Origin of the sequence: Paenibacillus haidiansis (assembly GCF_036553665.1) — a bacterium.
GTDB classification, from domain to species: domain Bacteria; phylum Bacillota; class Bacilli; order Paenibacillales; family Paenibacillaceae; genus Fontibacillus; species Fontibacillus haidiansis.
In genome coordinates, this window is sequence record NZ_JAZHPZ010000005.1 from 115,343 (window position 1) to 173,013 (window position 57,671).

The 57,671-nt window shown below is 49.3% G+C and carries 51 protein-coding genes and 1 pseudogene (2 of these 52 running past the window's edge); 36 read left to right on the forward strand and 16 right to left on the reverse strand.

The window, feature by feature from the left end; genetic code table 11:
• Positions 1–359 carry the final stretch of a hybrid sensor histidine kinase/response regulator transcription factor gene (locus V3851_RS12110; RefSeq protein ID WP_331846797.1) on the forward strand. The gene continues 1,426 nt to the left of window position 1, outside the view, so the window shows 359 of its 1,785 coding nt (coding positions 1,427–1,785); the start codon falls outside the window, past its left edge; it ends in the stop codon at positions 357–359.
• 67 nt (positions 360–426) lie between these two features.
• Here V3851_RS12110 and V3851_RS12115 read toward each other — a convergent pair whose 3' ends face one another.
• Complete coding sequence (locus V3851_RS12115; protein WP_331846798.1) at positions 427–1,920, reverse strand: peptide MFS transporter; 1,494 nt, start codon at positions 1,918–1,920, stop codon at positions 427–429.
• 268 nt (positions 1,921–2,188) lie between these two features.
• Positions 2,189–2,644, reverse strand: a complete 456-nt coding sequence (locus V3851_RS12120; RefSeq protein ID WP_331846799.1) for a MarR family winged helix-turn-helix transcriptional regulator — start codon at positions 2,642–2,644, stop codon at positions 2,189–2,191.
• 126 nt (positions 2,645–2,770) lie between these two features.
• Here V3851_RS12120 and V3851_RS12125 point away from each other — a divergent pair, with 126 nt between their 5' ends.
• On the forward strand, positions 2,771–3,691 hold the full coding sequence (locus V3851_RS12125; RefSeq protein ID WP_331846800.1) for an alpha/beta hydrolase family protein: 921 nt from the start codon (positions 2,771–2,773) through the stop codon (positions 3,689–3,691).
• Positions 3,692–3,933: 242 nt separating this feature from the next.
• Positions 3,934–5,325 (forward strand): MATE family efflux transporter, encoded by a 1,392-nt coding sequence (locus V3851_RS12130; RefSeq protein ID WP_331846801.1) that lies wholly within the window; start codon positions 3,934–3,936, stop codon positions 5,323–5,325.
• Positions 5,326–5,417: 92 nt separating this feature from the next.
• On the opposite strand, the gene V3851_RS12135 is transcribed toward V3851_RS12130, so the two are convergent.
• On the reverse strand, positions 5,418–6,503 hold the full coding sequence (locus V3851_RS12135) for a GntR family transcriptional regulator (protein WP_331846802.1): 1,086 nt from the start codon (positions 6,501–6,503) through the stop codon (positions 5,418–5,420).
• Positions 6,504–6,793: 290 nt separating this feature from the next.
• Here V3851_RS12135 and V3851_RS12140 point away from each other — a divergent pair, with 290 nt between their 5' ends.
• The 4 genes from V3851_RS12140 to V3851_RS12155 all read left to right on the forward strand — a co-directional run bounded on the left by V3851_RS12140 (position 6,794) and on the right by V3851_RS12155 (position 11,265).
• Positions 6,794–8,407, forward strand: a complete 1,614-nt coding sequence (locus tag V3851_RS12140; protein WP_331847054.1) for a xylulokinase — start codon at positions 6,794–6,796, stop codon at positions 8,405–8,407.
• A 1-nt stretch (position 8,408) separates the two neighbouring features.
• Positions 8,409–9,104 (forward strand): L-ribulose-5-phosphate 4-epimerase, encoded by a 696-nt coding sequence (locus V3851_RS12145; RefSeq protein ID WP_331846803.1) that lies wholly within the window; start codon positions 8,409–8,411, stop codon positions 9,102–9,104.
• 37 nt (positions 9,105–9,141) lie between these two features.
• Complete coding sequence (gene araA, locus V3851_RS12150; RefSeq protein ID WP_331846804.1) at positions 9,142–10,566, forward strand: L-arabinose isomerase; 1,425 nt, start codon at positions 9,142–9,144, stop codon at positions 10,564–10,566.
• Positions 10,567–10,662: 96 nt separating this feature from the next.
• Positions 10,663–11,265: a class I SAM-dependent methyltransferase gene (locus V3851_RS12155; protein ID WP_331846805.1), complete on the forward strand. Its 603-nt coding sequence runs from the start codon at positions 10,663–10,665 to the stop codon at positions 11,263–11,265.
• Positions 11,266–11,270: 5 nt separating this feature from the next.
• Here V3851_RS12155 and V3851_RS12160 read toward each other — a convergent pair whose 3' ends face one another.
• Positions 11,271–12,245: a helix-turn-helix transcriptional regulator gene (locus tag V3851_RS12160; RefSeq protein ID WP_331846806.1), complete on the reverse strand. Its 975-nt coding sequence runs from the start codon at positions 12,243–12,245 to the stop codon at positions 11,271–11,273.
• Positions 12,246–12,355: 110 nt separating this feature from the next.
• On the opposite strand from V3851_RS12160, the gene V3851_RS12165 reads away from it, so the two are divergent.
• Positions 12,356–12,844: a GyrI-like domain-containing protein gene (locus V3851_RS12165; RefSeq protein ID WP_331846807.1), complete on the forward strand. Its 489-nt coding sequence runs from the start codon at positions 12,356–12,358 to the stop codon at positions 12,842–12,844.
• A gap of 21 nt (positions 12,845–12,865) precedes the next feature.
• Entirely contained in the window at positions 12,866–13,333 is a 468-nt protein-coding gene (locus V3851_RS12170; protein WP_331846808.1) for a phage tail protein, read from the forward strand.
• Between the two features lie 32 nt (positions 13,334–13,365).
• Here the strand turns inward: V3851_RS12170 and V3851_RS12175 are convergent, their stop codons facing one another.
• Complete coding sequence (locus V3851_RS12175; protein WP_331846809.1) at positions 13,366–14,202, reverse strand: helix-turn-helix transcriptional regulator; 837 nt, start codon at positions 14,200–14,202, stop codon at positions 13,366–13,368.
• Positions 14,203–14,400: 198 nt separating this feature from the next.
• Here V3851_RS12175 and V3851_RS12180 point away from each other — a divergent pair, with 198 nt between their 5' ends.
• The 6 genes from V3851_RS12180 (at position 14,401) to V3851_RS12210 (ending at position 19,070) form a co-directional block, all read left to right on the forward strand.
• Positions 14,401–15,198, forward strand: a complete 798-nt coding sequence (locus V3851_RS12180; protein ID WP_331846810.1) for an SDR family NAD(P)-dependent oxidoreductase — start codon at positions 14,401–14,403, stop codon at positions 15,196–15,198.
• A gap of 167 nt (positions 15,199–15,365) precedes the next feature.
• Entirely contained in the window at positions 15,366–16,271 is a 906-nt protein-coding gene (locus tag V3851_RS12185; protein ID WP_331846811.1) for a methyl-accepting chemotaxis protein, read from the forward strand.
• 220 nt (positions 16,272–16,491) lie between these two features.
• A complete protein-coding gene (locus V3851_RS12190) occupies positions 16,492–16,833 on the forward strand; it encodes a helix-turn-helix domain-containing protein (RefSeq protein ID WP_331846812.1) in 342 nt (113 codons plus the stop codon).
• 371 nt (positions 16,834–17,204) lie between these two features.
• Entirely contained in the window at positions 17,205–18,059 is an 855-nt protein-coding gene (locus V3851_RS12200) for an ABC transporter ATP-binding protein (protein ID WP_331846813.1), read from the forward strand.
• On the forward strand, positions 18,052–18,705 hold the full coding sequence (locus V3851_RS12205) for an ABC-2 transporter permease (protein WP_331847055.1): 654 nt from the start codon (positions 18,052–18,054) through the stop codon (positions 18,703–18,705). The genes V3851_RS12200 and V3851_RS12205 overlap by 8 nt, the downstream gene beginning before the upstream one ends.
• A complete protein-coding gene (locus V3851_RS12210; protein WP_331846814.1) occupies positions 18,705–19,070 on the forward strand; it encodes a GntR family transcriptional regulator in 366 nt (121 codons plus the stop codon). Before V3851_RS12205 ends, V3851_RS12210 begins: the two co-directional genes overlap by 1 nt.
• 109 nt (positions 19,071–19,179) lie before the next feature.
• On the opposite strand, the gene V3851_RS12215 is transcribed toward V3851_RS12210, so the two are convergent.
• Positions 19,180–19,683, reverse strand: coding sequence for a MerR family transcriptional regulator (locus tag V3851_RS12215; protein WP_331846815.1), 504 nt, complete (start codon positions 19,681–19,683; stop codon positions 19,180–19,182).
• Positions 19,684–20,081: 398 nt separating this feature from the next.
• Here V3851_RS12215 and V3851_RS12220 point away from each other — a divergent pair, with 398 nt between their 5' ends.
• The 3 genes from V3851_RS12220 (at position 20,082) to V3851_RS12230 (ending at position 22,998) form a co-directional block, all read left to right on the forward strand.
• Positions 20,082–21,221 carry a 5-methyltetrahydropteroyltriglutamate--homocysteine S-methyltransferase gene (locus V3851_RS12220; protein ID WP_331846816.1) on the forward strand — a complete coding sequence of 380 codons (1,140 nt, stop codon included), beginning with the start codon at positions 20,082–20,084 and terminating at the stop codon, positions 21,219–21,221.
• Positions 21,222–21,411: 190 nt separating this feature from the next.
• Positions 21,412–22,383 (forward strand): helix-turn-helix transcriptional regulator, encoded by a 972-nt coding sequence (locus V3851_RS12225; protein ID WP_331846817.1) that lies wholly within the window; start codon positions 21,412–21,414, stop codon positions 22,381–22,383.
• Positions 22,384–22,479: 96 nt separating this feature from the next.
• Entirely contained in the window at positions 22,480–22,998 is a 519-nt protein-coding gene (locus V3851_RS12230) for a DinB family protein (RefSeq protein ID WP_331846818.1), read from the forward strand.
• Between the two features lie 85 nt (positions 22,999–23,083).
• Here V3851_RS12230 and V3851_RS12235 read toward each other — a convergent pair.
• Positions 23,084–23,286, reverse strand: a pseudogene (locus V3851_RS12235) (hypothetical protein).
• A 213-nt stretch (positions 23,287–23,499) separates the two neighbouring features.
• On the opposite strand from V3851_RS12235, the gene V3851_RS12240 reads away from it, so the two are divergent.
• From V3851_RS12240 to sfsA, 7 genes are all read left to right on the forward strand, one after another.
• Positions 23,500–24,696 carry a macrolide family glycosyltransferase gene (locus V3851_RS12240; protein ID WP_331846819.1) on the forward strand — a complete coding sequence of 399 codons (1,197 nt, stop codon included), beginning with the start codon at positions 23,500–23,502 and terminating at the stop codon, positions 24,694–24,696.
• Positions 24,697–24,803: 107 nt separating this feature from the next.
• Positions 24,804–25,202 carry a FlxA-like family protein gene (locus V3851_RS12245; protein WP_331846820.1) on the forward strand — a complete coding sequence of 133 codons (399 nt, stop codon included), beginning with the start codon at positions 24,804–24,806 and terminating at the stop codon, positions 25,200–25,202.
• Positions 25,203–25,440: 238 nt separating this feature from the next.
• Positions 25,441–26,481, forward strand: coding sequence for a sugar phosphate nucleotidyltransferase (locus V3851_RS12250; protein ID WP_331846821.1), 1,041 nt, complete (start codon positions 25,441–25,443; stop codon positions 26,479–26,481).
• Between the two features lie 148 nt (positions 26,482–26,629).
• A complete protein-coding gene (locus V3851_RS12255) occupies positions 26,630–27,850 on the forward strand; it encodes a glycosyltransferase family 8 protein (RefSeq protein WP_331846822.1) in 1,221 nt (406 codons plus the stop codon).
• A 315-nt stretch (positions 27,851–28,165) separates the two neighbouring features.
• Positions 28,166–30,589 carry an RNA polymerase recycling motor HelD gene (gene helD, locus V3851_RS12260; protein ID WP_331846823.1) on the forward strand — a complete coding sequence of 808 codons (2,424 nt, stop codon included), beginning with the start codon at positions 28,166–28,168 and terminating at the stop codon, positions 30,587–30,589.
• 66 nt (positions 30,590–30,655) lie between these two features.
• Positions 30,656–31,546 carry a polysaccharide deacetylase family protein gene (locus V3851_RS12265; RefSeq protein ID WP_331846824.1) on the forward strand — a complete coding sequence of 297 codons (891 nt, stop codon included), beginning with the start codon at positions 30,656–30,658 and terminating at the stop codon, positions 31,544–31,546.
• Between the two features lie 133 nt (positions 31,547–31,679).
• Positions 31,680–32,375 carry a DNA/RNA nuclease SfsA gene (sfsA, locus tag V3851_RS12270; protein ID WP_331846825.1) on the forward strand — a complete coding sequence of 232 codons (696 nt, stop codon included), beginning with the start codon at positions 31,680–31,682 and terminating at the stop codon, positions 32,373–32,375.
• A 77-nt stretch (positions 32,376–32,452) separates the two neighbouring features.
• Here the strand turns inward: sfsA and V3851_RS12275 are convergent, their stop codons facing one another.
• Entirely contained in the window at positions 32,453–33,436 is a 984-nt protein-coding gene (locus V3851_RS12275) for a copper amine oxidase N-terminal domain-containing protein (protein WP_331846826.1), read from the reverse strand.
• Positions 33,437–33,540: 104 nt separating this feature from the next.
• Between V3851_RS12275 and V3851_RS12280 the strand changes: the two genes are divergently transcribed.
• Positions 33,541–34,302 (forward strand): spermidine synthase, encoded by a 762-nt coding sequence (locus tag V3851_RS12280; RefSeq protein ID WP_331846827.1) that lies wholly within the window; start codon positions 33,541–33,543, stop codon positions 34,300–34,302.
• Positions 34,303–34,367: 65 nt separating this feature from the next.
• Positions 34,368–35,027, forward strand: coding sequence for a deoxynucleoside kinase (locus V3851_RS12285; RefSeq protein ID WP_331846828.1), 660 nt, complete (start codon positions 34,368–34,370; stop codon positions 35,025–35,027).
• A 51-nt stretch (positions 35,028–35,078) separates the two neighbouring features.
• On the opposite strand, the gene V3851_RS12290 is transcribed toward V3851_RS12285, so the two are convergent.
• The 3 genes from V3851_RS12290 to V3851_RS12300 form a co-directional block, all read right to left on the reverse strand.
• Positions 35,079–36,026, reverse strand: a complete 948-nt coding sequence (locus V3851_RS12290; RefSeq protein ID WP_331846829.1) for an amidohydrolase family protein — start codon at positions 36,024–36,026, stop codon at positions 35,079–35,081.
• 166 nt (positions 36,027–36,192) lie between these two features.
• Positions 36,193–40,182 (reverse strand): carbohydrate-binding protein, encoded by a 3,990-nt coding sequence (locus tag V3851_RS12295; RefSeq protein WP_331846830.1) that lies wholly within the window; start codon positions 40,180–40,182, stop codon positions 36,193–36,195.
• Between the two features lie 230 nt (positions 40,183–40,412).
• Positions 40,413–41,018 (reverse strand): TetR/AcrR family transcriptional regulator, encoded by a 606-nt coding sequence (locus V3851_RS12300; RefSeq protein ID WP_331846831.1) that lies wholly within the window; start codon positions 41,016–41,018, stop codon positions 40,413–40,415.
• Positions 41,019–41,217: 199 nt separating this feature from the next.
• Between V3851_RS12300 and V3851_RS12305 the strand changes: the two genes are divergently transcribed.
• The 3 genes from V3851_RS12305 (at position 41,218) to V3851_RS12315 (ending at position 45,478) form a co-directional block, all read left to right on the forward strand.
• On the forward strand, positions 41,218–41,955 hold the full coding sequence (locus V3851_RS12305; protein WP_331846832.1) for an SDR family NAD(P)-dependent oxidoreductase: 738 nt from the start codon (positions 41,218–41,220) through the stop codon (positions 41,953–41,955).
• Positions 41,956–42,021: 66 nt separating this feature from the next.
• Complete coding sequence (locus tag V3851_RS12310; RefSeq protein WP_331846833.1) at positions 42,022–42,795, forward strand: SDR family NAD(P)-dependent oxidoreductase; 774 nt, start codon at positions 42,022–42,024, stop codon at positions 42,793–42,795.
• Between the two features lie 742 nt (positions 42,796–43,537).
• Positions 43,538–45,478 carry a hypothetical protein gene (locus V3851_RS12315; RefSeq protein ID WP_331846834.1) on the forward strand — a complete coding sequence of 647 codons (1,941 nt, stop codon included), beginning with the start codon at positions 43,538–43,540 and terminating at the stop codon, positions 45,476–45,478.
• Positions 45,479–45,536: 58 nt separating this feature from the next.
• On the opposite strand, the gene V3851_RS12320 is transcribed toward V3851_RS12315, so the two are convergent.
• Positions 45,537–45,899 carry a hypothetical protein gene (locus V3851_RS12320; RefSeq protein ID WP_331846835.1) on the reverse strand — a complete coding sequence of 121 codons (363 nt, stop codon included), beginning with the start codon at positions 45,897–45,899 and terminating at the stop codon, positions 45,537–45,539.
• A 137-nt stretch (positions 45,900–46,036) separates the two neighbouring features.
• On the opposite strand from V3851_RS12320, the gene V3851_RS12325 reads away from it, so the two are divergent.
• Both V3851_RS12325 and V3851_RS12330 read left to right on the forward strand, forming a co-directional pair.
• Complete coding sequence (locus tag V3851_RS12325) at positions 46,037–46,402, forward strand: helix-turn-helix domain-containing protein (RefSeq protein ID WP_331846836.1); 366 nt, start codon at positions 46,037–46,039, stop codon at positions 46,400–46,402.
• 104 nt (positions 46,403–46,506) lie between these two features.
• Positions 46,507–47,487, forward strand: a complete 981-nt coding sequence (locus V3851_RS12330) for a zinc-binding dehydrogenase (protein WP_331846837.1) — start codon at positions 46,507–46,509, stop codon at positions 47,485–47,487.
• A gap of 70 nt (positions 47,488–47,557) precedes the next feature.
• Here the strand turns inward: V3851_RS12330 and V3851_RS12335 are convergent, their stop codons facing one another.
• Both V3851_RS12335 and V3851_RS12340 read right to left on the reverse strand, forming a co-directional pair.
• Positions 47,558–48,592 (reverse strand): NADH:flavin oxidoreductase/NADH oxidase, encoded by a 1,035-nt coding sequence (locus V3851_RS12335; RefSeq protein ID WP_331846838.1) that lies wholly within the window; start codon positions 48,590–48,592, stop codon positions 47,558–47,560.
• A gap of 145 nt (positions 48,593–48,737) precedes the next feature.
• Positions 48,738–49,172, reverse strand: coding sequence for a MarR family winged helix-turn-helix transcriptional regulator (locus V3851_RS12340; protein WP_331847056.1), 435 nt, complete (start codon positions 49,170–49,172; stop codon positions 48,738–48,740).
• 168 nt (positions 49,173–49,340) lie between these two features.
• Here V3851_RS12340 and V3851_RS12345 point away from each other — a divergent pair, with 168 nt between their 5' ends.
• Positions 49,341–49,814: an SRPBCC family protein gene (locus V3851_RS12345; protein ID WP_331846839.1), complete on the forward strand. Its 474-nt coding sequence runs from the start codon at positions 49,341–49,343 to the stop codon at positions 49,812–49,814.
• 76 nt (positions 49,815–49,890) lie between these two features.
• Here the strand turns inward: V3851_RS12345 and V3851_RS12350 are convergent, their stop codons facing one another.
• Both V3851_RS12350 and V3851_RS12355 read right to left on the reverse strand, forming a co-directional pair.
• Positions 49,891–52,191 carry a bifunctional 2',3'-cyclic-nucleotide 2'-phosphodiesterase/3'-nucleotidase gene (locus V3851_RS12350; protein WP_414859301.1) on the reverse strand — a complete coding sequence of 767 codons (2,301 nt, stop codon included), beginning with the start codon at positions 52,189–52,191 and terminating at the stop codon, positions 49,891–49,893.
• A 236-nt stretch (positions 52,192–52,427) separates the two neighbouring features.
• Complete coding sequence (locus V3851_RS12355) at positions 52,428–53,798, reverse strand: glycine--tRNA ligase (RefSeq protein ID WP_331847058.1); 1,371 nt, start codon at positions 53,796–53,798, stop codon at positions 52,428–52,430.
• A gap of 461 nt (positions 53,799–54,259) precedes the next feature.
• Here V3851_RS12355 and V3851_RS12360 point away from each other — a divergent pair, with 461 nt between their 5' ends.
• The 3 genes from V3851_RS12360 to V3851_RS12370 form a co-directional block, all read left to right on the forward strand.
• Positions 54,260–54,817, forward strand: a complete 558-nt coding sequence (locus V3851_RS12360) for a glutathione peroxidase (protein ID WP_331846840.1) — start codon at positions 54,260–54,262, stop codon at positions 54,815–54,817.
• Between the two features lie 137 nt (positions 54,818–54,954).
• Positions 54,955–55,680, forward strand: a complete 726-nt coding sequence (locus V3851_RS12365; RefSeq protein ID WP_331846841.1) for a GntR family transcriptional regulator — start codon at positions 54,955–54,957, stop codon at positions 55,678–55,680.
• Between the two features lie 185 nt (positions 55,681–55,865).
• Positions 55,866–57,671: the 5' portion of a phosphoketolase family protein gene (locus V3851_RS12370; RefSeq protein ID WP_331846842.1), read on the forward strand. The gene runs 579 nt beyond the window's last position; the window shows 1,806 of its 2,385 coding nt (coding positions 1–1,806); the start codon lies at positions 55,866–55,868; its stop codon lies off the right edge, out of view.

Sequence of the window (57,671 nt, forward strand, 5' to 3'; positions counted from 1 at the left end):
CGTCCGAGGCACTTCGTATCGGGGCGGAGGGCTATCTGTTGAAATCGATACACCCTAAGGAGTTAGCCGCGACTATACGGCTCATATATGGCGGGGGAACGATGATTTCGCGGGATATGGCCCATCAATTGTTCCAATACCAGACGGGAGATAAGGCAGCGAATCCGTACGAACTGACCGAACGGGAAACCGATGTCCTCCGGTGCCTGATTGAAGGACTTCGTAACAAGGAAATTGCCCAGAGACTCCATCTGTCGGAAGGCACGGTGCGCAATTATATATCATCTATTTACCTGAAGCTGCAAGTAAATGGCCGTGAGGAGGCTGTAGAGAAGGCGAGGGTTGAGTGTCTGACATAACGATGCGCAATAGGGAAAAGGGGCACCACAACAAGTGGTACCCCTACACTACGCTGGACAAATTCCTTTACTTTATTCCCTTCATATACCCCTGAATTTTCGAGGAGAACGCAAAGAGCAGAATACCGAGGAGAATGGCCGCTCCTCCAATAACGCCAAAGTATGCCATCTCGTTGGCAGGCGAATAAAATCTGACAATCTGCGCATTAATCGCTTGGGCAGCCGCATTGGATAAGAACCATAAGCTCATGGTCTGGGCTGAAAAGGCCGCGGGTGCCAATTTTGTCGTTGCCGATAGTCCTACAGGAGACAAGCATAATTCCCCGAGCACAACGATGAGGTAGCTAAGGACGAGCCATAAAGGATTAACCAAGGAATGCTCACCGCCGAAGTAAGCCGGCAAGAGGATCACCAGGAAGGATAATCCGGCAAACAATAGGCCCAAGGCGAATTTTCTCGGGATCGTGGGCTGCCGTTTTCCAAGCTTCATCCATAACCAGGCAAACATGGGGGCTAAAATGATAATAAATAAAGGATTTAAAGACTGAAACCAGGCCGGCGAAATATGCAGTCCGGCAAAATCCAATTGCGTACGTTTATCCGCATAATTGGCAAGGATGGTTGACCCTTGTTCTTGAATCGCCCAGAACATAATCGCTGCAATAAACATCGGAATATAAGCAATAAGTCTTGAGCGTTCCACGCTGGTTGTTCGGGGACTCCGGAACATGACAATAAAATATAGGGTTGGAATCAGAATTCCCAGAATACCTACGACCGTGATAAAGGAATTAAACGTTAACAGACCTAGCGGAATCGTAATAGCGACGACTACAGCGAGAAGCACTGCACCGATACCGACGGTAAGGAACACTTTTTTTCGTTCCGCCGGTGATAACGGGCTTGCGATTAAAGTGCCTGCAAGGCCGAGGTTTTTCTTCTTGGTATAGATAAAAATGATTAACCCCAGAAACATACCGACGGCTGCAATGCTGAAGCCCAGGTGAAAATTGTAATCCATGCCGATGGTTCCTACAACTAGCGGAGCAATGAATCCCCCGAGGTTGATACCCATGTAGAATATACTGAATCCCGCATCCCGGCGCTCATCATCTTCACTGTAAAGTTCTCCTACAACGCTGGATACATTGGGCTTCAGCAGGCCCGTGCCCAGTACAATCAGAACCATGGAGATAAAGAATAATGAAATGCTGCCTGGAATGGCCAGGGCGATATGCCCCAGCATGATGAATATCCCGCCGTAGAATACGGCATTCGATGCTCCGAATATCCGGTCCGCTAACCAACCCCCAATAATGCCGGACATGTAGACAAGTGAACCATAGATCGACATAATGGCGAGAGCTGTGCTCTCATCCATGCCTAGTCCGCCTTGACTCACTTCGTAATACATATAATAAACAAGGATAGCCCTCATTCCGTAATAGGAAAAACGCTCCCAAAATTCTGTGAAGAACAGCGTAAACAACCCTTTGGGATGTCCAAAAAATCCCCGTTGCGGAACGCTCTTCACAATTTTTTGTTTGTCTAAATCAGCCATGCTGATACTTCCTCCTTGGGGCAGTAAATTTTATTGCTAAAAGTAATATCCTTTAGTAAGAATACCCATTATGATCCACTTTCAACTTTCCAGGCCTACTTAAACCCTTCAAGAGGGCTACAAAAAATTAGAATACAACATTGGTGAAAAATTGTACATGATATAGATGGCTGGAATGATTTTCTTCCGAAAGCAAAAGCCCCTCCGCCGTTCTGGCGGAAGGGGCCGGGTAAAGCTTCAAAAACGCGGTCATGACGACGGCGGGGCATCACAGGGACGCTGTAGTCCCTTTTTTTGTTCTTTCCGCCAGCCTAATAATCGACTCAATGTCTTGATCGGTTAATTGATCAAGAAAATGCTTGCGTATTGCCTTGGCAACGATGGGGCGGGCCTCATCCAATGCCGATTTTCCGACAGATGTAATGGTTACTTGAACACCACGATCTGTGACTAATGTTTTCCTCAACACAAGTCCGCGTTTCTCCATCCGCGTCAGATGATGTGACAATCGGCTCTTATCCCAGTCCATCGATTCGGCCAATTCCTGTTGGCGAAGGCTGCCGTCGCCCAAAAGGTCCAACCGATCCAATACCCCGTAATCGCCCTCGGATAGTCCTGTTTGCTCGGACATCTCTTTGATTACGCGACCGAAGATGCGCTGAAAGGAGCCTTTCCACATATACCATAGTTTCATTTCTTCTTCGTTCAGTTCGCTCTTATTCATAGCTACATAATATCATGGTTGACGCGTCAATTTCAATGTGTTACAGTGTTTAATGCAGTTGACATGTCAACCTGTTACAACACTGCATGTTGTGCTCAATTTTTCTTTAAGAAAGGAACATTTATTATGGATATGAACATAAGTACGCCCACTCCGGTCGTTTCGGTGAAGCCGGTAGTGTTGCCGGCCCCGGGCCGTGGCGAGGATCTGCAAGTGCGGGTGTCAGCGCCTGCGACTGGACGGGATTTGCCTATAATTGTTTTCTCGCATGGCTTTGGATGGTCGCTGGACGGCTATGCCCCTTTGGCCGACTTCTGGGCTGCCCACGGCTTCGCGGTCATTCAACCCACCCATCTTGATTCCAGGACGCTAAATCTTCCGCCCGACGATCCCCGTACACCACTGATCTGGCGCTTCCGAGTCGAGGACATGAAGCGAATCCTCGACCAGCTCGATCTCATTGAAGCTTCCGTGCCGGGCCTCGGCGGGCGCCTCGATCGAAGCCGTATCGCCGCAGCCGGACACTCCTGGGGAGGCCAAACGGCGAGCATGCTGCTCGGCGCGCGAGTCCTCGATGCCCACGGCGAACCGGGAGAAGATATGTCCGACTCGCGGATCAAGGCGGGCGTGCTGCTTGCTACAACCGGCTTGGGCGGAGCTGACTTGACTCCGTTCGCGGCAGAGCATTTCCCGTTTATGAACCCGAGCTTCTCGGACATGAATACGCCGACCCTTGTTGTAGCCGGGGACCATGACCAATCACTCCTGTCCACTCGGGGACCGGACTGGTTTACCGACCCGTACTTCTTGAGTCCCGGCGGCAAGAGTCTGCTTACTCTGTTCGGGGCGGAACACTCGCTTGGCGGAATTCCCGGCTACGAGGTCAAGGAAACAACGGACGAGAACCCCGAACGAGTCGCCTTGCTCCAGCGGCTTACGTGGTCTTATCTTCGCGATGCGCTCGGCCTCGACAACTCCGGCTGGCGGGCGGCTCGCACAGCTCTGGAAGAGAGCGCCAACCCGTTAGGTCGCATTGAGTCCAAGTAAGAACCTGACCTGAAGGCCACAACGACCTAACCCTCGCGAGTATGAGGAGAATCCCGCTAAGATAAAAAAGACCCCTCAAGACCCCTCGGAAGAGGGGTCTTTTTGCTAGGTTGCGAATAGGAGATAAGCACCTTGGATTGTCCCGGGACTGGATTATAAAAATTTTGACCATAGACGTATTGGCCCATCGGGAGCTACACTAGGGAAGGCGACAAAGAATAGATATTAGGAGCTTGTTAAACGTGACACTTACAGATCGTACTCCTTCATGGAAAAAACTTAGTCTTTTTGCCGTGACCTGGCCTATTTTCATCGACTCTGTGCTGCGGATGCTGCTGGGCACGGTCGACGTGTTTATGCTAAGCCGCATCTCCGATAAGGCGACCGGAGCGGTTGGCTTGGCCAACGAAATTATTTACTTCTGCATTCTGATGTTCGGCTTTGTCGGCATCGGCACCAGCGTCGCGGTTTCCCAGTATATCGGCGCCGGACGGGAGAAGGAGGCAAGCCGCGTCTCGGCGCTCGCCATTACGATGAACCTGATTTTCGGGATTCTCGTCAGTCTGGTCCTCTTTCTTTATGGGGAGCCTCTCCTGCATCTCTTGAAGTTAGATCCCGAGCAAATCGGAATCGCCAGCCATTATTTAAAAATCATCGGCGGTTTTATGTGGGTCGAGGCGCTTTCTTACGCGGTGTCGTCGGTCATTCGTGCCAGCGGACACACCAAAAGCGTGATGTTTGTAACGCTAGGCGTCAATATTATCCATGTGACGGGAAATTATTTGCTCATTTTCGGGAACATGGGCTTTCCGGAGTGGGGTGTGACGGGAGCGGCGATATCCACGGTCGTTAGCCGTTTGCTCGGCATCATCGTGCTTTTTATCATTTTGTATCGCCGGATTCCTGCACCGATCCGCGGCAAGGATTATGTGGCGTGGAAGGGTTCCTACGTGAAACAGATTTTGAGCGTCGGCTTGCCCGCCGCGGGCGAGCACCTTTCCTGGCAGTCGCAGTACCTCATGATCATCAGCTTTGTCAATATGATCGGCATTACTGCGCTAAACACCCATGTTTACGTCATGAATATATCGAACTATTTTATGGCGCTTGCCATGGCGATCGGGTCGGGGACGGAAATCATTGTCGGACAAATGGTCGGTGCGGGGGAAATGAAAGCGGCCTACAGGCGGCTCATAAAAAGCGTGAAGATCAGCTTTGCGTTAACTTTAGTCATCGTCGGTACGGCAGCGATATTCCGGCATGAGCTGATCGGCATGTTCACGAAGGACCCCGGAATCATTGCCGCCGGAGCGAGTATTTTTTTGCTCTCCATCGTACTTGAACCCGGCCGAACCTTTAATACGGTCATCATCAATTCGCTACGCGCCGCCGGGGATGCGCGTTTTCCAGTGTTGATGGGCGTGTTCTCCATGTGGGGAGTCGCGGTCCCGCTAGCCTATGCGCTGGGCATTCACTTCGGGATGGGGCTGTTTGGCATATGGATCGCTTTTGCGGTCGACGAATGGCTGCGCGGACTCATCATGCTGCTTCGCTGGAGAAGCCGGGCCTGGGAGAAGAAGGCGCTGGTGAAGCCGGCTTCCGTTCCGGAAAACGGCATGGGAGCGGAAGCTTAAACAGGCATATTTATGGATTGGTATCGCAAACAGCCGCTCCCCTTGGGAAGCGGCTGTTTATTTTGCCCGCGAGTCCGGAGTCCAAGACACTCTTATTTTCTCTCCTGCACGGTCTCTCCTTCAATTAGAACAGGCTGATAATAGACATTGTCTTTTAGATCCTTCTTCCCCTGCAGCTTTTTAATGACCCAGTCGGCGGCGTCGCGGCCCATTTGCTCCTGGGGATGGGTCAGTGTCGTCAGTTTGATGTTTGCATTCTTGGCGATATAAGAATTGTCCTGGCCGATCACCGATAAGTCATCCGGAACCGCAAGCTCCAACTGCCGGCATACATTGATCACTTCAAGACCTACTTCATCGTTGTAGCAGACAATCGCCGTTAACGCGTCCCGGTTGTCCGTCAGGAATGTCTTTAAGTTCACGGACAAGTCCTGCTTCGTCTCCGTATCAAAAGAGAGCACCTGCTCCGGGCGGAACCGCAATTTGGCTTCTCCCAGCGCTTTGATGTACCCCTTCATGCGGTATTTCCCTTGTAAATCGTCCATTTTGGCAATGATTCCGATTTGGGTATGTCCTTTGGAAATCAGCTCCCGGGTGGCCAGATAGCTGGACTGTACGTCATCGAGACACAGGAAAGGAACCTCAAGCTCTTCATAATAAGCGTTGATCATGATGAAGGGAACGTTCTGTTCTTTGAACGACAGGTAATAAGCGATGTTGGGATTGTACAGATTGCTCTTCGTGGGCTCGATGATCAGACCGTCCACACCGTAAGACAGCATCATTTCCAGCGCCTTTTTCTCCTGGGCGACATCATTATTGGTGCTGGCCAATAGCAATGAATAGTTATCCTCGTTCAAGCGGCTTTCGATCCCCCGAATGATCGAGGGGAAAATGTAATCCGAGAGATAAGTCGTGATGACCCCGATGGTCCGCTGATTGGAATTTCCGCCGGATTTGGCCCGGTATTGGCTGCTGACGTAGGTGCCGGAGCCTTTTTCGCTTCGCAAAAAGCCCTCCTTGGACAGTTCCATAATCGCCTTTCGAACCGTCTGCCGGCTGACGTTGTATCTGTTCTGCAGCGCCGATTCCGTCGGAATTTGTTCGCCCACGCTGTAAGTCCCCGACAGAATATCGCTTTTTATATCCTCAAGGATGACCTGATACTTTGGTTTCATCTCGATTCACTTCTTTCACCGTTGTTCGAATACGAATTCATTTGCTGATCATAGTTGTATGTACATATTTTAACATGAATATAAGAATATTATAATCGAACAACCCATATGTATAAATATGAAACTTAATATAGGTTAAGAGAATAGCTCCTGTTACATTTGTAGGTATATCTTTTTAGCCGTATTGACAAATGTACGAACAAAAAATATACTAGGGCTGACAATAAAGGAAAGCGTATTCTTACGGGGATACATTTAAAATAACAGTTGCAGAGGGGAGTAGCGTGAGCATGGATCAGGACGTCAAACAAGCGATTGCCAATGGAGCAACCTCTCTTGGGATCGAATTAGGATCCACACGTATCAAGGCGGTGCTGATCGATTCCCGGTTTGAAACGATCGCATCGGGAAGCCATGAGTGGGAGAACCTCCTGGTAGACGGGTATTGGACGTACAACTTGGCGGATATCATCAAGGGTCTGCAAGCGGCATATGGCGAAATGAAGCAAGAGGTGAAACGGCAATACGGGGTTACTCTTCAATCCGTCGGTTCGATCGGCTTCTCCGCGATGATGCACGGGTATATGGCTTTCGACAGCGCGGGAGAGCTGCTCGTTCCGTTCCGGACCTGGCGGAATGCCACGACCGGCGCCGCGGCCAAAGCATTGACGGACTTGTTCCGGTTTAACATCCCTGAACGCTGGAGTATCGCTCATCTGTATCAAGCGATTTTAAACGAAGAGCAGCATGTCCCTCGGATTGACTATATTACGACCTTGGCCGGATACATTCACTGGCGGCTGACCGGGAGCAAGGCTCTGGGGATCGGAGATGCTTCGGGCGTGTTCCCGATAGACGAGGCCACGCAGGATTACAATGCCTCGATGATTCGGCAGTTTGATGAGCTCATTGCAGCCAAGGGATACCCTTGGAAGCTGAGCGGTATTCTTCCCAAGGTTTATAACGCAGGCGAGCAGGCCGGCGTATTAACCGCGGAAGGGGCCGCCATTCTGGACCCGTCCGGGGATTTGCAGGCGGGGATTCCCCTCTGTCCTCCGGAAGGCGATGCCGGAACGGGAATGGTCGCCACGAACAGCGTAAGAAAGCGGACCGGCAACATTTCCGTGGGAACCTCGGTTTTTGCCATGATTGTATTGGAGAAGGAGCTTTCGGCGGTATATCCGGAGATCGACATAGTCACCACGCCGGACGGCAGTCCGGTCGGCATGGTGCATGCCAACAATTGCTCCAGCGACATCAATGCCTGGCTGGGCTTGTTCCGCGAATTCTATGAGGCGATGGGGCAAAAGGCGGATGCCGGCCAATTGTTCAGCGTCATGTTCAATAAAGCGCTGGAGGCGGACCCTGACGGCGGGGGCTTGCTCAGCTACGGCTATTTCTCCGGCGAGAACATTACCGGCATCGACAAAGGACGGCCTTTGTTCGTTCGCTCGCCGGAAAGCCGGTTCAATTTGGCCAACTTCATGCGGACGCATCTGTTTACCGCTTTTGCCGCTTTGAAGATCGGGATGGACATTCTGACCAAGAAAGAAAACGTGGCGATCGACAGCATTCTGGCTCACGGCGGGCTGTTCAAGACCCCGGTCGTCGGGCAGAAAATGGTCGCGGCCGCTCTTAATGTCCCGGTTTCCGTCATGGCGACGGCCGGAGAAGGCGGAGCGTGGGGGATGGCGATCCTGGCGGCTTACCTGACGAACAAGGAGGGGCAGGAACCCCTGGACGCCTTCCTGGAGAACAAGGTCTTTAAGGATGCGAAGGGAGAAGAAATTCATCCTGATGCTTCCGATGTGCAAGGCTTTGAGCTCTTTATGGAAAGATACATCAAGGGTCTTGCGATTGAGCAGGCTGCTGTAGATCATCTGGTGGAGAACTGGAGGGAATAAGATGTTAGAGAGACTGAAAGAAGAGGTTTATGAGGCCAATCTGGAGCTGCCCAAGCATGGGCTTGTGAAATATACATGGGGGAATGTCAGTGCGGTTGACCGGGAAAGCGGCTTGTTCGTGATCAAGCCGAGCGGCGTCAGCTACGACAAGATGAAGCCGAGCGATATGGTGGTTGTCGATTTGGACGGCAATGTGGTGGAAGGCGATCTCAGACCGTCATCCGACACGCCGACACACGCCGTGCTTTACAAGCATTATGCGGAGATTGGCGGTATCGTGCATACTCACTCGACTTGGGCAACGGTCTGGGCGCAAGCCGGTCTGGATGTCCCGGTCATGGGGACTACGCATGCCGACACCTTCTATGGCGCCGTGCCTTGCGCCCGCTTCCTAACTCAAGAAGAGATCGACCGCGGCTATGAAGCGGAGACCGGACGTGCCATCATTGAGACCTTTGAACAGCGGGGCTTGGATATTATGGCGGTGCCCGGTGTCTTGCAAAAGGGCCATGCTCCGTTCACCTGGGGTAAAGATGCCAAATCGGCGGTCATGAACAGCGTTGTACTGGAGGAAGTCTGCAAAATGAATTTGTTCGCCCGCAGCTTGAACCATTTTGCCGAAGAGCTGCCGCAGCGGATCTTGGATAAGCACTATTTGCGGAAGCATGGGAAAGACGCTTATTACGGTCAAAAGTAATCCTACAATTATAAAATAAGGAAAGAGGATGAGCACAATGTCAACAGCTATCGTCAAAGAGTTCTGGTTTGTCGTAGGGTCGCAGCATCTTTACGGGGAAGAGGCGCTTTCGGAAGTCAAAGCAAACGCGCAAGCCATGACCGACGCGCTCAACAAGAGCGGCATTTTGCCATATCCGCTTGTACTGCAGGATCTTGCGGTCAGCGCGGATAAAATCACCTCCATCATGAAGGAGGTCAACTATCGTGACGAGGTTGCCGGTGTGATCACCTGGATGCATACCTTCTCCCCGGCCAAAATGTGGATTCGCGGCACCAAACTGCTGCAGAAGCCTTTGCTGCATTTGGCTACGCAATACAATGAGAGCATTCCTTGGGCCACGATCGACATGGACTTTATGAACCTCAACCAGGCCGCCCATGGCGACCGGGAATACGGCTTCATCAATGCCCGTCTGAATAAGCAAAACAAAGTGGTCGTCGGATACTGGGAACGGCCGGAGGTACAGAAGCAAATCGCGGAATGGATGGACGTGGCGGTTGCCTATAACGAAAGCTTCAACATCAAAGTCGCCCGTTTCGGCGACAACATGCGCAATGTCGGCGTTACGGAAGGCGATAAGGTCGAAGCCCAAATCCAATTCGGTTGGACGGTGGACTACTACGGGATCGGCGACCTCGTGGAGTACGTCAACGCGGTTACCCAAGAGGAAATCGACGCTTTGTTTGCGAAATATGCGGAGCTGTATGATTTCGATTACGGCACTTACGACAAGGAAACTTGGGAAGCGAGCGTTAAAGTACAGGTAAGCTACGAAATCGCCCTCAAACGCTTCCTGGATAAAGGCGGCTACAACGCCTTCACTTCGAACTTCGAAGACCTGCACGGCATGAAACAGCTCCCGGGTCTGGCAGTTCAGCGTCTGATGGCGCAAGGCTACGGCTTCGCCGGCGAAGGCGATTGGAAGACGGCCGCACTTGATCGCTTGCTGAAAGTGATGAGCCATAACCAGAACACCGGATTCATGGAAGATTACACGTACGAATTGGCTGCAGGCCAGGAAGCCATTCTCCAATCCCATATGCTCGAGGTAGACCCGAGTCTGGCAAGCAACAAGCCGAAGATTCTCGTATCTCCGCTCGGCATCGGCGACCGCGAAGATCCGGCCCGCCTCGTATTCGACGGCAAAGCCGGGGAAGGCGTGGTCGTGTCGATGGCGGACTTCGGCACGCACTATAAGCTGTTGATCAACGAAGTAACGGCCTTCGAACCGACGGTTCCGGCTCCAAAACTGCCGGTGGCCCGCGTACTGTGGAAGGTGAAACCGAACTTCCAGGACGGGGTCAAAGCCTGGATCGAGAACGGCGGCGGCCATCATACCGTCGTATCCTTGAACCTGACGACCGATCAAATCGTTGCCTATGCCAAGCTGGTTAACTTGGAATACGTAGTCATCAAGTAATTTTCATTAGGGCACCCTTATTGCAGGGTGCCCTATTATTATGTTTATATGAGGTTATACCTAACCTAACCGGATCGCCAGATTGGAGAGATACTTATGGGAAATACGGATAAGTTTGAAATGATAGCGAATGTGTATGACACTCCCGAAAGAATTCAAATTGCCAAGGTATCCTCGGATGCCATCCGTGAATACTTAGTTGACGCTAAAAGCAAGGATGCCATTGATTTTGGGTGCGGGACCGGACTTGTCGGCATGAACTTGTTGAACGAGTTTCGCTCTATGCTTTTTCTGGATACCTCAGAGAACATGATTCATCAAATAAAGCAGAAAATTTCCGATTATGACATTCAGAATGCTGATACGTTTTGCTTTGACTTTGAACAGAAAGGTTTGTCCGATTTGCATGCCGACTATATTTTTATGGCGCAAGTTCTCCTCCATATTCATGATGTTCAACTGGTTCTGTCCAGATTATTCGATGTGCTGATTGAAGGCGGACATTTACTGATCGTGGATTTCGATAAAAATGAAAAAATAGCTTCGGATATCGTTCATAACGGATTTGATCAAGCGGAGCTAACGGAAATAATGACTAAGATAGGGTATAGGAATATTCAATCCAAAACTTTTTATCACGGAAGCAAAATATTCATGGGGCAGGATGCATCCATGTTTATTCTTGATGCTCAAAAGTAATGTTTTTACCCGCTCCACTGAGCTCTAAAACTATTTAATCTCTCTTGAAACCCCTTCAAGACCTCCTCCGGCGCTTCCCTGACCTTGATATCCCCACCTAGAAACAGAAGCCAATTGATGATTTCGGTCAGCTCTTCGGGCTGATTCACATGGACTAAAGTTTTTAAAATGCCCGTGGCCTGGTATGGATTTGTATAGGAAATGGAAGCCTTTAGAGGATGGTACTTTTTATACTGTGCAATGGCTTTGGGACCCAGTTCGAGGACCAGGTTGATTTCTTCTTCCTGCTTGCTCAGCTTCTCCAGAATCTTCTTCCGACTTAGTTTCTTTTTCGGCGGGTGGGGCTGGACATCGATGAGCCCGTCGACGGGGAAAATTTTCTTCTTTTCTTTCTCTAAGTCAAAGCCCTCCATCAGCCAGAGGCTCTTTTCGTGATAAAGGTGCAGGAGATAGATAGGATACGACTTGGTTTCCTTCTCTTCTTCGATGGTAATCAACATAAAGTTGTCCATGAGCAGGTTTTGGATGAGTTTTTCCAACATGGGATGGGGAAGGTCCGAAAGTTCAAGCAGGTCGGGATTGTTCGGGTTGGTTCCTTCAAAAAGCAAGATTTGATTGAGAAGAACCAAATCATCCTGCTGGTTTGTTGAGATGAGGCCCAGTAATTTTTCGGCTAAAGATTGGCGACTCTTTAAATAAGGGAGCTGTGCATTTCTTGTAGCCATAAAGGCAATAAAGAGAGCTTTGACCTCATTATCGGTAAATCGCACATCGGGCAGAAGGGAGTTATGCATGACAAAATAACCCCCATCCCTTCCGACCTCGGCGACAAGCGGCATCCCCAGGGCCTCGATTTCTCTGATATCTCTGACAGCCGTCGAACGGGAGATATGAAATTCACGCATAATTTCGGAAATGGTAAATTGGGACCGATTATTGATATATCGCATGATGGTGTTAATCCGTTCAACTTTTTTCATCGGGACTCCTAAACAGGTTCATTTTTTGACATGATTTAAAGTTATGATAAACCTATCAAGTCAAGAACACAAATCACAAAAATTAATTAAAGAGAAGGAAGGTTATGAGAATGTCAAATTATCAATTGGTAGAAAAAGAGAGCTTTACCGTCTTTGGTCTTGGAACAGAGCTTAAGAGCCACTACACGGACTATGCAGGGATTAACAAGGAAAAGTCGGACTTTTGGGAGGCGGTCGGCAAAGACGGTAGGCTTGACACTTTAAAAGCCATCGCCGCAAATGACTACATTTTTGCCGTGAGCGAAGCAGTGAATAACAAGATGATGTACTATGCCGGTGTTATGACAGAGGGATCGGCACCGGCATCGGAAGAATCCAGCAGGTTGATCCAGTTTCCCAAGGGAGAATACTTGGTTGTTAAAGGGGAAGGGAAGACGGCCGAAGAACTAAATAATCAGCTTGCCGGCATTGCCTTTGGCCAAGTTTTACCGGAAGTCAACCATGTTGCTTATGTTGGCGGGCCAAACACAGCGGTTATAATGGGGGAGCGAAACGGTTCCGTTTTCGGTGAAATGTGGATTCCTGTTGTTAAGAAATAATGACTTTTAGGGGGGATAAATGTGTCTTATATCGTTGATTTTAAAAATGTATCTACGGTAGGTTTAGAGTCTTCGCCTGTGGCGGAAGCGCTTGCCGGTTTGCGTGCGAATGAAGCCCGTTACTATATGAATAAATACAAGCATGAATTTACGGTTGTACCCGCAAGCGAGAGCCAGGAAACCCTTGATTATGTAAACCGGGTTCTGAAAGAAGAACGGGGTATTGAATTTGCGGCCAAGCCTTTGGAAACATCGCGGTTTCAAGTGGAAAATATCGATTGGGCCTACGTCTTTTATGAAGATGGTCTAGAGGTCAACGTCTTGTATACGGTTGATGACCCCAAGAAGCGGGCGGTTGGGTTCAAGCTGTCCGAGGGGATGGAGGTCCCCAAGGAACTGGAAGAAAAGAAGTTTAAGTTTGCCCGGCAGAAGTCAAAACTGGCCGGAACCATTCGGGGCTCGTTCTTTGTAATTAAAGGAGAATATTAAAGCCGGGGAAAGCTAATATTAGCAGTTCTTTATTACTTTAGTAGTTGCAATAACCGCTCCTCGGTACCTGTTCCGGGTACCGGGACGTAGAAACACCAGTGAAGGCCCGGGTCGTTATCGACTACAGAAGCGGAATGGATCACGAACTCCAACTCCTGAGCGTCCGAAAGACGAAATAAAGCGGTCGCGACCCGCCTTTGCTTGATTTCATAAAGCTCCCAGAAATGTACAAACTCCTCGCTTTCCCGTCTCAAACGTTCGACCCGCTCCATATACAAGGGATTATCTTTATAACGGTCCAAATTCGCCCGCAGCGTCGCCGTAGTGTACCGGGCAAACCCTTCCCAATTCACCAGTCTTTGGCGGTAATCCGAATTACAAAACATAATGTTCATCATGTACCGTTCGCTTTTCGGCAGGCTTCCGAAATCGGCTATAATCAGTTCCGCCGCCCGATTCCAGGCGATCACATCCGTACCTTCGTCCGTGACGAAAGACGGATAATGCAATTGATCTACGATCGCTTGCAGGAATCCGGCATCCGGTCTTCCGCTATTGGGCACTACACCTGCACTCGCAGGATCTGCATTAGCCAAATCAAACAGATGCCTCTGCTCGTCTTCGTCCAATTTTAACGCGGTACTGATATTCCGTAACACTTCCGGCGAAGGATTTACCTCTCTGCCTTGTTCCAGCCAAGTATAGTAAGTCACGCTTAAATTTGCGAGATAAGAGACTTCCTCTCTTCGAAGCCCTGGGGTTCTTCTTCGTCCGGGAAGCGGCGTGATCCCCGCCTCTGCAGGCTGTAACCGTTCCCTGCGTGATTTAAGGAAATCCCCCAATGCGGATGAGGATTGATTTGTTTTCATAAATACGCCACCTCCAATTACTCATCATTATAATCTCTGTCCCAAACTGTTGCTACAGAAGAGAACCATAACTGATAAGAAATGCTGTTAGTCGCGTTAATAGTATAAACATGCTGTGGCTAGCTCCCTCCTATCACAGGTACGATAAAGAAAATTTTCGATATAGAGAAGAACTATGTGCATAGGAGGTTTATTTTCTTGAATAAGTACGTATACAGGAACAAGTTGGCTTTAGTTACCGGTGCATCATCCGGAATCGGGAAAGTGTATGCCAAAGAACTGGCGAAGCGAGGCTGCCATGTAGTGTTGGCAGCGCGCTCCAAGGACAAACTGGATGTATTGGCCGGAGAAATCAACCGCCAGTACGGCGTGCAGGCGTATGCGTTGGCTTGCGACTTGTCCAAAGCGGACGCCCCGCGTCAATTGGCCGGGCAAATTTCCGGACTTGGCCTGTCGGTCGATATTCTCATCAACAACGCCGGTTTCGGCACTTACGGCCGTTTCGAGGGGATAGACCCGGAGCGTGAGCAGGAAGAGATTATGCTGAATACGGCTGCGTTAGTCGATCTTACGCATCGATTTCTGCCTGATATGCTAAGGCGGAAGGACGGAATTGTAGTAAATGTGGCTTCGATGGCCGCGTTTATGCCTTGTGCTTATTCGGCCGTTTATGGGGCCACCAAAGCCTTTGTTTTGTCCTTCTCTGAGGCGCTCTGGGCGGAAACGCGCGGGCGGGGCGTTAAGGTCCTCGCATTGTGCCCGGGCGCAACCGGGACGGGGTTCTTCGATGCGGTCGGGAGCAAAGACATGGCTTCAGGTCAAAAGCTCTCGACCCCGGATAAGGTAGTAGAGGCCGGATTTCGAGGAATTGACCGGGGGCGAAGCTATATCATCGATGGCCGCACCAATTATTTTATGGCTCAAAGTATCCGACTTTTTAGCAGGCGCAGAGTGGCCATGATCATGGAACGCATGTCAAAACAGAGCGGGCATTAATTGCGACATCCCTATTGCCTATTCATGATCATTACTCAGCTGTTAGGTTCAGCATTCTAAGCAGCATCATAGAAGCAACAATGTATATTTTTTGTATAGATTCAATTGCTAAACTGATATATTAGGCAAATCGATAAAGGCCTGTTATATCGGAGGTTGAAAAAATCATGATGATAGAACAACCGGTAATGGACAAATTAGTCTTCAGAGCGATGGAAAGAAATCTGGCCATCATCCGTTTTGATACGAATCGAAAGGTTACCTTTGTAAATGAGGTGTTCGCCAATACGATGGGGTATTCCGTTGAGGAAATTCAGAAAATGCAGCATCGGGATTTCTGTTTTGACTCATTTGCCAATTCGCCGGCCTATGAGCAGTTTTGGAGGGCTCTATTATCCGGACAATGTTTTCAGGATAAGGTTGAACGGAAGAATGCCCGCGGCGAAACGGTATGGCTGGAGGCCACCTATATACCGATATATGATGAGCAGGAGTCCGAGGTCATCGGTGTCTCCAAAATCGCAACGGACATCACGGAACGGCAATTTAGCTTAACCACAGTGGTAAAGGAATTGGAGACTACCTCCAAGGGTTTAAACCAGCGCGCCGAGGAGGGGATCAGCCGGAGCCGGGAGCTGCTGCTCAGTGTCGACCGGATTGCCGAGGTTTCGGAGGAGAATACTCTTACACTTAAGGATCTGCAGGAGCAAGCCAAGTCGATCCAGGGGATTGTGCAAACGGTTCGTGATATTGCATCTCAGACCAATTTGCTCGCCCTAAATGCAGCCATTGAGGCGGCCCATGCGGGTCCGTACGGCAGAGGGTTTGAAGTAGTAGCCGCAGAAGTGCGCAAGCTGTCCAACGAGGTATCGGAATCCATTACCAAAGTTCAGGGCATTATCAATGGGATTACCAAGGAAATCTCCGAGATATCCAACGGCGTCAGCCGCAGTCAGTCTTCTATTGTGGAGAGCCAGCAACAGATCCGCGTGACCATGGATGACTTCGACAGCATCGTTGATTTTGCCCAAAGATTGGATGAGCAGGCACGGCATGTTGCCGATAATATTTAGCAATGCTTTGTGTGGGTACCAACAGGTACCCCTTAAATATAGCTGTTACCGGCGGCCGGAATGCTTCAATGGCAATCGCCGGCGAGTTTTATTTTGGTAAAAAAAAGGTAAAACCATTATATCAAGTAAAATCCCCTTAGGGTATATTTTATAGAAATAAATTCTATAGTATCTTGGAGTAATTATTTGCCTGGTCTATGGTTTGCTTAGGGTGATCGCTGTGAGTGATTTGATGAAAATGGTTGGGGAAGGCATTCGGCATTTCCGAAAACTGCGTGGACTAAGCCAGGAGGAACTTGCAAGTAAGGCTGAGGTACACGAAACTTACATAGGTAAGCTGGAGCGTTCCGAAAAAGTATGTTCTATAGTGGTATTAGCCAAAATTACGAGTGCGCTCGACCTTTCGATGGTGGAGTTCTTTAGTTATATCCAACCTGTAAGCGGGGAAGGTAACGAGTCTATTCTCGCAGAAATTGTAGACAAGCTTCGAAGTAGAAGTGTAAATGAACAGAAAAGGATACTGAAGGTCGTCGAAGCTATGATGGACGATCAGTTGAACTGAGCGGTCGAGATTCAAAAATATATTATTATGATTTGAAAGGGGCTTGCCGGAGCGAGCTCCTTTTTGTATTTTACAGATATCCTTGTTAAGCGGAGCCTTACCATAAGTAGGGCGAAATTTTTGAACTTAACGCACAAGGGAACAGGCAAGGAATCAATGTGAACCGCACCCCGGATACAACCAATCCCGCCAATTGGGGCAGAATTCAGCATATGCATGGTGATGTGTTTTACTCGCGCTCTGCTTGTAAGGCGTGAGCTAGTTATGAGCGTCCCCATAAGATTCTCGTGGAAGGTATTGACAAAACCACTCCACACAAGGTATATTGTGCATGCACGATATACACAATATGATGGGGAGGGATGTATGAAGTGCTTGCATTAGACATTCGAAACGTAAATAAGAGTTACCCCAATTTTCAACTTAAAAATGTATCGTTCCAATTGGAGAAAGGTTACATTATGGGTTTTATCGGTGCGAACGGCGCAGGGAAGACCACGACGATAAAATCAATTTTGAATATGACCCGCACGGATAGCGGGGAAATTCACATATTCGGGAAAAATATGGCTGATCACGAACTTGAGTTGAAGCAGGAAATTGGGTACGCCATGGGCGGTGTAGACTTCTACACCCGAAGCAAAATGAAGACCTTGACCGACGTGATCAAGAGGTTCTATGCCAATTGGGACGAGGAAACGTACCGCAACTACCTTCGGAAATTCAAATTGGATGAAAACAAAAGGATTGCCGAGTTATCGACGGGAATGAAGGTGAAATACAGCATTGCCATTGCCTTGTCCCATGGGGCAAAGCTTCTCATTTTCGACGAACCGACAAGCGGGCTTGACCCGGTTGCAAGGAACGAACTGTTGGATATTTTCCAGGGACTCGTCGCTGACGGCGAGATCAGCATTTTGTTCTCGACCCATATTACTTCAGATCTGGAGAAGTGCGCGGATTATATCACCTTTATTTCCAATGGGCAAATCGTCCACAGTGGTGAGAAGGAAGAGTTCAAGGAATCTTATCTTCTTCTAAATGGTGCTGCAGCCCAACTGAACCAAGTGAAGGACAGATTGATCTCTTATAAGATGAATTCATTTGGATTTACGGGATTGATTCCCGTGAGAGACTTCGATACCTCCTGGAACATGAAGGCTGCCACGCCTAGCCTTGAGGAGATCATGGTCTATTTCGCGAAGAAGGAGGATGAGTATGTATAACCTGGTGATGAAGGATGTAAGGTTGGCCGTGCCCCCCTTTTTCTTTCTGTTTCCTTTCTTGTTTGGTGCCTTAATGCTCATTCCCGGTTGGATCTACTTTATTGTCCCGCTGTATTTCTGCTGGATCACGATTCCGAATGTGTTCAACCAATTTAAAGCGCAGAATGATTTGATGTTCACGTCGGTGATGCCCGTCTCCAAACGAGATATGGTAAAGGCAAGGGTGACTGTGATCGTCGGCTTAGAGCTGCTGCATATCGTGATTGCCGCGATCTTCGGTTTCATTTCGATGAGCTTGTATCCCGATACAACCTATATTTTCTTCCCGCCCAATATGGGTTTCTGGGGGTTAAACCTTGTGATGCTTGCGATCTTTAACCTCATCTTTATCCCGATGTTTTATAAGACGGCTTATAAATTCGGCTGGGCGCTGCTCGCCGCCGTTATAGCTGCCATGCTGTTCGCCGGAATCGCCCAATGGCTCGGCATTCAAAGCCCGGTCGTGAATGAGATTTTCTACGGCACCGATGCGCAGCAAGTGACGCTCCAAACCTTCATTCTACTCTTTGGAATTGTGATTTTCGCAGCGTTCTCCGTCATTGCCTACCGGCTCGCGGTCAAACGATTCCTCCAAGTGGAAGTCTAATGAACATCGCGATCTCGAATGCATCTGACAAACCGATTTACCAGCAGCTTTTTGAACAGCTCAGCGCCCAGATTCTGAAAGGAGAATTGGAAAACGGCTATTGTCTTCCACCGATCCGACAAGCGGCTCAGGAGCTGAGCATCAGCGTGATTACCGTCAAAAAGGCCTGGGAAGCACTAGAGAGATACGGGTTGATCCATACCATTACGGGAAAGGGCTGTTTTGTCGCCGAACTGTCCTACGATCGGAAATTGCAAATTCGCAATGAAATGATCCTTAAGCAAATGCTTCTCGACACCTCCTACTACAAATCCTTCGGCCTTACCTTGGATGATGTGATTGAGATGTTGAAGAAGGTTTATTAGGCAAAGGGGGAGCTGACGCAACAGCTCCTTTCGCTTTTTTGCGATATGCATGATGCGGAGAGCCATACCATAAGTCATGGCCATGGCCAAGTTTTGATTTCAACCGTTATTAACACTTTGTTTGGAAATTTGCTTTTCCTTCCAAGATGGCACTCAAAAACTTCTTCGACTTTCTCAATCGCTTCAGGAGATCATCAATTTCATTGATTTTGTTTTCTACAATGTTCTTCTTTTCCTCGTAAGATAAGTTAATTTGTTGATTGACCAGCAAACTTAACTCTTCTATAGAAAAGTCTGCGGATAAAAGTGCCTTCACATCATCCAGATATTCAATAATTTCTTCAGAGTAAATACGGTAATTATTTTTATCTCTCTTAACAAATTGGTCCGGAACCAGGTTTTTACGTTCATAGAATCTCAATGTTGAGCTCAACGCATCCAGATCCTTTTGATCCGAAGTCGCTAGTACCGATACACTCGCTTGAGCATCTTGGACCGCTACGGAGCTTAAGACTACGAATAACACTGCGCAAAGTCCAAGTTTAAGCAACGCTCTAAAAGGCTTTCGAAGGACTTTCCGACTTTCCTGTAAATACACATTCCTACTGCTCATACTGTTCCCTCCCAAATTTCATGATATATTGCTATTTTTATAAAATTAAAAAGGCACACCGTGCCAACCCACGTTCATGGGTTCTCATCAGCATGCCTCTGGTTAACCAACCGGATTTATAAATTTAGTATTAAATAACATATATTCCCTTTCATTAATTTAATTTAATCCTATGCGTTTTGTCAACATTAAATTTGACGAACCGTGTGCATACCTCACCCATGTTCTTCTCTCTTCTCTCTTCTCTCTTCTATTTTCATCTCTTGGAACGGAAAAATGTAACGACATTGCCTGGCTATAGCTAATAGTTATAACCAGCTATAATTCTTTTGTAGAATGGTATAGGCAACCGGATATGCTATATTAATTTTAAAATAATTCTGCGAGGAGATTAACCTATGAGCACTCAAACTCAACCTGTAAAACGGACCGTTACTCCATTTCGATATGATATTGTTGGCAGCTTCTTGCGTCCCCGCGAGCTGAAAGAGGCTAGAGTCAAATTCCAGAACGGCGAAATTAGCGCCGAGCAGCTCATAGAAGTAGAGAACGCCGAAATCACCAAGCTCGTTCGGAAACAAAAAGAGATCGGCCTTCAAGCCGTAACCGACGGCGAATTCCGCCGCTCCTGGTGGCATCTGGACTTCTTCTGGGGATTTGACGGCGTAGAGCGGACAATCATTGATCAGGGATATCAATTTAACGGCGCCAAATCCAGACCCGAAACCGCCCGCTTGACCGGTAAAATAAGACACAGCAGCCATCCCTTTGTCGCACACTATGCATTTTTGAAGGGAGTCGCAGGCGAGGACGTCACCCCACGTCAATCGATTCCGGCGGCCGCACAGTTCCTGTTCGAGCTCGACCGGGCGGAAAATCAGGAAAGCACAAAGGCCGTATATCCGAATCGGGAGGAGCTTGTCGCGGATATTGCCAAAGCGTACAAGGCGGCGATTCTTGCCTTTTATGAAGCGGGCTGCCGCAGCATCCAAATCGACGACTGCACGTGGGGAGCGCTTTGCGATGAGCAATTTATGGCCTTCATGAAGCAGGCCGGCGTGGACGTTGCCGAGTATGCGAACGAGTTCGCGAAGCTGAACGGGGAGGTTATATCCGGCTTGCCGGACGATCTCGTGGTCACGACACATGTCTGCCGCGGCAATTATGTTTCGACTTATGCCGGAGTAGGCGGAGGTTACGAGCCGATCGCGCAAACACTTCTGGGCATCGATAACTACTCCGGTTACTATCTGGAGTTTGACACCGACCGGGCGGGCGATTTCAAGCCGCTTCGCTTCCTGAAGGACAATCAGCAGGTCGTGCTTGGCCTGTTTTCATCCAAATTCGGCGAGCTGGAAAGTAAGGAGGATATTCTGAAGCGTATTGAGGAAGCGACGCAATACGTCGACCTGAACCGGATTTGCCTGAGCCCGCAATGCGGCTTCGCTTCCACGGAGGAGGGCAACCATCTGACGGAGGAACAGCAATGGCGCAAGCTTGCTTTTATTAAAGAAATCGCCGATGAAATCTGGAAATAGAAAATAAGATAAAGGCATTTAGATCCCTTACCTCAAGGTAGGGGATTTTTGCTGCTTCAAACAGGAATTCGGGAAGAAACCCCGAATTTTATCTTTCACGCTGTTACGCTTGATGCGGAAACAGATGTTTCCATCATTAAGCAATACTCAAAATTATTATCGTTTTTGCGAGGAAAAGAGGTGCTCTCGAGTGGCGAAATGGGATAACATGCTGTCCATACTTTGGATGCTGCGGTCGGGAAGGAAGCTCACCGCCGCGCAGATCGCGGACAGTTTGGAAATCAGCGTCCGCACCGTGTACCGGTATATCGACGCTTTGTGCGCCAGCGGCGTGCCGGTCGTGGCGGAATCGGGCCACGACGGCGGCATTCGCATTCTGGAAAGCTTTCAGGAGACGCCATTATTCTTCAATTCCATAGAACTGAAGGCGCTTGTGGACGCGTTTAAATTTGCGGAAGGCGCCGGCTATCCGTACACGGAGGAGCTGGAGAGCGCGCTTGCCAAGGTGGAGAACGGCCTTCACGAAGAGCAGCGCCAAGATCTGTCCCGTCAGGCGAGCGGCCTCGATGTGATCTCGCCGGCGCGTCCGCCTTCCGTCGTTCCGCTGCTCAGGGACCTGGAGCAGGCGGAGAAGGACGGGCGAACGGTTCGCATCGTCTACCGGAAAGCGAATGCGGAGCAGGAAGACGAGCGTGTAATCGATCCGTACGGGCTCGCCTACGACCGGAATGAATGGTACGCCGTCGCATTCTGCCATCGGTCGCAGGCGGTCCGGACGTTCCGCGTGGACCGCATCGTGCGGCTTGCCCAGACCGAAGCGCGGTTCGAAAAGCCGGAGCGATTCTCCGCGTCCGCCTATTTCCGCGACCGGTCCGAGCGGGAACGGGAGGCGGACGGACCGCTGACGGTCATCCGCATCGAGGGAGAGCAAGGCGCGCTGAACGCGGTTTGCGGCCACTGGCACCTGCGCCATTATTTGACCGAACGGACCGACCGGGAGGCGCGGTTTCTGCTCGACGTCCCGACGATGAACAAGTACCTCCCGATGTATCTGATGACGTTCGGCACGGCTATTCGCATCCGTGAGCCTCTCGAGCTGAAGCGCCGGATCCGGGAAATGGCGAATGGAATCGCGAAACAATACGAAGACGATTCCGATTGAACTTCGCTGACAACGGTTGTCAGCGAACCCGGTATACGATAGTGACAAGGCTGACGGCAGCCAAACAACGACACATAAAGGGAAGGTGGAATCACCATGCAAGGGCACCCACATCAATTGTACGAATATCATGTTTGGGCGAACGACCGGTTGTTCGCCCGCCTGGAGCAGCTTCCGGAGGATGTGTTTCATGCGGAAGTGGCGAGCGTATTCCCGTCCGTGGCGCAAACGCTCGGACATATGTACTTATTCGAGCAACTCTATAAGGACGTGCTCACCGAAGTTCCGAACGAGGACATTTTTCCGAAAATCCCGGGTTGGACAGAGGAAGCGAAGGGTAAAAACGTGGATGAAATGCGGCAGCTGTTCGCCGGCGCAGCCGATCAGTTCCGTGATCTGCTGCGGCGTACGCCCGATCCGGACAAGGCGATGACGATCGAGCATCCGCAGTACGGCCGTCTCGATACGCATTTCTCCGACATCATGCAGCATGTGGTCAACCACGGGACATATCACCGCGGCAATATCACCGCGATGTTGAGACAGCAAGGGTATGCCGGGGTCCCGACCGATTATATGTTTTATTTGTTGGAGCGGCAGGAAGCTCGGCAATAAAACGGATGAGAAAAGGCAGGCCCGGTTTCGGGCCTGCCTTTTCGTCTATGCTTTGTCATCCGATTGAGATGACGATCCGATACGGTTATTCGTTATGAAACCTTTGTTTTAACTTTTTTACATGGGCATCCATAATCTCTTCCATACTGATATCATACTTTTTGGCCAGAATAATCAGGTTGCTGCCTCTTCCATTAGGAAGCCGATCCGAATGAACGGACCGTAATCCTCCCATCCTCTTGTTTTATAAAAGGTCTCGACCCAGTGCTGAAATTCCTTTGATTCCATCTCTTCACTTCCATGTCCATATATAGTAACCAATATATCATACCATAACAACATATAGTATTGGGGAAACTATTGAAAAAAATATGTGTATCCAGATAGATAAACCGTATTGACGGGTTTCTGAAGCATACGGAAAGGGAACGATATAACCGAATTCGGTTTTCTTGAAGAGTTTACATAATAAGGCTAAGGTATACCTGAGGAGTGATGGAGATGGCGCGTGTTTTATTTATTAATGGCGGATCGGAGGGGCATATCAATCCCACGATCGGAGTCGTTCAAGAGCTTATTTCCCGTGGAGAAGAAGTGGTGTACTTTTGTATCGAAGCTTTTCGGGAGCGGGTGGAGAAGACGGGGGCTTCCGTACGGACATTTGACGATCAGAAATTTATAAAGGCCTTCGTTTCGGGCGGAAGAGATTATTTACTCGAGAGAATCAACGGTCTTCTGCTTACGTCGGATATCGTCATACCAAGCGTCCTTGAGCAGATCAAAGGAGAGCATTTCGATTACATGATTCATGATTCGATGTTTGGCTGCGGACGCTTGCTTGCTCAAATGCTTAAGCTGCCTGCGATCAGCTCTTGCACCACTTTTGCGCAGACAAAGGAGTCATTGGATCATATTTTGGAGGAGTTCTACGCAAAAGTCCCTGCGGAAACCGTAAAACCGGTCAGCGACAACTATCAAAGCCTGACGGCGAAGGTGAAGGAGAAATACGGCGTGGATATCCATTCTCCTTATGAAGTGTTTTGTAATCCCGCCCCGCTTACCCTCGTTTATACAATAAGGGAGTTCCAACCTGACGCAGAAGCGTTCGACCAAACCTATAAATTCGTGGGCCCGGCCATTTCCCCGCGGTTAAATCAAGATAACTTTGACTTAGCTGTGATCGGGGGGAAGCATCCAATTTACATTTCACTGGGTACCGTTTTTAACCAAGCTGTTGAATTCTATAAGCTATGTTTTGAGGCCTTCGGGAATACGGATCATACGATCGTGATGTCTATTGGGGATAAAGTCCGGATTTCGGATTTAGGAGAAACCCCCGATAACTTCATCGTCAAAAATTATGTTCCGCAAACGGATCTGCTGCAACACGCTAAATTATTTATTACGCATGGCGGCATGAACAGTATCCATGAAGGCCTTTATTACGGGGTTCCGCTCATTGTCATCCCGCAAAGCGCGGATCAGCCGGTCATTGCCGAACAGGTCGCCAAGATCGGAGCGGGGATGAAATTGCAAATGCAAGGCTTAACGGCCGATCAACTGCGTGAAGCCGCAGGTCATGTGTTAAGTCTCCCGTCATACAAGAAAGCTGTTGCGGATATTAGAGATTCCTTCCGGAAATCGGGCGGATATCGCCAAGCGGTTGACGAGATTTTTGAGTTTAAAAGTCAAATCTAAAGTGGCCGGCCCCGCTGTTTTTTAAGCAAACGTTCAGCGCGTTTTAATCTACCTGCGTGGGAAATAGATTACATTAGAAGTATCCCATCCATCAGGAGGAATCCATTATGTCCATCTCTTCTATATCCGGAAGCACATCCGCTTCCTACACCGGCAAGAGCAACTCCGGCTCTTCCGGCAACGCGGACAGTCAAATCAAAGCGCTGGAGAGTCAAAAGTCGCAAATCGAAATCCAAATCAGCAAGCTCGATTCCAGTAGCGGGGACAAGCAGACCAAGCAGGCCCAGGAAAAACAGCTTCAACAACAGATTAAACAAATCGAGACGCAGATTGCCAAACTGCAACAGCAGCAAAACACGGGAACGTCCTCTTCCTCGGACAGTACCTCCTCCCAGCAGGCTTCAGGCAGCTTGAGTTCGAAATCGGCTTCGGGCCCCAACTCTATTTCCACCGCTAAACAGGCGGCTACGACGGACCGTGAGGGTCATTTTGACGTCCGGGTATAAGCAGGTACATAATAAGTTGTAAACATAGCAAAAGGAGCTTGCTGCGGCAGGCTCCTTTTGCTTTTTTTAGCGAAAGAACCATTACCGGTCCATATCGCAAATAAGACGAAAAGTAAAAGAATCATAGATTAATAGGTCATTGCTGCTTTATATATGTCCAAGCATCCTTTTGGCTTGCGCATACTATGTAAAGAGAGCTGATTTACGAAGACAGCTGATGTTAAGAGGAGGGACATTGATGAAAGGATTAATCTTATGCGCCGGCCGCGGCACGAGATTGCGGCCTTCGACTTATACCAAAGCAAAGTGCATGTTGCCCGTAAACGGGGAGTATATTATTGTCTCCATCATTAAGAAACTAGTGGCGGCCGGAGTTACTGATATAGGAATCGTAGTGAGCCCTTCGCAAGGAGAGATCCGGGAAACTATCGGCAACGGGGAGCGGTGGAACGCTTCTTTAACCTTTCTGCTGCAAGAAGAAGCTAAGGGACTGGCGGACGCGGTCAAAAGCGCGCAGTCCTTTATAGGGGATTCTCCTTTTATATTGATGTTGGGCGATAATTTGTACGAGGGGAATATCAAGCCGTTGATCGACTCTTTGGATAGTGATAAATCAGTGGCTTCGATACTTCTTCAGCAAGTGAAGGACCCCCGCCAATTTGGAGTTGCCGTAATCAAGGACGAACAAATTGTCAGCCTGGAAGAGAAGCCCCTATACCCCAAATCCGATCTGGCTATTGTGGGCTTGTATGCTTTTACTGCAGCAATCTGGCCGGCCATCGCAAAGCTTAAGCCTTCCCCCCGCGGAGAATACGAGTTGACGGATGCCATTCAAATGTTGATTTCGGATGGCGGGCATGTATCGTACAGTATAACGACAGCGCCGTTTTTTGATATCGGAACCCATGAACGCTGGCTTAAGGCGAACCGCTACAAGATGGATCAGGATCCGCAGAACTTTGCCGATCCGACCGGCAATTACAGCCTGGTCCAGTGGATTCATCCGGTTAAGGTCGATCCTACCGCCCGGATTGCGAATAGTGTCATTGGACCTCATGTATATATCGGCCCCGACTGCGTCGTCGAAGATTGCATTCTTACGGACAGCATTTTGACGGATCAGGTACGGTTGTCCCATGTTCATGCGGAGGGCAGTGTGTTTGGATCGCATGTTCAAATAGCTGAACAGGAAACTCAGGTGTTGCCGGCCCGTCATATCCTGGGGGATCGTGCAACGGTTACAAGAACTCATCCCGACTTGCCGGACGATTCAAAATAACCCGGACTCTTTCTGGGGAATAGTCCATTCTAGTTCTTACTAGGGAATAGTCCAATCTAGTCGCCAGGGTAAACACATACACTTAAAGTAGTCTAATGCATCAGGCTGTAATGCAAAGCAAACTTTTAAGGGTAGGTGGGCCTGGAGAATGATTGAACTGGTTTTGACTCTCAATGATAAAGACGGGAACTATGCGAAACATGCGGGTGTTGTTCTTGCATCCATCTTTTCCAATACCCAGCAAACGATCAACGTGCACATTGTGCATGATGATACCTTAAGTGAAGAAAACAAAGCAAAGCTCGCCCAGTTGGTGGAAGCATTTCATCACAACATCTATTTTTATCATGTGACCGTTCCCGGGGATCTGCAAGAAGTTGCGGCCAGCGTGAACAAGATTGACTATTGGACCATTGCCAGTATGTACCGTTTGCTGCTCCCGCTGATTATTCCTGCAGACCGGGTAATTTATCTGGACTGCGACATTATGGTCAATATGGATATTAACGATCTGTGGAGCATTGACCTGGGAGACCGTTACATGGGCGCCGTGCTGGATCAGGGTCAAAATTTGCTTGAGTACTTTGCTACACTTGGGCTTGATCCGGAGCGGTATTTTAACTCGGGGGTCATTCTGTTTCATCTGGACAATATTCGCAATAGACCGACCTGGTATGTGGAAATGCTTGATTTCTTGCGCAGACACCCGACGGTGACCATGCCCGATCAGGATGTTCTGAACGCGGTGTATGGCTCCCATTATATACAGATGGAGCAGCGTTTTAATACGTTCGCTCAACCCGGGCTCGATTTGGAGAATAGAATCGTCCATTTCGCCGGGGACAGCAAATGGTGGGATAACAGTTCACCCGCAATACATCTGTATAATAATTTTCTTGCCATGACCCCCTGGGGAAGAGATTATTCATCGGAGCCGGTTTCCGAGCCGCAGCAAGTCAATATCACCCCGGAACCGCCAGCTCTAGAAATGCAGCCTGTGGACCATCCGGTTCTTGAACCCCCGGCTCCTGAAGCTCCGGCCGCCGATGCGTCAGCTCCAGCCCCGGAGGCGTCAGCTCCGGCCTCGGATGGGGTAGAACCGGCCCCGGAAGCGGTACCCCCGGCTCCCGAAATGGTCGCTTCGGTTCCCGTTCATCAACCCGTGAAGCGGCGCAGACGGAGACGCCGCAGATCGTTACGGTTACGGCTCAGACCGAGAAAGAGAAGAGTAATCCGCGCCAAATCCCGTTCCATCAAACGGGTAAAGCTGATTAAGCGTCTTAATCTCAAAAGGAAAAAGGCGCTGCCATCCACAACGAAGAAGCTGCGGCCGGTCAGAAGAAAGCGTACGTTAAAGCGTATCTCTTAAAGGTATATGAAAATGATCTGTCCGTTGCTTCCGCGTATGCATTCGTTCCCGGAACGCGCCCGAAGCGGTTAGAAATGGATATCAAAGTCAAAGTGCATCATGGCATCAAAAAACCCGGCAATTCTGCCGGGTTTTCACTATGTCTAAATGAAATTGCATATCAAGAAGCACTGTGGTATGATATGAGGACTACTGATGTCTTTAAAAAACAACAAATTAACCACATCTTATTTACACTTTAATCTTATCACAGGACATGGCGGTTTGTCAAACATTCTTTTCCACCAATTCGAATGAAGGAGTGCATACGGGAAGATGGCGGACGCGGAGGACTGGAAGCAAGAGCGGGAACGGCTTGATTTGGTTACGAAGAAGCTGCAAGCGAGAATAGACGAACTGGAGCCGGAGGTCGCCGGGCTGCATGATCAGGTGGTTGGTATTCGCAAGCAGTTTTGGGAGGAAGTTACCGTAAACACAAGCACGGATGAGGATTTTGAGGAGACCTTCTACAGTATCAGGCAGCAGGAGGCTCTCTTGTCCGAACGGGAGCGAAGCCAAAGGCTGCGTGTGCAGCAGTGGAAGAACATGAAGCGGCTGCTGTCTTCACCCTATTTTGGACGTATCGATTTCCAGGAAGATGGCTTGAGCTTTACCGAGCAGGTCTACATCGGCGTGTCGTCCTTCGTCGATTCGGACGGCATGAGCTTTCTGGTTTATGACTGGCGCACTCCGATCGCGAGCATGTATTACGATCATTCTCCGGGAGCGGCGGGGTATGACACGCCGGGCGGGGCCGTTTCCGGGATAATGAAGCTGAAGCGGCAGTATCAGATCCGTGACGGCCGGCTGCAGAATGTGTTCGACACAAGCCTGACGATCGGCGACGAATTGCTGCGGCAGGTGCTCGGCAAGGGCGCGGACAATCAGATGAAAAGCATCGTCGCGACGATCCAGAGGGAGCAAAACGCCATTATCCGCGACGACCAAAGCCGGATGCTTATCGTGCAAGGGGCCGCCGGCAGCGGGAAGACCTCGGCGGCGCTGCAGCGGGTAGCGTACCTGCTATATAAACACCGCGAACGGCTCAAGGCGGATCAAATCGTTCTGTTTTCGCCCAATCCGATGTTTAACAGCTACGTCTCGACCGTTCTTCCCGAGCTTGGCGAAGAAAATATGCAGCAGACGACCTTCCAGGAGTATCTTGATTACTGGCTTGGAAGAACGTTTCGTATAGAGGATCCCTTTGACCAGATCGAGTATGTACTGACGGAGCAATCCAACCAAGGATATGAGGCTCGGCTGAAAGGGATTGAATACAAAGCCTCGTTAGAGTTCCTGCGGGCCCTCCGGAGTTACGCGCAGTGGTTGGAGCAAGAGGGGATGGTATTCATAAGCATCCGCTTTCGCGATCGGGATTTGATCACGGCCGAGCAAATGGCCTCCAAGTTTTATAGTTACGACCCTGCCATTCGCTTGTCCAACCGCATCGCTCTGATGCAGGAGTGGCTGCTGCGTGAGCTGTCCCTGCTGGAGAGAAGGGAGCGGGAGGCTCTCTGGGTACAGGAGGAGCTCGATTATCTCGACAAGGATCAGTACGCCGAGGTTTATAATGCACTGCATAAAGAAAGAGGCGTCTTTGACTTTGCCGAACAATATGAAGAAGTCCGCGAAATGCTGAACAATGAACGGAGACCGGACGAGGGCGATTTCAATTATGCCGATCGGGAGGAAGAGCTGCTGCGGAAGATGATCGTGAAGGAGCAGTTTAAGCCGTTGAAGCGTAGCGTAAAAAGGATGTTGTTCATAGATATGGTCGGGCTGTACGTCCAACTTTTTCAAGATGAAGATGCGTTTAAGAAGATGACGGAGGGAGCCGAATCCCCTTCGCTATGGTCGGAAATTTGCGGACAGACCAGGGAGAAGCTGAATCGGCTTGAACTGTTCTATGAGGATGCGACACCGTACCTGTATTTAAAAGAACTTATCGAGGGCGTTCGGACGAACACGGAAATACGGCATGTATTCGTCGACGAGGGGCAGGATTATTCGATGTTCCAGTACGAGTTCCTGAAAAAAATGTTCCCCCGTGCCCGTATGACGGTGCTCGGCGATTTTGGCCAAGCCATCTTTGCACAGGCCACGGAGCTGTACGGTGGGGATTCGCCGCTCGTCCGGCTATACGGCGAATCCGAAACGAGCCTGTTCCGTCTGGTTCGCAGTTACCGTTCAACTCGCGAGATCGTGGAATTCACGAAGTCTCTGCTGCCGAACGCCAAGGAGATCGTGCCCTTTGAACGCAGCGGCAAGAAGCCGCTCCTCGTCAAGGCCGGCGGCGGCGAGCGGCAGGCCGCGCGAATCGCCGGGCATCTCGCGGCGCTTCAGGCGGAGGGCTTCGTTTCCATCGGGGTCATTACAAAAACGGCGGCCGAAAGCAAAGAGGCCTATGATCTCTTGACCTCGCATGGATGCCGGGGGCTGAAGCATGTGACGAAAAACACGCCCACCTTCGAGAAGGGAATATTGGTGATCCCGGTATACCTCGCCAAGGGCGTGGAATTCGATGCCGTTCTCATCTATGACGCATCTTCGCGGACGTATTCCCGGGAGAGCGAGCGCAAGCTGTTTTATACGGCATGCACGCGTGCCATGCACCGGCTTCTGCTTTACGCGAGGGGAGAGTGGAGTCCGTTCATTCAGGCACTGGATTCGTCTTTGTATGAGTTGGATGGGGCGGAGTAAATTGAATAATTCATAGCCTTCAATGGCATGCTATTCCAAAATGCTAATGCCAATGCAGGAGGTTATATGAAACCGTTTAGAACGCTGGCTGCCTGTTTGCTTGCAATAACATTGTGTCAAGGGTGCGGGCAGAACCCCGGTAATAGCAACAACAATCCTGAGGCCAAAAGTCAAAAGATATCACAGGCAGATTTGACGAACCTGAATCCGCGGCTTGGCGGCACGCCTGAACTTCAAGCCGGCGCGGAGGGGAATGTCCGTAAGCCCCATCCGATGTCGCTTGCCGATTTACACAAGAAGTATCCTACTTACTATGTGTTGAACGGGCCTCGGAGTAAACGTCAGGTTGCGCTCACGTTCGACGATGCGCCGGACAATGTGTTTACGCCGCAAGTGCTGGATGCGCTAAAGGCGGCTGGGGTGAAGGCTACTTTTTTTGTGATCGGCAACCGGGCCGAGGCTCATCCCGATATCATGGCCAGGATCGTCCGGGAAGGGCATGTTGTCGGAAACCATTCGTACAGTCATCCAAACTTGCCGAAGCTTGCCGATCCACGGTTTCGTGAAGAGGTAACCCGGACGGACCGGATTATCCGCAGTTATACAGGTTCAACGCCTACCCTATTTCGGCCGCCCTACGGCAATACGGATGAGAACCAGATTCTCTGGCTTACAAGTCTAGGTAAGAGAATTGTCGGTTGGAACGTCGATTCACTTGACTGGAAAGGGCTTGATGCGGACCAGGTGAGCACAAATATACTCGGTCATATTTTACCGGGCTCAATTATTCTGCAGCATGCGGCTGGCGGAGAAGGCGAGGATTTGAGCGGTACGGTCGCCGCGATTCCCCGGATCGTAAAATCTCTGAAAAAGGATGGCGTCGAGTTTGTTACGGTTGACACCTTGCTGAACGTGAAGAGGGATAAGGAGAGTAACAGGACCGGGTCTAAACAGTAAACTTTTTATCCTAGGCTTACCTACGGATGTTTGAAGTTGTGAACAAAGACGGCCTGCCGGAAGAGAATTTCGGTATGGCCGTCTTTGCTTAACTCTTTTACAATGTAGAAAAGACAAGCATGGAAGTGAAAGCATGAAGTACGGGAAGATCGTTCGTGGTTTGTTGGACCGGCGTGTCAACAGGTTTATCGCGGAGGTTATCATTAGCGGAGTAACGGAACAAGTACATATTAAAAATACCGGGCGCTTACAAGAACTGCTTATTCCGGGCACGGAAGTTCTGTTGGAGCTTGGCGGTCACCCCGGACGGAAGACCCGGTTCTCGCTGATCGCGGCGGCCAAGGATGGCCGCTGGGTCAACGTGGATTCGCAGGCTCCGAATAAGGTGGCTTTTGAGGCGGTCAAGGCGGGGAAATTGGTGGAATTGGGTTCAGTGGAAGCAGTGAAGCGGGAAGTGACCTTCGGAGCCTCGCGCTTTGATCTTTATTTTGAAAAGGGCAATGAACGTGGATTTATTGAGGTCAAAGGCGCCACCTTGGAGAAGGAGGGAGTCGCGTTGTTCCCGGACGCGCCGACGGCCAGGGGAGCGAAGCATGTTATGGAAATGGCGCAGGCTGTCAGCCAAGGGTACACCGGCATCATTCTGTTTATTGTGCAAATGAAAGGCTGTCGCGCCTTTGCTCCTAACCGGATAATGGACGCGGCTTTTGCGGATGCTTTAGCCCTGGCCTCGCGGCAAGGCGTGCGGATATTGGCTTATGACTCCATTGTCACGGAGAATGAATTGCTTCTGGGCGAACCTCTGCCGCTGTTGCTAGGGGAAGCTTAAGCTTTTACATTGATCCGTAAGGCAAAATAGGAGCCGGCATCGTCGCCGGCTCCTTGTTTATTATACATTTCGCTTATTTATTCAATAGCATCCATAGCAGCCTCAACTTCCGCCTCCACCGACGCATCCACGAATTGCATGCTGATGGTGTATCCGGTATCTGTTGCCTTTAATAAAAGACTTGTTTTAGTGTTTCCTACATTCCACTCGCTTGATAAGTAGCCTTGGTTGGCAAGGAGCATAAGATTTTGGTTTAATATCGATTGATCAATAGCGTCCCTGTCGATAACATTGGAGCCTTCGACCGGTTCTCCATATTGTTCAACTATACTATCGAGCATACCGGCGTAATAGCCGAGTAACCCGGCTTCATCAATGCCGGAAACGTCTGGGACAAATGCGACTTTGGCCAGTTTGTTTTTATAAAATACGTATAATTCCTCAGGGTCATTAGGCGAATCTTGATACAACAGGAGATAAATATCCCCTTGTCCTCCTTCGTCGATTAGCAGGCTTTGACTGGAAGCCGCCTTAAATTGATCGAGGGCGACTCCCCATGCTGGAACAGGGGCGGTTGCTGTCGGCTTCTCCCCGATCCAGGCGATACCCTGAGAAGCGTCGGCTCCGATCGATTTTCCGGTTAATTGCCGGACGGCCGATAAAGGTATGTACGTGGTTCCGTTCAGCGCCTTGACCGGTGCGGAAAGGGTAACTTCGGACCCGTTGATGTCGGCTTTATTGCTTCCCGGCTTCACGGTGATATAAGAGCCGGTCGAATTCTTGGCCGTAATTGCCTTCGTCCGGCTATCGACGGTCGTGGTATAATTTAGCTCGATTAGAACCGACTTCATCGGTATGAGCGTGGTGTTGCTTTCCACAACGGTCGGAAATTGCGCGGGTGAAACCTTCCCGTCAATATAGAGGGTGTAAGAAGCGGGGGCAGCGGCGAAAATCGAGGGAGCAAAAGAGAAAAGACCGGCGATCACAGCCAGGCATCCCATAAGTGTTAGATAAACTGCTTTTTTCATAGCGTCTCCTTTACCATGCGTTTTTGGATTCAAATTCAAAATCTTAGGACTATTCTCTTAAATATAGCATGGTTGCACGCAAATATTGTTCCATAATTTTCCTGATTGTAGAAATTTAATTTAGGGAGTAATGACGGATGCGAATATTGTACGAGGATCGGGATGAGAATTGGGGGAAGCTGATTGTTTACGAAGTATCCCATTTCGATGGGGAATACGGGAGCTACCGCGTTCTGGCCTTTTCGGAGGGAGCCGCTCAGGGAGTTATGGACTTAGGGTGTCCGGATCGTATCGTATTTGAGTATCCTCGGGCCATTCTTCATCTGATGGAAACTTATATTCCGGACTATAATGATGTCTATGTCATCGGTCTCGGCATCGGAACCCTCCCCGCCCGGCTTCGGGATAAACGGGTGAAGGTGGCGGAGGTCGATCCGCGGGTACGGGAGATCAGCCGTCGTTATTTCGGCTACTCCTCATCCAATGTGGACGTAGGCGACGGACGAGACTTACTGGAAAGAGAGCCGGATCACGCATATGATTTCCTGATTCTCGATGCTTTTACGGAGAAGGACACTCCGCAGCATCTGCTTTCGGAGCAATTCTTCCGGTTATGCAAGGACAAGCTGCACGAGCGGGGCGGGCTGATCATGAATTTGTTTGGCCGCGGGCCGTCCGACCCCATAATCCGTGCCGTTCGCACCACGCTGCGGGCGGTATTTTCTTATACTTCCTGCTTTGAACTGCCGCAGACGGAGGCGGCCGCTCCAAGAAATATCCTGATCATGGGAGCCTGTCAGCCGATACGCTTCCGTGAAAAAGGGATGGCCGGTTTCGTTCCGATTGTGCCGGAGGAAGGGTATTTGATCCGCGACCGGAATGAAAAATTCCGATTGTAAAATTCGGACATGAACGGTATAATTCATCACTTATGAGAGGTACAAGGCAAAGGAGCTTGAATATCATGAATAACTACGGAATACGGGACAATGCAATGATTACCGTCGCGGGTACGGTCGGAGTGGGGAAATCGACGCTGACCACGGCGCTCGCCGGGCGGCTGGGGTTCAGGACTTCGCTGGAAAAGGTCGATCATAACCCTTATCTGGAGAAGTTTTATGACGATTTTGAGCGCTGGAGTTTTCATTTGCAAATCTATTTCCTGGCCGAACGATTTAAGGAGCAGAAAGCCATTTTCGCCGCGGGCGGAGGGTTTGTCCAGGATCGTTCCATCTATGAAGATACCGGGATATTCGCCAAAATGCACGCCGATCAGGGCACGATGTCGGCGACGGACTATCAAACGTATACCAGTCTGTTTGAGGCAATGGTAATGACGCCTTATTTTCCGCACCCTGACGTGCTTATCTACTTGGAAGGCAGTCTGCCCGCCATTCTGTCCCGTATTCAAGAGCGCGGCCGCGAAATGGAGATTCGGACGGAGCGCTCGTACTGGGAGCGGATGCATGCCCGGTATGCCGAGTGGATCGAAGGCTTCACCGCTTGCCCTGTGCTGCGGCTGAACATCGAGGGATACGATGTGAACGACCCGGCTTCACTGGATGAGATTATTCGCCAAATCAGCGAAACGATTGAACGAACCAAGCCTGTATACTTCGGGTGATTTCAGACGTGAACTTCAGCTATTATTTCGGCTACGTGACGTGATAGTGTTTTAACTTCCTATGTATTTCAGACCGGACTCCCGTACGGCATTCAGTTCTTCCGCTGTCATAGTTCCGGCTTGATACAAGTTCAAATATTCTTGCGAAACGCTTTGATTAAAAATAAGCAGATCGTCCGTATTAATCGTTACGGGTACTCCATGATCGTACAGTTTTCTAATGGGATGGGCAGCATAGCTGTCGGCTACCTTGAGCATGACATTGCTTGTAGGACAGATATTCAACCGGATGCGGTGATCCGCTAGCCAATTCATAATTCGAGCGGAGGAGGCTGCGGCAATGCCATGATGCACTTCATGGAGCTCCAGTTCGTACACCGCCTCCATCACGTCATCCGCACTTCCGAACTCTCCTACATGAGCTTTTAAAATCAAGCCCGCAGCCTTGGCCTGTCTGTAAATCGGTTTGAAATTCCGGATCGGCTGGGCCAGCTCGTCGTTGCAAATATCGATGGATTTGAACCAACGATAGGACAACACTTCATCCAGACGGCTCAGAAGTGCGGGTTCGATCGGACATTCGCGCCCGAAAGACAATTCGGGAAAGAATGCGGCCTCGGGAGCATATTGCCGGTGAAGCTCATCCATAATCGCCGTAAAAGAAGCGACGCCTCCTAATGCGTCCACTTCGTCCAGACCAAAATTTAATGCCAATACGGCAATGTTGTCATGTCGGGCTTGAACGAAGGAGGCTTCGATCCGCTTTAGATAGCCGGGAACTCCGGGACAGTGGCATTTCACGTTGTTTTGAAACCATTGTTGCATGTGGGACAATGAGTCGAAGGGTTTATCCGGTGGGGCAATCTTTGTATTGGCCCACGCCTCAATGTATTTCAGATTTCCGCCCCGGCCGGCGTGATTGTGCAAATCACTTTTAGGGACGCCCTGCAACTCGGGAAGCGAATTGGCATGCAATGTGGCGATGAATTGCTCTTTCATGCTTGCCCGCCTTTCTGTATCTGACTTTGTCTGATATGTGCCGCTTTCCTCGTAGGATAGTATATTTTTTTCGAATGGGATATAACAAAAAAAGATATCTTCATTAATTAATAAAGCCCCTACCCGCCGATTCGGCGGTAGGGGCTCAAAAGCTATGGCCGGACGATCACCAATTGTTCCCCGATACTCGGATGACGTTAAAGTTCGGAGATTTGTTTTCGCCGTAAATGGCCGCGATGCCGGGATTGTTCACCTTGACATTGGTGAAGCTCGCCGCGCCGATAACCGGTCCTTGACCGTCTTCGGCTTTGGCGACCAGCTTAATGCCATACCGGGCCGGATTGTTGATCGTAATATTCTCCAGGCGGACATTCTGCATCGGAAGATTCTCCGGAGATTTGGACTGGAACATTAAACCGAAATAAACCGGGTTATTGATATCGACATTCTTTACCAGAATGTTCTTGAAGTCTCTGTCTCCGCCGTAGAACCAGATGGCTCCAAAGTTTTGGTAATCGTTGATCTTGTCGTCGGCTCCGACGCTGGTCCAGAAATCTCCTCCCGTACGGTCCAGTGTAACTCCGTCGATGACGGTGTCCATATCGCCGAAGCCCAAGGTGTTGTAGCCGAAGCTTAAGCTGCTGACCGTAACGCCAGGATAAGTTAAGGTATCGGCCCCGTACAGATTCTGGAACAGGTTGTTTTGACCGCCGTAGACGGCGAAAGCGGCCGCACGCCGAACATTGGTGGCGGTCAGGTTGGTGTACTTGTTGCCTACATTGTAGGAACCGCCGGCATCGATCGCACTGAACAAGGCAAACGCATCGTCGCCGGTACCGCGCGCGTAGTTGTTGTCGATGACATTGTAGGAAGAACCGTTGGTCATGTTGATGCCGTCGGCGAACATGTTCTTGATCCGGTTATTCTTAAATGTATTGTTTGAGGAGTTCACGCCCCAATACAGGCAAATAAAATGCTCGGCCCAGACGTTCTGGATCGTGACATTTTGCATGCCGTTTCCGTCAATGAACTTGCCGGGGCCGTCTTGTCTGTAAACATAGTTGCCCCAGGCGGACAAGTCTTTGATGGTCGAACCGTTAGCCGCAGAGCTGATGTTGAAGCCGACATCGGTATTCGTTTGGTTCTGCGGGGCCACCAGTCTGGTATGCCATGGTCCCGCGCCGATAATTTCGGTAGCCCGCCCGTACAAGTAGATCTTGGACGAGATGGTCCATTCTCCGGCGGGAATGAAGATCCCCTTCTTGCTCGGATCCTGTCTGAACTCGTTCAGTGCTTGCTCGATCGACTTGCTGCCCGATACTTCCACATATTTGCTTGGGTCCGGGTTGGAAGCCGGCGGAGCGACATTCTCCGTCTCGATCATATCCACGTAGATCCAAGGAACGTCCCCGGCGTCTTTCTGAATCTTGATTTTGGTGCCGGCCGGATAGACCTGGTCCAGCATGAGCTGCGAATCTTCGTAGAGCCAATAAGCTTTGGAGCCCGAGTTATTATAACCCAGCTCACCAAGCGTGCTTGGAGTCGCGTATACGTAGGAGAACTTCGAGCTAACGTTAAAATTGCCTTTGTCGACGCCGTCCGCATAAATGCTGACGGTTCCGGTCGTATTCTCCGCAACGGCGTTCCGAAGCACGAATGCATTGGCCGGCGAGGTCAGCGTAAATTCCACATATTCTCCGGTCGCATCCAGATAAACGGCCGAACGTCCTGATGCTTCGCCGGCAAAGTCGCCGGGCGTAAAGTTTGGAGCAAGCTTCGTGCCGTTCGTATTGTTCGAGGAAGCCTCGGCTTCCAGGATGGTAAACGGCATGTTGGCTCCCCGTCCGGAATACAGGCTTGCCGTACTTACATTGTTCGCTTGCTTGGCGGCGATTTCGTTAGCGTCCGCCGCTACCGTTGTCGTTACGGTGTAGCTGCCGTTGACCGCGTTCCATGTACCCATGGTTACGCTGGCTGATGCCCCTGCGGCCAAGGCCCCGCTATAGGATCCGTTAAAGGTTTGAATCGCGGTGCCCGCCGCGTTCTTCAGAACCAGCGAGATGCTGTGGGTGCCGCCGGCGGAAGCGATATTGCCTTGGTTCTTGAGGTTTACGGTAAAGGCTACGGTGTTACCGGCGCTTGGATTGCCGGGCGTCCAAGTGGCGGTTGTAACCAAGTCCGAGCTTTGAACCTGGCCGATGACAAGCTGTGACGAATGGGTATAGCTGTTGTTCGAGTTGTCGGTCTCGATGACGGTATTGTTCTCGTTGATCTTGGCGGTGACCGAATAAGAACCGGCTTCCTTCGCCCCGATGTTCGCGGAGACGGTCGCCGATGCCCCTGCGGCAAGCGCGCCGACGGAGGCGGCTCCGACCTTGGCGCTGCCCAGATAGAAGTTCACATCCGTCGACGTAGAGGCTTTCGTACCGGCATTGTGTACGGTTGCGCTAAGCGTAATGGCGCTGGTCTCAATTGGAGATGCGGGTGCCCAAGAGATGCCGGTCACTTTAAGATCCGGATTAGGCGCCGGCGTGCCGAGGATCTGGAATTCGGCGACCTGTCCGCCGGGCGCTCCGGAGTTGGAGGTGAACCGGAGCTGTACGCTGCTGGCCGCGGCATTGACGGGAATCGTCACGGTGTTTTGCGAAGCCGGATTGAACGTATAAGCGGCGGCGGACACCAGGTTCGTGAAGGTTGTCGAGTTCTGATCATGCCCGAGAACTTGAATCGTTTGCGTGCGCGTCGCCCATTCGCTCGACGGGTTCAGCTTGATGACGACCGACGTGATGTCGGCGTCGGCTCCAAGATCAACGGTGAGCGTACCCGGATGACCGCCGGCCTCCCAGTAGGTGCTCGTATCGTTATCGATGGCGTTAGCCGCGGCATAGGTGAAGGTCGAAGAGGATGCCGTAGCTGTTTTGCCGATGGCCAGGTTCGTATCATTGCCTCCGCCCGAACCGTTCCGCGTCACGGAATTGCTCGGCGCCGAGGCATTGCCGGCGGCGTCCTTGGCAATGACATAGTAGGTAACCGTTGCGCTCGCCGGTTGATTGTCCGTATACGCGAGCGTCGAACCGTTCACACTGCCGCGGAGTTGGTTATTAGCGTAGATGTCGTACCCGGTCACGCCGACATTATCCGTCGAGGCGCTCCAGGCAAGACGAATTGTACCCGAGGTCGGCTGGGTAAAGGTCAGGTTGGCCGGGGCCGCAGGCGGTTCTGTATCTGTGGCATTGCCCTTTATAAAATTGATCCAGTTGATATTGAAGTCATATCCGCTGGCATAGAGGCGAAGTGTTTGCTGCCCCGCGCTAAGCGTTACACTCGCGGTGACCGTCTGCCAATTCTGCCAGCCGCCGGTGTTCGGCACCGTCGTGGTTGCAAGGGTCGTCGTGCCGGATTGAAGCTGGAGCTTGCCGGTAGAAGCGTTGCTGGCTACCCGATATTCCACGGTGTACGTGCCGGCCTCCTGCACATTGACGTTGTAATCCAGCCAGTCTCCGACATGGATCCAGCCCACGTTAAGGCCGCCGCCGGTATCGGTCGTCGCCTCGGTCTGAATTCCGTTCATCGCACTGTAGTTTTCCGCTTCGATTTTGCCGGGAATCGCAGCGGTTTCGGCCGGTGAACCGGAGCCGTAGAGCTCCAGCTCGGAGATTTGGGCCGCCGGCCAACCCGTGTTGGCGGTGACTTCGATCCGCACGTAGCGTACACTGGCCGCTTCAAAGCGGATCATCACCGTATTCCCTGTACTTGGGTCGAACGTATAGCTATCCGAGCCCTTGAGATCGGAGAAGCCGGTACCATTCGCGCTTCCTTGGATGGATAGCGTCTGCGAACGGCTCTCCCAGCCTGACGGCAGTTTCAGTACGACTTGGTCAACGGATACGGCACTGCCGAGATCAACCTGGGCCCATTGCGGAAAGGCGTTGTTCGTGCTTTCCCAGTAGGTGGCCGAGTTGCCGTCCGTAATATTGGACGCTACATAAACGTCGGCATGGCCCGATTCCGTCACGGGCTTGCCTGCGGCCAGGTTCGGACCGTCCGCGGCTTGTGCGGAGCGGGGAAAACCCCCGGGCGTCAGGAACGTTCCTATAGCCAGGGTTAAAATACAAATCCAGGCGACAATGCGTCTTTGGCTTTTCACGAACTTCATTCTCCCTTCAAAATAGAGTTTCTTAAGTCCGTACCGCTTGGTTGCATGCTGCAACTGACACATTATGTTTCATTTGCAAATGTAAGCGATTCCACGAAACTTAACATCCCTCCCATTCTATTTAAACAAATAATATAATGTCGTATAGTGATTATATTAAGGAAACTCTTCCAAATAAAGGAGTAAATCTATCGATATTATGTGCGGGATTATGATTCGACGGTTTAAAATTATTTTCCCACATACTCCACCGCGTAAATATGCGTCTTCGTTAAATCAATAACCTCTTGAATAAACTCCGCTTGAGACTCCCGGAAATCGGTTTGGATCCAATTCAGGATCAGCCCAAAGAAGCCGTATGCCGTATACCGCTTGAAATAATCCATATTGACGGGGATGTGGTTGATGGTTTCGAAGATGAACTGTTCTTGATAGATCTTTAGGATCGTTTTCGGGAATCCCGTGTGAAGCCCGGGCAAAGTATCATCGTATTTGATCAGCTCGAAAAAATCCCGGTGTTCATAAATATAGGAAACGATATTGAAAGACGGCGCGTTAAGCTTCGCTGTATATACTTTTTGTCCGGAAATATAGGGCTTACCAACGGAATCTTCCAAACCTTGAAGCATCGTAGCGAGTAATTCCTCGGCCAAATCGATTTTATCCTGGTAGTGCACGTAGAAGGTGCTGCGGTTATATGCGGCGTCATCCACAATGTCCGTGACCGTGACGGCATGATAACCTTTCTCTTTAATGAGCTTGATGAAGGAGGATTTAAAGTGTTCTTTTGTTCGGTTCCGCCGTGGAGATGTCGTCATAATTTGTTCGTGATCCATGAAAAAACCTCCCGAAATAGACATTTAGGCACAGAGTGTCTAATAGGTAGACATTTAATAATAACTTAATGATTGTTAAATGTGAACAGAATAGTACAATTTAGATGTGAACAAAATAGTACAAATTTTCATTTTAATAATTGCTTCTATTTAAAATGCAAATAGTGCTATTGACAATATTGTACTGGGGGAATCCAAGATGGGTAAACTTCAAAATAAAGTAGCCGTGATTACCGGTGGAGCATCAGGTATCGGTGCGGCGACAGCCCGTTTGTTCGTTTCGGAAGGCGCCAAGGTGGTTCTTGTCGACCTGAATGAAGAGAAGGGAACGGCGTTTGAGCAGGAGTTGAAAGCGCTTAACGCCGAAGCTCTTTTTATAAAAGCAAATATTACCAGCGAGGAAGATGTGGCCAATATCTTCAAAAAGACCGTAGAAGCCTTCGGCAAGGTTGACGTGGTGTTCAACAATGCGGGGATCGGCCGCGTTCATTCTTCGCATGATCTGGAGTACTCCGAATGGCGCAACACGGTAAATGTCGATCTGGACGGCGTATTCCTGGTAGCCCGTGAAGCCATCCGCGAAATGCTGAAAACGGGCGGAGGCAGCATTGTAAATACCGCCTCCATGTACGGCTGGGTAGGTTCGCCCGGTTCGGCGGCCTATAACGCGGCCAAAGGCGGCGTCATTAACTTGACTCGTTCGCTCGCGCTGGAATACGCGGAACAAAACATTCGCATTAACGCCTTGTGCCCCGGCTTTATCGATACGCCGATTATTCCGGAAGAAAGCAAACAGGCGTTGGCTGCGGTCACTCCGATGAAGCGTCTCGGTCAAGCGGAAGAAATGGCAAAAGCCGTTCTGTTCATGGCCAGCGACGACTCGACGTTTATGACCGGGAACACCTTGACCGTTGACGGCGGATACACCGCTCAATAATTGTATAACCTATGGTAGCTAGGATTCCAAAATTAATCATGATTTATATATTGGGAGGCTTTCAAAATGAGTAAATTTGATGGAAAAGTAATCGTCATTACAGGTGCGGCAGGCGGAATCGGCAAAGCGACCGCGAAGAAACTGGCGGAGCAAGGTGCGAGCCTGGCTTTGGTCGATTTGAATTTGGATGCCGTGAAGCAAGTCATCACGGATCTGGGTCTGGAAGATTCCAGAGCGATTGCGCTGCAAGCAAATGTCTCCAAAGAAGAGGAAGTTAAAGCCTACGTCGATGAAACCGTTAAAAAATTCGGAAAGATCGACGGGTTCTTCAACAATGCAGGTATTGAGGGAACTACCGCAAATGTAGAAGATTTCCCGACGGAAATCTTTGAAGCTGTTCTGAATGTCAATGTGAAGGGCGCATTCTTCGGACTCAAATACGTTGTTCCTGTGATGAAAAAGCAAGGCTACGGCAGTATCGTGAACACTGCTTCGGGCGCAGGCCTGATCGGTTCGCCCGGCTTTGTCGGTTACAATAGCTCCAAGCATGCCGTAATCGGCATGACCCGCGTGGTCGCCTTGGAAGTGGCCCCGTTCGGCGTGAGAGTGAACGCCGTAGCCCCTGGGGTTATCAATACCCGCATGATGCGTCAAATTGAAAAGAATACGGTGCCTGAGGATGCCGAAGGAGCAAAAAAAGCATTCGGCGCCGCAGTACCTATGGGCAGATACGGCGAAGCCGACGAAGTAGCCAATGTGGCCATCTTCTTGCTGTCTGACGACGCTTCCTACGTGTCCCAATCCATCTATACCGTTGACGGCGGTCAAATGAACCAATAATAATTGTTACCCTTTAAGCGAGGAAATAAGGTCTTAGCCTGGTAGTGTACCGGGCTAAGACCTATTTTTATGCCTTATTTCATTAGGGGCATGGAAGCCCACCAAAATCTTCGGGAATGTTTAGGAATTACAATTGATGTCTTGCTCAAACATCTATATAATATAGGTGGATTTTGGTAACAGTTCCAATGTATGATATGAACGATAAGCTATGCCCCAATTGATGTCGTATTTTGCGCGTTGGCCTCGCAACAGTTACATTATCGGGATGCGCGTCTACCGGGGAAAACCCCGTCTACAAGGAAGGAACTGAGGTATTGTCGAGCCTTGGGTCGAATACGCCCTAAGAAATGGAGTTGCGTTAATCGAGATAATCAGAAAAACAAGGATTCAAACAAAGCTCTACGAAACCTACCGCCATCTTACGGTCATCGATATACATAACCACGATGCCGCTAACCCAGTTGCTATCAGGAATTAGAGGGAACGGCATCGACTGTTTCGTTTTATTCGGTAATATTTCAGAACAAAGTGTCAAGTACACGGACCATTTGGCCTGGCTGGAATATCAGAAGAATCCCTCCGAGGATTTTCGATTTATGGGTGGAGGGCGTGTCCATCATTCAGCAAAATCTGAAGAAAAATTGTTTGAATATTGGAGAAGTAGCTGCCACTTCAACTTATTCGGAACCCTTATCCAGATCTTTATAGAAAGAACTAATGTTGACAAGGAGTGGTCAAAGTGATATTTGAAAACCCAGAATATTATAATTTTTATAAAGCTGAGAATGAATTAAAAAAGGGATACGATAATTTTTTAAAATACATAGAAAAGATATTGAAAACCCAAGGAATTGAAATGGTTATTAGAACAATAAAAGTTTCAGGGATAGCTGTAGATCTATATGGAAATCAAAAACAAAAAAAAGTATTTCATGATGTTATTGCCCATCTTTTGTTGATCGTGGAGAATAATGAAAAGCTGAAAATTAATAAACTAGTTACCGAATCCTTAATATTTGAGGAAGTTATAGCTAGTTTTTATCATATGCGATCAAAGTATTTTGATGAAAATGAAAAACTAGAGGATAAATATAAGATAGTATCTTATTTAATTTCGCTTGAGAGATTTCTAAATTCATTAAGTTCTAATTCAGGAATAAGCAAAGATTACAGTAAAAAAACTGCGATGTTCGACTCAGTTATTGAATCTACAGGCATGATTCTAAAAAACTTCATGTTTATGAAATATGAATTTAGTGGTAGTAACAAGGATATTCCATCAGAATATCAAGATGTTTCAACCATGCATTTTATTTTTAGCGCGTATTGGAATGATATAAATGATTTGCTTGAATATTGGAAGTACTCAGATTTATATATTGAGAATAAAGATAATAAAACAACTTTTGAAATTAAAGATAAAGAATTTGAACTAAATAATCTAATATCAAATGAAAGATTTATTAATTTACGTGAGGGTTGGCAAATGAGTTCAGTTGGTGAAATTATAAATAGCTTTAAGGAAAGCAAGCAATTACAAAATGAAGTATCTAAAGCTACTGACAACTTGACTTACTTATTTGCTACTTTATACTTTGGAACAGCTACTTTAAATAAGAAAGTTGAGAATATTTTTCTTTCGGACTGGATTCGGGCATATCAAATATTAACTCAAGAAAGCAAAAAGTTTCTTCAGTATAAAAAAAGAGTAGAAAATAACAATAAAATAAAAAATGTTTGTTTGAGTAAAACAAAAAAAATGTGGAAAGAACTTTATAAAAGAAATGGATTTACTAGTTCTGAATTCGAGATCATATTTGAACTCTTAACATTTAATAATAAATCTCAAGATTTAATAGATTGTCCGTTAATTAAAGTGGATGATCAATATATTGTTATTCCATCTCTTACAGCAAAGGCTGACCCTGCTAGAGCACTTGCTTCAAATTTTTTGAATAAAAATATTAATCTGGATTTTAAAGGCTCGGGGTTTGAGGATAGAGTTAGAGCAGGGTTTAATTTAAGAAAAATTAGAAACTCTAGGTTATATAAGAAAGATGACGAAACAGAATATGAATGTGATGTTGCCTTTATTATTGAGAATGATATTTTCTTTGTTGAATGTAAGGCTCATGTGCAACCATATACTACAAGGCAACACACAAATCATTTATATAAACTATATAAGGAAACTTTACAATTGAATAGGATAGCAGATTTTTTTAGCAGTAATATTTCTCTAGTAAAAAAGCAACTTAAGCTAGATGATGAGTTTAAAGTTCGAGATGTCCATCGTATTTTAATAACAACATCTATGTTAGGTACACCATTATATGTTAATGGAGTATACATTATAGATGAGTCTTCATTTACAATGTTTATAGATAGAACTCCTCCCTCATTAATGCTAGTTAATAATGGGGTATTCAAGCAGCAATATACAGAAAATTTTGATATTTATCATGGAGAAATAACTGTAGATAAAATAATCGAATTTTTAAAGTCACCCCCTCAAATACATTTTATGAGAGAGTTTTATTCAGATAAACTGATACATCACAAATTATATGATATTAAAAGAAATGTAAAAGTTAAAAAAACTATCTATATGGGAGACGAAATTAATAATATGAACCAGGAATTAATAGAAAAATTTTACTCGGGTCAAATTGACATATGACAATCTTTTTGTTTGTTTCTTAATTTGTTATTAAAACATCTTAGACATAAATCTATCTTTAGCCTTCATAATACCCAAACGCCCTACAATCCTTCTTCTCCTGATTAATTACCCAAACCATCAACCTTCTCTTAGAAGAATGATGGTTTTCTTTTATTCCTGATGCAGTCTTCAAAAAACCATGAATAGCTCCGAAGGTCATTAGATCAATATGATTTACAAACAGATTAATGTGGATTTGGTCTTCTGCCTGCTTCAGTAAGAATTTTTTCATTGCCTGAAAGGTGCTGAAATAGAGTATGTTGTAGTCATTAGAAAGCGGGAAGTTAATTAGTGTATCATGGATGGGTATAATCTCTCCGTAAAAATAAACTTCAATAGCATCATCGAATGACTCCAAAGAAACATTGAGATACTCCATAATTTTTCCTTTCTCAAAAGAACCGTCTCTTTATTCACATTTTAGTGCATATAAGCATTATTTACAAATAAAATAAGAATATAATGATCTGTTTATGGGCACAATGCTTCTCTAATCTGATAGAGAGGTGGTAAATTGTGCTGCTGCAATTAATCGGTGAACGGATAAAACAATTACGGAAAGAACAGGGTCTTACGCAAGAAGAGCTAGCCGAGAAGGCCGGAGTCAATGCATCCTACATAGGAACTGTTGAACGCGGGGAGCGAAATATTTCGATTGAGACTTTGGAAAAAATTATTCAAGGCCTAGGAATTCCCCTGGAATTAATGTTTCAATTTCATGAGACCGATGATATCGATGCCAGGACGAATAAAGCTGAAGTAATCACGGCGATTAGTTCTTTAATGCATTCTCGTTCTTTGGAAGAAAACAAGCTTGTCTTCCGCGTGATTAAAGATATTCTAAATACGATGGATGCTAAGAATGAATTAAAGAATTTATAATAATATTAAGTCCACCCTATTAGTGACATCGGAACCTTTGGTTAAACCGATACATAATGGGGTGTTTTTTCTTTCGATGATTGAAATCAAAGGAGAGAGTTCAGATGAAAGCACTGCTGCTGCAAGATAAAGGACAATGGAATGATATGAAGACGGCGGAGATTCAAACGCCCAAGCCCGGCAAAGGCGAAATACTGGTCGAGGTTCATGCGGTCGGATTAAATCCTGTCGATTATAAAACGGCGACCGGCGGCAATCCCAACTGGACGTATCCCCATATTCTCGGTTTGGACGTGGCCGGGGTCGTGGCGGAAACGGGGGAAGGGGTAACCGAGTGGAAGCAAGGGGACCGGGTCGTTTATCACGGCGACCTGACGAAAAGAGGTGGATACGCCGAGTACGCCTTGGCAACCGCGCATACGGTTTCGCGCATACCGGACCGGATTTCGTTTGAAGATGCCGCGGCGATTCCGACGGCAGGCTATACGGCTTACCAGTCGCTGTTCCGCAAGCTGCCGATGGAACGGGTGGAGACGATTCTCATTCACGGAGGCGCCGGCGGGGTCGGCGGATTCGGGGTCCAGTTGGCAAAGCTGGCCGGGAAAAGGGTCATCTCGACAGCATCCGCACATAACCACGAATATGTGAAGTCTCTCGGCGCCGATCATGTTATAGATTATCGTACCGAGAATATCATCGACCGGGTCATGGAGATTACGGGCGGACGCGGCGTCGATGCCGTAGTGGATGCGATCAGCAGACAAAGCGCCACGGATTCTTTGGACCTGCTTGCCTTTATGGGGCATCTCGCGTTTATTGCGGGCGCGCCCGACTTTACCAAAATCAAACCTTTCTCCAAAGTGGTTTCCTATCATGAAATCGCACTTGGGGCAGCCCATCAATCCGGTGATTTTAAGGCTGAACATGACCTGGCCGTCATCGGGGATGAAATGCTCGCGTTGATGGAACGGGGGAAGCTCTCTTCCATGTTAAAAGAAGTGATCGGGCTTGAGCAGGTACCCGAAGCCTTGAACCGCCTCTCGGAACGCCATGTGCAAGGGAAGATTGTGGCCAAACTGAAATAAAAGCCAAAAAGAAAGGATTGGCGCCCGCTCTTTTCGAATCGGGCCGCCAATCCTTTTGTCCGCTTATGATTTATTTGATTCTTGGAAATCCGAGTGCATATTGCTTCGGCAGCTCAATTTCTTTACGAAGCGCCGTAGCGGCCTCCAGCGTCCAGTGAGGATTTCTCAGCATGCCTCTGCCGACGGCCACCAGATCCGCATCCTCATTTCCGATCACGGCGTTGGCCAGCGACGGTTCATCCAATCTTCCGACCGCAATAACCGGCACATCCAGGGCTTGCCGGATTTCTCTGGCCAAAGGCACTTGATAGGCAACATGCGTTCCCGGTCTTCCCGCGGCGGCAATTTGCCCTTCTCCGCCCGCACTGATGTGGAACATATCCACGCCCGCTTTTTGGTACTCTTTTGAAAATTCGATGCTTTCCTTGATTCCGTACCCGTTCTCAACGTATTCCCTCGCGGAAATTCTCATAATCAGCGGCATATCCTCAGGCATTTCACTCTTGGCCGCTTGAATGATCTCCTTGCCGAATTTGGTCAAATCCGCGCCATATTCATCCGATCTTTTATTGGTCAAAGGCGAATGGAATTGATGAATCAAATAACCGTGGGCACCGTGAAGCTCGATCGTATCGACACCGGCCTTAACGGCGCGGCGAACGGCGATGCGGAATTTTTCGACCATGTCTTTTACTTCTTGCGTGGAAAGCGCTCTTGGCGTCTTCGAATGTTCATCGAACGGAATCGCGGATGGAGCAACCGGTACGTCGGCGTCCTCCGCTTTGCGTCCCGCATGGGCGATTTGAATGCCAACCTTCGCGCCGTATTGATGACAGGCCTCTACGATGCGTGCCAGTGCCGGAATTTGATCATCCGACCACAGGCCAAGATCATAATCCGTAATGCGTCCGTCGGGTTCCACGTCGGTCATTTCGATAATAATCAGGCCGGTACCGCCGATCGCACGGTTGACATAATGCAAATAATGCCAATCGTTTGCTATTCCGTCTTTGGCTGAAACCGAATATTGACACATCGGTGGCATAACCACACGATTCTTTAGCGATAAACCTTTAAGCTGAAACGGGGTAAATAAATGTTCCATATAAAACGCTCCTTTTATATGTAGTAGCGCACATTATACCTTTGCCGGCACATCATCCAAATATACATGCATGCGCATGCATGTATATTAGCATGGGATAGAAAGCAATGTCAAACCACCCCGCTGTATGCTATATTACAGAATTTCAGGGGTGAAAGTTGCGGATATGTTGTTCCATCTCTTGTTGAACCGTGCCTGTGGAAAAAATCTTTTCAAGGGCCTCATTCAGTGTCGAATAAGCCCTTTCCAGCTTTTCCTCACCTTCTTTGGTCAAAGAAGTATAGATCGCTCTACGGTCATCGACGCAGATATGCCGCTTTAGAACACCGCAGCCTCTTGCTTCAAACCGGCTGACAAGTCTGGACATGGCGCTCTGACTTAAGCCGACCATGTTTTGCAGCTGGTGCAATTTTAGCTTTTTTTCGGGCGCCTCGGATAAAAACAAAAGCACGTAGAACTCTTTTAATGATAATTGATGATTGGTCTGGAGAACGCTTTCCAATTCATTCGTAATCTTCGTTTGTATATTCGTAAACGCCAACCAATTCGTTATCAATTGACTATTTGGAGTGGAGCTCATCATTATCACCTGTGCATGTCCATATTTCTAACCGGAATTATTGACCTTATCTTACAAGCAAACAAATGGCTAGTCAAACCGGGGGCATCTTTATCCATGATTAAATTTCTTGATAAAATAAGCAAGTGGGGCACAAAGTATATCCCAATCGGATTCAGGAGGGAAGGCATGTTAGCTGTTTTGAAGCAAGCCGGGAACGGGTACGTCGCCCGTTTTGAACGCCATTTTGCGCACGCTGTCGAGGAAGTCTGGTCATGGCTCACGGTAAATGAAAAATTAGAGCAGTGGTTTCCCGAGCTGGAGGTGGATGATCTCCGGAAAGGCGGAGTCATTAAGTTCAACATGCAGGATGGCACATTTGAAGAACTTATGATCATTTACATGGAGATTAATTCCGTACTTGAGTACACCTGGGGCGAAGACACGGTCCGGTTTGAGTTGTATCCCGAATCGGATGGATGCAGACTGGTGTTGATCGAAAAGATCCACCAAATTACAAACCATACCCCGAAAGACCTGGCCGGTTGGCATGTCTGCCTGGATGTCATCAAATCCTTGTTGGGTGAACTAACGATGGACTCCCGCAAAAAGGAATGGGAGAAATGGTATGAGGAGTACGTTCGGTATATAGATACATTATAGGAACCTGCAAGTAATTAAAAAGACCCACGCGCAGCCATATCGGCCGCGCCTGGGTTCTTTGATGTCGGGGCGTTCGTTATTTCGCCGGAATCAGTATTTTCTGTCCGATATGGATCAATTGCGGATTCGCCAGCTTGTTGTAAGTGGCGAGAGCTTGCCATGTCGTGTTGTGGGCAAGCGCGATGCGGTAAAGGTTATCACCTTTTTTGACCGTATAGACGGTGTCCTTCGATACGGCAGCGCTGCCGGCCGTTTCCTTAGCCGGTTCTTCCTTGGCCGGCTTAGCCGCGGCTTCCGGAGCCGGGGCCGGCGCTTTCTCCGGCGTTGTTGCCGGAGTTTCCTCCTGCTCAGGCTTTGGAGCCGGTGTCTCCGGTGCTTTAGCAGGTCCGGCGTCGGCTGTCTCGCTAGCCACCGTCAGCTTGAATTTGGCGTAGCCGTCTTCCGTATCCGCGAGGTACGCCAGGTTGCCTTGCTCCGCCGCGGCCGCTTTCGCTGCCGGCGAAGTGGAGAACGTGACGTTGGCGTCACCGAACGGCGCCAGCGACCAGTTGCCGTCCGCGCTCGGGTTGATCGTTCCGTTCGTGCGAATATAATCGATGATGACTTGGCGGTTCTCGTCCGGGGAAGCCAAAATAATCCGCTTGCCGTCCGGATTGGCGAACTTGTTCGACGATGCGCGGTAGTTGTTGCTGGCGACGACAAACTTTTGCTTCGGATCGATCGGCTTGCCTTCATAGGAAAGGTTGACGATCCGGCTCGATTTCTCGTTCAGCACGTTGCCTTGAGCGTCGTATTTGGCCGGCTGCGTCACATCGATTTGATAAGTAACGCCGTCAATGACATCGAAGTTATAGGTCGGGAAGTCATAGTTGACCAAAGCCTGTTCTTCGGCGCTCTTGGGATCGATTTGATTGAACTGTCCCGCAGTCCATTCCAACCATTCCTTGACCTCCGCCCCCGTAACGAGCACGGCGTTGACCGTGTTGGAATACAGATACAGGTCGGCTACATTCTTGATGGCGATGTCGCCGGCCGGGATATTGGTATAATAGCTTGCGCCTTGGCGTCCGCCCGCTTTGAACGGCGCTCCAGCCGACAGAACCGGCAGACCTTCATAGTCCGTGCCTTGCAGCTGTTGTTCGACGTACCATTTCTGCGCGTTGGTGACGATTTGAATGGACGGATCGTCCTGGATCAGTGCAAACCAGCTGTTGATCGGCGCGGTCGTCTTGCCGACCGGTCCGCGAATATAGGCGAGAGTATTCTCGTGATCTTCTTCGACCGCATCCCAGATTTCCTGATCGGCGTCCACAAGCGGAACCTTATTGACGGTGTCATAGATCGGTTTGACGGACACGGCGGAATCCTTCACGGTCCATTTCCCGTCCGCTTGCTCGAGCGTCAAATCGATGATGCCCAGATTGTTGCCGTAGAACCCCGGTTCAACGGCGGGAACGCCATTGATCGTCCCTTTTTCCAGATCAACGCCGGCCTTGCCTTCAAAGGAAGCGTCCGGGAACACTTTGTGCGCATGTCCGAACAAAATCGCGTCGATCCCTTCCACTTTGCTCAGGTACAGCACGGAGTTTTCCATCAGCGGCGTTTGCGGAATGTCCTCGAAGCCGGAGTGCGGTACCGCGATAATGATGTCGGCGCCTTCTTCCTTCATCTTAGGCACGAATTTCTCAGCCGTTTCCACGATATCCTTGGTAATGACTTTGCCTTCCAAATTTGCTTTATCCCAGGACAAAATTTGCGGCGGCACGAAGCCGATGACCCCGACCTTCAAAGTATGCTTGGCCCCGCTGTTGTCGGTTACTTCCTTATCCAAAATAATGTACGGAGTAAAGAAGTTTTTATCGTTCGAGGGATCCCCGTCTTTGTCGTCTATGTAGATGTTTGCGTTCACATAAGGGAAATTCGAACCTTTCAGCGCGGTATCCAGAAAATCCAGTCCATAGTTGAACTCGTGATTGCCCAAATTGCCGGCATCGTAATCCAGCAGATTCATCGCCTTATAAACCGGATGCGTCTCGCCATCCTGGAGCGTATCGACCGTGGCGACGTAATCGCCCAGCGGGTTCCCTTGAATCAAGTCCCCGTTGTCGATCAGGACGCTGTTCTTGGCTTCTTCGCGCGCCTGCTTGATGAGCGTTGCCGTTTTAGCCAGACCGTACTCGTCCGTTGGCTTGTCCGTGAAATAATCGTAGTTGACGATATTCACGTGCAAATCGGTGGTCTCCAGAATGCGGAGCTCCACGGTAGCACCGGCGGTGCTGTCGGCCGCGAAGGCGGTGAAAGGCATGGCTGCCAGGCTGGCGGTCAGAATAGCCGACATCATGATGAGTTTTGGACTTCGAAACTTAAACAAATTCATTCCTCCTCGATTTTTGTACTGCCGAACAAGTGCAAATGTTACAAACTAAATAAAACATATCAAATTGTATCCATTTTAAGGGATATGGGCGGAAATGTCATGGGCTTTTTGGAGGGATGGGAGAGGGATGTCAGCTATTTTTTTCTAGTTAATAGGCCGCCTTTTTAAATAATAGAAGACCCCTTCCAGGATGAAAGGAGTCTTCAGTGGATAATAAATTGTCTTGGTGCTATACGTTAAAATTTAATCTTCTCCTGTAGGAATCCCTTCAGGTCGGCGATCGGCATGCGGACTTGCGTCATGGAGTCGCGCTCGCGGACGGTGACTTGGCCGTCGGTTTCGGACTCGAAGTCGTAGGTGATGCAGTACGGCGTGCCGATCTCGTCGTGGCGGCGGTAGCGTTTGCCGATGGAACCCGTATCGTCGTAATCGACCATGAAGTCGGCCGTCAATTCTGCAAATACACGTCCGGCGCCGTCATTCAGCTTCTTCGAAAGCGGGAAGACGGCGGCTTTGAACGGTGCCAACGCCGGGTGCAGATGAAGCACGGTCCGGCTGTCGTCGCCTTCAAGCTGCTGTTCTTCATAGGCATCCACAAGGAACGCCAGCGTCACGCGGTCCGCGCCGAGCGAAGGCTCGATGCAGTAAGGAACATAGCGTTCGTTCGATTCTTGGTCGATGTAGTTGAAATCTTCGCCGGAATGCTCCATATGCTGCTTCAGGTCGTAATCGGTCCGGTCGGCGATGCCCCACAACTCGCCCCAGCCGAACGGGAAGCGGTATTCGATGTCGGTCGTCGCGTTGCTGTAGTGGGACAGTTCGTCTTCCGAGTGATCCCGCAGGCGCATATTTTGCTCGTTCATGCCGAGCGTCAAGAGCCAATCGCGGCAGAAAGCGCGCCAGTATTCGAACCATTTCATATCCTCGCCGGGCTTGCAGAAGAATTCAAGCTCCATTTGCTCGAACTCGCGCGTCCGGAACGTAAAGTTGCCCGGGGTGATCTCGTTGCGGAAGCTTTTGCCGATTTGTCCGATACCGAACGGCATTTTCTTGCGCATCGTGCGCTGCACATTTTTGAAGTTGACGAAGATGCCTTGCGCCGTTTCCGGGCGCAGATAAATTTCGTTCGTACTGGTCTCCGTAACGCCTTGGAATGTCTTGAACATGAGGTTGAACTGGCGGATGTCCGTGAAATCGCTGCTGCCGCAGTCCGGGCAGACGATGTTGTGTTCTTTGATCAAATCCATCATTTGATCGAACGACAGGCCGTCGACCACCATCTCGATGCCTTTGGCTTCCAGGGCGTTCTCAATGATCTTGTCCGCGCGGTGACGGGCTTTACATTGCTTACAGTCGATCATCGGGTCATTGAAGTTGCCGACGTGGCCGGAGGCCACCCAAGTCCGGGGGTTCATCAGAATCGCCGCGTCGAGACCGACGTTATAAGGCGATTCCTGAATGAATTTTTTCCACCAGGCGCGTTTGACGTTGTTCTTCAGCTCGACGCCGAGCGGGCCGTAATCCCAGGTGTTCGCCAGGCCGCCGTAGATTTCCGATCCCGGGAAGATAAATCCGCGGTGCTTGGCCAGCGCGACGACTTGATCCATTGTTTTGCTAGTGCTCATGGTTAAACTCTCCTTTGTATTTGGGTTTGCTATGCTTGCTTGAGATGCTTAAGAATGAAAAAACTCTCGTCTCTAAGCATCATACATTGATGCCTAGGGACGAGAGCTCTTTGCACCCGCGGTTCCACCCTAGTTGACGATCCGGTGTTTAGGGGATCGCCCTCTTTTTGGAGGCGTATCGGCTCCGGACTGCCGTTTCCCTGATGCCGCTCCCGGGCTCCCACCATCCCCGGATCGCTAAACAAGCTAGCCAATCAAGTACTATTGGTCCATCACAGCCATATCATCCTTCTCGTAATATTACCGAAGAATCGAACAATATTCAAGAGCGGCACTTATATATTGTTTCTTCCTATAGATTTTATTCGGTTTATATATTGGACCAATAGAGTAGCCGTGATCTATGATCTAAATTGTAAGGAATACGATGGGGGGATAGCCGGATGTCCATTTATGAGTTTCAGGTCAATTCGATTCAGGGGAAGCCCGTTAAGCTATCCGGTTACTGCGGCAAAGTGCTGATCATCGTCAACACGGCGAGCAGGTGCAGCTACTCACGCCAATTCGCCGGCCTCGAGCGGCTTTACGAAACATACCGTGGGCAAGGATTTGAAATCCTCGGATTCCCCTGCAATCAATTCAACGGGAAGGAACCGGATGATAGTCCGGAAGTAGCACGATATTGCAAGGCTAACTTCGGGACAACCTTTCCGCTATTTGAAAAGGTTCAGGTGCGAGGGCCATTTGCCCATCCTTTATTTTCGTATTTGACGCGGGAGGCTCCGTTTCAAGGTTACGACGTGCAGACGGCGGAAGGGCTTCGGATGCGGGATTTCCTAAGGGAAAAGTACCCAGAAATTTATGAGGGTGACGGGATCAAGTGGAACTTTACCAAGTTTTTGATCGACCGGGGCGGGCGTGTGTACAAGAGATACGAAACGACGACCAAACCGTCGGACATCGAGGCGGAGGTTGCCTCGCTTCTGCAATTAAGCAAGTAACCCATTAACCCAAAGGACCGGGGAAAAGAAAATGAACGCTGCCAGTCGGACAATAGCATAAATTTGAGCACCCCGCATGGGAAAAATGATAGAATGGGAGTGGATGAAAGAGATAAAGATCTGATAAGGAGTACGATATGGCGGAATTCGTCTATAAGCAAATTATCGATGACCTAAAGGCCAAAATTTTTGCCGGGCAGTTTGCCAATATGAGATTGCCGGACGAGCGGAGCCTGAGCGAAGCTTACCGGGTTAGCCGCAGTTCCGTGAAACGTGCCCTGACCAAAATGGAGCATGACGGAATTATTTTCAAAAAGCAGGGGTCGGGAACCTTTATCAATCCCCTATATATAAAGAATGAATCAATTTTTAACTATGAAGGCTCCAACCTGGGGGTTACCGACAATTTTCATATGCACGGCATTAAGCCTACAACGAAAGTGCTGAATTTCGAGGTCATTCCGCCGACGGAAGAATTGCAGCGCGATCTGTTCCTGGAGCGGCATGATTTCGTATACAAAATCGTGCGTCTGCGGTTGTTTGAAGACGAGCCCTTTATGATCGAAACCGGCTATATCCCGATAAAAATTGTTCAAAATCTGAACCAGAGCATCATCGAGGGATCCATTTTCAATTACTTGGAGGATGCGCACAACCTCGCCGTAACCAAATCGTTTCTGTCTATCTTTGCGGAGCCGTCCAACCCGAATGACCGGGAACTGCTGCTGCTCAAGGAAAATGAACCGGTAGGCATCATGGAAGGCATATTCTTCCTGGATAACGGAACACCTTTTGAGTTTTCCCATATGCGGTTCCACTACAAATACATGAAATTTAATACATTTGTATCGGTTCAACGATGAGACTGAAGAAAGCTTCAGTCTTTTTTTTGTTCCCCGAATTGGAAACCTCCATTATTCATACTATGTTCAATATTTCACAAAATTGGACCGTATCATTTTTGTGAAAAAGTCGTTATGATAGATACATAAGTGAATTGTTTCACAATATTGTGTAAAAAGATAACGGGAATGGAGTGGAGAGAATCATGGTACTGTCAGCTACGCAAGTCGATTATTCGTCCAAAACTTATTTGGCCAAACTCGATGCCTATTGGCGCGCAACCAATTACATTTCGGTAGGCCAGCTTTATTTGAAAGACAATCCTTTGTTGCAGGAGCCCCTAAAAGAATCGGACGTCAAAGTGAAACCGATCGGACACTGGGGCACGATTCCGGGGCAAAACTTTATCTATGCGCATCTCAATCGCGTCATCAACAAGTATGATTTGAACATGTTCTATATTGAAGGGCCCGGGCACGGCGGCCAGGTCATGGTTTCCAACTCTTATCTGGACGGAAGCTATACGGAAATTTACCCGCAAATTACCCAAGATATCCCGGGCATGAAGAAGCTGTTCAAGCAGTTCTCCTTCCCGGGCGGTGTTGCGTCCCATGCCGCTCCCGAAACGCCGGGCTCCATTCATGAAGGCGGCGAATTGGGCTATTCGCTGTCTCATGGCGTCGGCGCGATTTTGGATCATCCCGATCTGATCGCCGCGGTGGTGGTCGGTGACGGGGAAGCGGAGACCGGACCGCTCGCCGCATCATGGTTCTCCAACCGGTTCATCAATCCGGTTACGGACGGCGCCGTATTGCCGATTCTGCATCTCAACGGATTCAAGATCAGCAATCCGACGATTCTGTCCCGCCAAAGCAATGAGGAACTCACCGCTTATTTCAAGGGCATGGGCTGGGAGCCGTACTTTGTGGAAGGCTCGGATCCTGAACAAATGCATCCGGAAATGGCGAGAGTATTGGATACCATCATTGAAAGAATCGAAGCCATTCAAGAGAACGCGCGCGAGAACAACGACCTTACCCGTCCGGCATGGCCGATGCTCGTCTTCCGTTCCCCGAAAGGCTGGACCGGTCCGAAGGAATGGGATCATGTGCCGAACGAGAATTCGTTCCGTGCCCACCAGGTTCCGATTCCGGTGGACCAAAAGAATATGCAGCATGCTCCCGCTTTGATCGAGTGGCTAAAGAGCTACAGACCGGAAGAATGCTACGACGACAACGGTCGCTTGAAGCCGGAAATCGCCGAAATCCTGCCTAAAGGCGACAGACGCATGGGGATGAACCCGGTGACCAACGCGGGTAACCTGATCAAAGACTTGCGCTTGCCGGATTTCCGGGATTACGCCCTGGATAATTCCGTGCCGGGCAAAGTCGTGGCGCAAGACATGTCCGTTCTCGGCAAGTACGTAAGAGATGTAGTAACCCTGAACGAAGACAACAAAAACTTCCGGATCTTCGGGCCGGACGAAACGATGTCCAACCGTTTGGCACCGGTGTTCGAAACGACGAAGCGCCAATGGATGGACACAATTATCGAGCCTAACGACGAATTCCTGTCCCCGTATGGCCGGGTCATCGATTCGCAATTGTCCGAGCATCAGGCGGAGGGCTTGCTCGAAGGGTACGTCCTGACCGGCCGCCATGGTTTCTTTGCAAGTTACGAAGCATTCCTGCGCGTAGTCGACTCGATGATTACGCAGCACTTCAAATGGCTGCGCAAAGCGACGGACCAAGGCTGGCGCGCGGACATTCCGTCCTTGAACGTGGTGGCGACCTCTACGGTATTCCAGCAGGATCATAACGGGTATACCCACCAGGATCCGGGCCTGCTCGGCCACTTGGCGGATAAGAAACCGGAATTTATCCGCGAGTATTTGCCGGCGGATGCCAACTCCTTGCTGGCCGTGTTCGATACGATCCTGAACGATCGTCAAAAGATCAACCTGATCGTCTCGTCCAAGCATCCGCGCCCGCAATGGTTTACGGCGGATGAA

What these genes read in the sequence shown, in the direction of transcription:
- V3851_RS12115 (WP_331846798.1), bottom strand. Translation starts at nt 1,920, where the DNA reads ATGGCTGATTTAGACAAACAAAAAATTGTGAAGAGCGTTCCGCAACGG.
- V3851_RS12120 (WP_331846799.1), bottom strand. Translation starts at nt 2,644, where the DNA reads ATGAATAAGAGCGAACTGAACGAAGAAGAAATGAAACTATGGTATATG.
- V3851_RS12125 (WP_331846800.1), top strand. Translation starts at nt 2,771, where the DNA reads ATGGATATGAACATAAGTACGCCCACTCCGGTCGTTTCGGTGAAGCCG.
- V3851_RS12135 (WP_331846802.1), bottom strand. Translation starts at nt 6,503, where the DNA reads ATGAAACCAAAGTATCAGGTCATCCTTGAGGATATAAAAAGCGATATT.
- V3851_RS12140 (WP_331847054.1), top strand. Translation starts at nt 6,794, where the DNA reads ATGGATCAGGACGTCAAACAAGCGATTGCCAATGGAGCAACCTCTCTT.
- V3851_RS12145 (WP_331846803.1), top strand. Translation starts at nt 8,409, where the DNA reads ATGTTAGAGAGACTGAAAGAAGAGGTTTATGAGGCCAATCTGGAGCTG.
- araA (WP_331846804.1), top strand. Translation starts at nt 9,142, where the DNA reads ATGTCAACAGCTATCGTCAAAGAGTTCTGGTTTGTCGTAGGGTCGCAG.
- V3851_RS12155 (WP_331846805.1), top strand. Translation starts at nt 10,663, where the DNA reads ATGGGAAATACGGATAAGTTTGAAATGATAGCGAATGTGTATGACACT.
- V3851_RS12160 (WP_331846806.1), bottom strand. Translation starts at nt 12,245, where the DNA reads ATGAAAAAAGTTGAACGGATTAACACCATCATGCGATATATCAATAAT.
- V3851_RS12165 (WP_331846807.1), top strand. Translation starts at nt 12,356, where the DNA reads ATGTCAAATTATCAATTGGTAGAAAAAGAGAGCTTTACCGTCTTTGGT.
- V3851_RS12175 (WP_331846809.1), bottom strand. Translation starts at nt 14,202, where the DNA reads ATGAAAACAAATCAATCCTCATCCGCATTGGGGGATTTCCTTAAATCA.
- V3851_RS12185 (WP_331846811.1), top strand. Translation starts at nt 15,366, where the DNA reads ATGATGATAGAACAACCGGTAATGGACAAATTAGTCTTCAGAGCGATG.
- V3851_RS12205 (WP_331847055.1), top strand. Translation starts at nt 18,052, where the DNA reads ATGTATAACCTGGTGATGAAGGATGTAAGGTTGGCCGTGCCCCCCTTT.
- V3851_RS12210 (WP_331846814.1), top strand. Translation starts at nt 18,705, where the DNA reads ATGAACATCGCGATCTCGAATGCATCTGACAAACCGATTTACCAGCAG.
- V3851_RS12215 (WP_331846815.1), bottom strand. Translation starts at nt 19,683, where the DNA reads ATGAGCAGTAGGAATGTGTATTTACAGGAAAGTCGGAAAGTCCTTCGA.
- V3851_RS12220 (WP_331846816.1), top strand. Translation starts at nt 20,082, where the DNA reads ATGAGCACTCAAACTCAACCTGTAAAACGGACCGTTACTCCATTTCGA.
- V3851_RS12230 (WP_331846818.1), top strand. Translation starts at nt 22,480, where the DNA reads ATGCAAGGGCACCCACATCAATTGTACGAATATCATGTTTGGGCGAAC.
- V3851_RS12240 (WP_331846819.1), top strand. Translation starts at nt 23,500, where the DNA reads ATGGCGCGTGTTTTATTTATTAATGGCGGATCGGAGGGGCATATCAAT.
- V3851_RS12245 (WP_331846820.1), top strand. Translation starts at nt 24,804, where the DNA reads ATGTCCATCTCTTCTATATCCGGAAGCACATCCGCTTCCTACACCGGC.
- V3851_RS12250 (WP_331846821.1), top strand. Translation starts at nt 25,441, where the DNA reads ATGAAAGGATTAATCTTATGCGCCGGCCGCGGCACGAGATTGCGGCCT.
- V3851_RS12255 (WP_331846822.1), top strand. Translation starts at nt 26,630, where the DNA reads ATGATTGAACTGGTTTTGACTCTCAATGATAAAGACGGGAACTATGCG.
- helD (WP_331846823.1), top strand. Translation starts at nt 28,166, where the DNA reads ATGGCGGACGCGGAGGACTGGAAGCAAGAGCGGGAACGGCTTGATTTG.
- V3851_RS12265 (WP_331846824.1), top strand. Translation starts at nt 30,656, where the DNA reads ATGAAACCGTTTAGAACGCTGGCTGCCTGTTTGCTTGCAATAACATTG.
- sfsA (WP_331846825.1), top strand. Translation starts at nt 31,680, where the DNA reads ATGAAGTACGGGAAGATCGTTCGTGGTTTGTTGGACCGGCGTGTCAAC.
- V3851_RS12280 (WP_331846827.1), top strand. Translation starts at nt 33,541, where the DNA reads ATGCGAATATTGTACGAGGATCGGGATGAGAATTGGGGGAAGCTGATT.
- V3851_RS12285 (WP_331846828.1), top strand. Translation starts at nt 34,368, where the DNA reads ATGAATAACTACGGAATACGGGACAATGCAATGATTACCGTCGCGGGT.
- V3851_RS12290 (WP_331846829.1), bottom strand. Translation starts at nt 36,026, where the DNA reads ATGAAAGAGCAATTCATCGCCACATTGCATGCCAATTCGCTTCCCGAG.
- V3851_RS12295 (WP_331846830.1), bottom strand. Translation starts at nt 40,182, where the DNA reads ATGAAGTTCGTGAAAAGCCAAAGACGCATTGTCGCCTGGATTTGTATT.
- V3851_RS12300 (WP_331846831.1), bottom strand. Translation starts at nt 41,018, where the DNA reads ATGGATCACGAACAAATTATGACGACATCTCCACGGCGGAACCGAACA.
- V3851_RS12305 (WP_331846832.1), top strand. Translation starts at nt 41,218, where the DNA reads ATGGGTAAACTTCAAAATAAAGTAGCCGTGATTACCGGTGGAGCATCA.
- V3851_RS12310 (WP_331846833.1), top strand. Translation starts at nt 42,022, where the DNA reads ATGAGTAAATTTGATGGAAAAGTAATCGTCATTACAGGTGCGGCAGGC.
- V3851_RS12320 (WP_331846835.1), bottom strand. Translation starts at nt 45,899, where the DNA reads ATGGAGTATCTCAATGTTTCTTTGGAGTCATTCGATGATGCTATTGAA.
- V3851_RS12330 (WP_331846837.1), top strand. Translation starts at nt 46,507, where the DNA reads ATGAAAGCACTGCTGCTGCAAGATAAAGGACAATGGAATGATATGAAG.
- V3851_RS12335 (WP_331846838.1), bottom strand. Translation starts at nt 48,592, where the DNA reads ATGGAACATTTATTTACCCCGTTTCAGCTTAAAGGTTTATCGCTAAAG.
- V3851_RS12340 (WP_331847056.1), bottom strand. Translation starts at nt 49,172, where the DNA reads ATGAGCTCCACTCCAAATAGTCAATTGATAACGAATTGGTTGGCGTTT.
- V3851_RS12345 (WP_331846839.1), top strand. Translation starts at nt 49,341, where the DNA reads ATGTTAGCTGTTTTGAAGCAAGCCGGGAACGGGTACGTCGCCCGTTTT.
- V3851_RS12350 (WP_414859301.1), bottom strand. Translation starts at nt 52,191, where the DNA reads ATGAATTTGTTTAAGTTTCGAAGTCCAAAACTCATCATGATGTCGGCT.
- V3851_RS12355 (WP_331847058.1), bottom strand. Translation starts at nt 53,798, where the DNA reads ATGGATCAAGTCGTCGCGCTGGCCAAGCACCGCGGATTTATCTTCCCG.
- V3851_RS12360 (WP_331846840.1), top strand. Translation starts at nt 54,260, where the DNA reads ATGTCCATTTATGAGTTTCAGGTCAATTCGATTCAGGGGAAGCCCGTT.
- V3851_RS12365 (WP_331846841.1), top strand. Translation starts at nt 54,955, where the DNA reads ATGGCGGAATTCGTCTATAAGCAAATTATCGATGACCTAAAGGCCAAA.